The 57,226-nt window shown below is 66.6% G+C and carries 44 protein-coding genes and 1 riboswitch (1 of these 45 cut by a window edge); of the genes, 19 read left to right on the top strand and 25 right to left on the bottom strand.

Annotation, left to right across the window (positions count from 1 at the left end; genetic code table 11):
- Positions 1 to 359 carry the 5' portion of a helix-turn-helix transcriptional regulator gene (locus tag IE100_RS10220; protein WP_189373983.1) on the bottom strand. 274 nt of this gene lie to the left of the window's left edge, so only the first 359 of its 633 coding nucleotides appear in the window; it begins with the start codon at positions 357 to 359; its stop codon lies beyond the left edge, outside the window.
- A gap of 113 nt (positions 360 to 472) precedes the next feature.
- Positions 473 to 1,441, bottom strand: a complete 969-nt coding sequence (locus IE100_RS10215) for an ornithine cyclodeaminase family protein (protein ID WP_189373982.1) — start codon at positions 1,439 to 1,441, stop codon at positions 473 to 475.
- A 418-nt stretch (positions 1,442 to 1,859) separates the two neighbouring features.
- Between IE100_RS10215 and IE100_RS10210 the strand changes: the two genes are divergently transcribed.
- Complete coding sequence (locus tag IE100_RS10210) at positions 1,860 to 2,639, top strand: transporter substrate-binding domain-containing protein (RefSeq protein ID WP_189373981.1); 780 nt, start codon at positions 1,860 to 1,862, stop codon at positions 2,637 to 2,639.
- A 104-nt stretch (positions 2,640 to 2,743) separates the two neighbouring features.
- Positions 2,744 to 3,985: an NAD(P)/FAD-dependent oxidoreductase gene (locus IE100_RS10205; protein ID WP_189373980.1), complete on the top strand. Its 1,242-nt coding sequence runs from the start codon at positions 2,744 to 2,746 to the stop codon at positions 3,983 to 3,985.
- 97 nt (positions 3,986 to 4,082) lie between these two features.
- Here IE100_RS10205 and IE100_RS10200 read toward each other — a convergent pair whose 3' ends face one another.
- The 3 genes from IE100_RS10200 to IE100_RS10190 all read right to left on the bottom strand — a co-directional run bounded on the left by IE100_RS10200 (position 4,083) and on the right by IE100_RS10190 (position 8,132).
- Positions 4,083 to 5,483: an L-serine ammonia-lyase gene (locus IE100_RS10200; RefSeq protein ID WP_189373979.1), complete on the bottom strand. Its 1,401-nt coding sequence runs from the start codon at positions 5,481 to 5,483 to the stop codon at positions 4,083 to 4,085.
- Between the two features lie 228 nt (positions 5,484 to 5,711).
- Positions 5,712 to 6,965 (bottom strand): serine hydroxymethyltransferase, encoded by a 1,254-nt coding sequence (glyA, locus tag IE100_RS10195; RefSeq protein ID WP_189373978.1) that lies wholly within the window; start codon positions 6,963 to 6,965, stop codon positions 5,712 to 5,714.
- A 249-nt stretch (positions 6,966 to 7,214) separates the two neighbouring features.
- A riboswitch (glycine riboswitch) is annotated at positions 7,215 to 7,304 on the bottom strand.
- Positions 7,305 to 7,487: 183 nt separating this feature from the next.
- Positions 7,488 to 8,132 carry an NAD(P)-dependent oxidoreductase gene (locus tag IE100_RS10190; protein ID WP_189373977.1) on the bottom strand — a complete coding sequence of 215 codons (645 nt, stop codon included), beginning with the start codon at positions 8,130 to 8,132 and terminating at the stop codon, positions 7,488 to 7,490.
- A gap of 115 nt (positions 8,133 to 8,247) precedes the next feature.
- Between IE100_RS10190 and IE100_RS10185 the strand changes: the two genes are divergently transcribed.
- From IE100_RS10185 to mmuM, 3 genes are all read left to right on the top strand, one after another.
- Entirely contained in the window at positions 8,248 to 9,144 is an 897-nt protein-coding gene (locus IE100_RS10185; protein WP_189373976.1) for a LysR family transcriptional regulator, read from the top strand.
- 205 nt (positions 9,145 to 9,349) lie between these two features.
- Positions 9,350 to 11,221 (top strand): methyl-accepting chemotaxis protein, encoded by a 1,872-nt coding sequence (locus tag IE100_RS10180; protein WP_229800326.1) that lies wholly within the window; start codon positions 9,350 to 9,352, stop codon positions 11,219 to 11,221.
- A 63-nt stretch (positions 11,222 to 11,284) separates the two neighbouring features.
- Entirely contained in the window at positions 11,285 to 12,223 is a 939-nt protein-coding gene (gene mmuM / locus IE100_RS10175; protein ID WP_189373975.1) for a homocysteine S-methyltransferase, read from the top strand.
- 55 nt (positions 12,224 to 12,278) lie between these two features.
- Here the strand turns inward: mmuM and IE100_RS10170 are convergent, their stop codons facing one another.
- Positions 12,279 to 12,878 (bottom strand): LysE family translocator, encoded by a 600-nt coding sequence (locus IE100_RS10170; RefSeq protein WP_189373974.1) that lies wholly within the window; start codon positions 12,876 to 12,878, stop codon positions 12,279 to 12,281.
- A 116-nt stretch (positions 12,879 to 12,994) separates the two neighbouring features.
- On the opposite strand from IE100_RS10170, the gene IE100_RS10165 reads away from it, so the two are divergent.
- Positions 12,995 to 13,876 carry a LysR family transcriptional regulator gene (locus IE100_RS10165; protein WP_189373973.1) on the top strand — a complete coding sequence of 294 codons (882 nt, stop codon included), beginning with the start codon at positions 12,995 to 12,997 and terminating at the stop codon, positions 13,874 to 13,876.
- Between the two features lie 153 nt (positions 13,877 to 14,029).
- Positions 14,030 to 14,665, top strand: a complete 636-nt coding sequence (locus IE100_RS10160) for a YitT family protein (protein WP_189373972.1) — start codon at positions 14,030 to 14,032, stop codon at positions 14,663 to 14,665.
- A 3-nt stretch (positions 14,666 to 14,668) separates the two neighbouring features.
- Here IE100_RS10160 and IE100_RS10155 read toward each other — a convergent pair whose 3' ends face one another.
- Positions 14,669 to 15,922 (bottom strand): MFS transporter, encoded by a 1,254-nt coding sequence (locus IE100_RS10155; protein ID WP_189373971.1) that lies wholly within the window; start codon positions 15,920 to 15,922, stop codon positions 14,669 to 14,671.
- Positions 15,923 to 16,018: 96 nt separating this feature from the next.
- Between IE100_RS10155 and IE100_RS10150 the strand changes: the two genes are divergently transcribed.
- Both IE100_RS10150 and IE100_RS10145 read left to right on the top strand, forming a co-directional pair.
- Positions 16,019 to 16,915 (top strand): LysR family transcriptional regulator, encoded by an 897-nt coding sequence (locus IE100_RS10150; protein ID WP_189373970.1) that lies wholly within the window; start codon positions 16,019 to 16,021, stop codon positions 16,913 to 16,915.
- 251 nt (positions 16,916 to 17,166) lie between these two features.
- The gene (locus IE100_RS10145; RefSeq protein ID WP_229800325.1) at positions 17,167 to 18,756 is read left to right on the top strand and encodes a response regulator; all 1,590 of its coding nucleotides are present in this window, start codon (positions 17,167 to 17,169) and stop codon (positions 18,754 to 18,756) included.
- A gap of 66 nt (positions 18,757 to 18,822) precedes the next feature.
- Here IE100_RS10145 and dbpA read toward each other — a convergent pair whose 3' ends face one another.
- From dbpA to rsxA, 9 genes are all read right to left on the bottom strand, one after another.
- Positions 18,823 to 20,205 (bottom strand): ATP-dependent RNA helicase DbpA, encoded by a 1,383-nt coding sequence (gene dbpA, locus IE100_RS10140; RefSeq protein WP_189373969.1) that lies wholly within the window; start codon positions 20,203 to 20,205, stop codon positions 18,823 to 18,825.
- Positions 20,206 to 20,414: 209 nt separating this feature from the next.
- The gene (locus IE100_RS10135; protein ID WP_189373968.1) at positions 20,415 to 21,893 is read right to left on the bottom strand and encodes a DegQ family serine endoprotease; all 1,479 of its coding nucleotides are present in this window, start codon (positions 21,891 to 21,893) and stop codon (positions 20,415 to 20,417) included.
- Positions 21,894 to 21,965: 72 nt separating this feature from the next.
- Positions 21,966 to 22,598 carry an endonuclease III gene (gene nth, locus IE100_RS10130; protein ID WP_189373967.1) on the bottom strand — a complete coding sequence of 211 codons (633 nt, stop codon included), beginning with the start codon at positions 22,596 to 22,598 and terminating at the stop codon, positions 21,966 to 21,968.
- Positions 22,595 to 23,317 carry an electron transport complex subunit E gene (locus tag IE100_RS10125; RefSeq protein ID WP_189373966.1) on the bottom strand — a complete coding sequence of 241 codons (723 nt, stop codon included), beginning with the start codon at positions 23,315 to 23,317 and terminating at the stop codon, positions 22,595 to 22,597. Before IE100_RS10125 ends, nth begins: the two co-directional genes overlap by 4 nt.
- On the bottom strand, positions 23,314 to 23,943 hold the full coding sequence (locus tag IE100_RS10120) for an RnfABCDGE type electron transport complex subunit G (RefSeq protein WP_189373965.1): 630 nt from the start codon (positions 23,941 to 23,943) through the stop codon (positions 23,314 to 23,316). Before IE100_RS10120 ends, IE100_RS10125 begins: the two co-directional genes overlap by 4 nt.
- A complete protein-coding gene (locus IE100_RS10115; protein WP_189373964.1) occupies positions 23,943 to 24,944 on the bottom strand; it encodes an RnfABCDGE type electron transport complex subunit D in 1,002 nt (333 codons plus the stop codon). The genes IE100_RS10120 and IE100_RS10115 overlap by 1 nt, the downstream gene beginning before the upstream one ends.
- Entirely contained in the window at positions 24,941 to 26,743 is a 1,803-nt protein-coding gene (gene rsxC, locus IE100_RS10110; RefSeq protein ID WP_189373963.1) for an electron transport complex subunit RsxC, read from the bottom strand. The genes IE100_RS10115 and rsxC overlap by 4 nt, the downstream gene beginning before the upstream one ends.
- Positions 26,740 to 27,315, bottom strand: a complete 576-nt coding sequence (rsxB, locus tag IE100_RS10105) for an electron transport complex subunit RsxB (RefSeq protein ID WP_189373962.1) — start codon at positions 27,313 to 27,315, stop codon at positions 26,740 to 26,742. Before rsxB ends, rsxC begins: the two co-directional genes overlap by 4 nt.
- On the bottom strand, positions 27,312 to 27,893 hold the full coding sequence (gene rsxA, locus IE100_RS10100) for an electron transport complex subunit RsxA (RefSeq protein ID WP_229800324.1): 582 nt from the start codon (positions 27,891 to 27,893) through the stop codon (positions 27,312 to 27,314). The genes rsxB and rsxA overlap by 4 nt, the downstream gene beginning before the upstream one ends.
- A 265-nt stretch (positions 27,894 to 28,158) precedes the next feature.
- Between rsxA and IE100_RS10095 the strand changes: the two genes are divergently transcribed.
- A complete protein-coding gene (locus IE100_RS10095; protein WP_189373961.1) occupies positions 28,159 to 30,192 on the top strand; it encodes a methyl-accepting chemotaxis protein in 2,034 nt (677 codons plus the stop codon).
- A gap of 237 nt (positions 30,193 to 30,429) precedes the next feature.
- On the top strand, positions 30,430 to 33,006 hold the full coding sequence (gene clpB, locus IE100_RS10090; RefSeq protein ID WP_189373960.1) for an ATP-dependent chaperone ClpB: 2,577 nt from the start codon (positions 30,430 to 30,432) through the stop codon (positions 33,004 to 33,006).
- A gap of 76 nt (positions 33,007 to 33,082) precedes the next feature.
- On the opposite strand, the gene ushA is transcribed toward clpB, so the two are convergent.
- Together ushA and IE100_RS10080 are read right to left on the bottom strand one after the other, a co-directional pair.
- Complete coding sequence (gene ushA, locus IE100_RS10085) at positions 33,083 to 34,717, bottom strand: bifunctional UDP-sugar hydrolase/5'-nucleotidase UshA (protein WP_189373959.1); 1,635 nt, start codon at positions 34,715 to 34,717, stop codon at positions 33,083 to 33,085.
- A gap of 114 nt (positions 34,718 to 34,831) precedes the next feature.
- On the bottom strand, positions 34,832 to 36,517 hold the full coding sequence (locus IE100_RS10080; protein WP_189373958.1) for a glutamine--tRNA ligase/YqeY domain fusion protein: 1,686 nt from the start codon (positions 36,515 to 36,517) through the stop codon (positions 34,832 to 34,834).
- Between the two features lie 181 nt (positions 36,518 to 36,698).
- Here IE100_RS10080 and ppk2 point away from each other — a divergent pair, with 181 nt between their 5' ends.
- A complete protein-coding gene (gene ppk2, locus IE100_RS10075) occupies positions 36,699 to 37,718 on the top strand; it encodes a polyphosphate kinase 2 (protein ID WP_189373957.1) in 1,020 nt (339 codons plus the stop codon).
- Positions 37,719 to 37,848: 130 nt separating this feature from the next.
- On the opposite strand, the gene IE100_RS10070 is transcribed toward ppk2, so the two are convergent.
- The 4 genes from IE100_RS10070 to IE100_RS10055 form a co-directional block, all read right to left on the bottom strand.
- Positions 37,849 to 39,024: an HD-GYP domain-containing protein gene (locus tag IE100_RS10070; protein WP_189373956.1), complete on the bottom strand. Its 1,176-nt coding sequence runs from the start codon at positions 39,022 to 39,024 to the stop codon at positions 37,849 to 37,851.
- A gap of 127 nt (positions 39,025 to 39,151) precedes the next feature.
- Positions 39,152 to 43,108 (bottom strand): ATP-dependent RNA helicase HrpA, encoded by a 3,957-nt coding sequence (hrpA, locus tag IE100_RS10065; RefSeq protein ID WP_189373955.1) that lies wholly within the window; start codon positions 43,106 to 43,108, stop codon positions 39,152 to 39,154.
- 94 nt (positions 43,109 to 43,202) lie between these two features.
- Positions 43,203 to 43,571 (bottom strand): glutaredoxin family protein, encoded by a 369-nt coding sequence (locus IE100_RS10060; RefSeq protein ID WP_189373954.1) that lies wholly within the window; start codon positions 43,569 to 43,571, stop codon positions 43,203 to 43,205.
- A gap of 77 nt (positions 43,572 to 43,648) precedes the next feature.
- Positions 43,649 to 44,443: a DeoR/GlpR family DNA-binding transcription regulator gene (locus tag IE100_RS10055; protein WP_189373953.1), complete on the bottom strand. Its 795-nt coding sequence runs from the start codon at positions 44,441 to 44,443 to the stop codon at positions 43,649 to 43,651.
- 174 nt (positions 44,444 to 44,617) lie between these two features.
- Between IE100_RS10055 and IE100_RS10050 the strand changes: the two genes are divergently transcribed.
- Positions 44,618 to 45,412: a Cof-type HAD-IIB family hydrolase gene (locus IE100_RS10050; protein WP_189373952.1), complete on the top strand. Its 795-nt coding sequence runs from the start codon at positions 44,618 to 44,620 to the stop codon at positions 45,410 to 45,412.
- Between the two features lie 70 nt (positions 45,413 to 45,482).
- Here IE100_RS10050 and IE100_RS10045 read toward each other — a convergent pair whose 3' ends face one another.
- The 3 genes from IE100_RS10045 to IE100_RS10035 all read right to left on the bottom strand — a co-directional run bounded on the left by IE100_RS10045 (position 45,483) and on the right by IE100_RS10035 (position 50,485).
- Entirely contained in the window at positions 45,483 to 46,961 is a 1,479-nt protein-coding gene (locus tag IE100_RS10045; protein WP_189373951.1) for a methyl-accepting chemotaxis protein, read from the bottom strand.
- Positions 46,962 to 47,193: 232 nt separating this feature from the next.
- On the bottom strand, positions 47,194 to 49,281 hold the full coding sequence (pta, locus tag IE100_RS10040) for a phosphate acetyltransferase (RefSeq protein ID WP_189373950.1): 2,088 nt from the start codon (positions 49,279 to 49,281) through the stop codon (positions 47,194 to 47,196).
- 10 nt (positions 49,282 to 49,291) lie between these two features.
- A complete protein-coding gene (locus IE100_RS10035; protein WP_189373949.1) occupies positions 49,292 to 50,485 on the bottom strand; it encodes an acetate kinase in 1,194 nt (397 codons plus the stop codon).
- Positions 50,486 to 50,976: 491 nt separating this feature from the next.
- Here IE100_RS10035 and IE100_RS10030 point away from each other — a divergent pair, with 491 nt between their 5' ends.
- The 6 genes from IE100_RS10030 to IE100_RS10005 all read left to right on the top strand — a co-directional run bounded on the left by IE100_RS10030 (position 50,977) and on the right by IE100_RS10005 (position 57,113).
- Positions 50,977 to 52,086: an aromatic ring-hydroxylating oxygenase subunit alpha gene (locus IE100_RS10030; RefSeq protein WP_189373948.1), complete on the top strand. Its 1,110-nt coding sequence runs from the start codon at positions 50,977 to 50,979 to the stop codon at positions 52,084 to 52,086.
- A gap of 68 nt (positions 52,087 to 52,154) precedes the next feature.
- Positions 52,155 to 52,679: a hypothetical protein gene (locus tag IE100_RS10025; protein ID WP_189373947.1), complete on the top strand. Its 525-nt coding sequence runs from the start codon at positions 52,155 to 52,157 to the stop codon at positions 52,677 to 52,679.
- A complete protein-coding gene (locus tag IE100_RS10020) occupies positions 52,676 to 53,515 on the top strand; it encodes a DMT family transporter (RefSeq protein ID WP_229800323.1) in 840 nt (279 codons plus the stop codon). The genes IE100_RS10025 and IE100_RS10020 overlap by 4 nt, the downstream gene beginning before the upstream one ends.
- The gene (locus tag IE100_RS10015) at positions 53,515 to 54,345 is read left to right on the top strand and encodes a DMT family transporter (protein WP_229800322.1); all 831 of its coding nucleotides are present in this window, start codon (positions 53,515 to 53,517) and stop codon (positions 54,343 to 54,345) included. Before IE100_RS10020 ends, IE100_RS10015 begins: the two co-directional genes overlap by 1 nt.
- Before the next feature lie 49 nt (positions 54,346 to 54,394).
- Positions 54,395 to 54,751, top strand: coding sequence for a SpoIIAA family protein (locus IE100_RS10010; protein WP_189373946.1), 357 nt, complete (start codon positions 54,395 to 54,397; stop codon positions 54,749 to 54,751).
- Positions 54,752 to 54,809: 58 nt separating this feature from the next.
- A complete protein-coding gene (locus IE100_RS10005; RefSeq protein ID WP_189373945.1) occupies positions 54,810 to 57,113 on the top strand; it encodes a Tex family protein in 2,304 nt (767 codons plus the stop codon).
- The last annotated feature ends 113 nt before the right edge of the window (positions 57,114 to 57,226 follow it).

The raw sequence follows: 57,226 nt of genomic DNA, 5'->3' as shown, positions 1-57,226 counted from the left end.
ATGCCGTGCATGTCCTCGAACACCGCGATGTTGAAGTTGATGCACATCACCCCCAGCGCCACGCCTGCGTCGTCAAACAGCACCGAGCTGACGCAGCGCATCTTGCGGCCGTCCCAGTTCACCTTTTCGTACGGTCCGACGTAGCGTTCGGCGATGGTGCGCTCGATTTCCTCCAGCGCCGATTCGTCGCCGATCTCGCGCCGCGACAGGTTGTTGGCGAGGTAGAGCACGCGCTGGCTGTCCAGGTCGTGGATCACCACCTCCGCATAGGGGAAGAACAGCTTGGCGATGCTGTCGGCGAGGTGGCTGTAGCGCGACAGCAGCAGTTGCTGCGGCGTGGGGCTGGGCGTGGGCGTCATGGTCGGGTCGGGCGCAACGGCAGGGACAGCGATAGTGCCTGATGCGGCGGGCAGGGCACAAGCGTTGCGCCCGCCCGCCGTCAGGTTGCCGCTGGTGAGCGGCGGGTGCGCGCTCATTGCGCGGCCTGCGCCTGTTGCAGCAGCGCGCAGGCGATGGCGATGTCCTGCAGGCCCATGCCGATGGAGCGGAAGAACACCGGGCGCCGGTAGTCCGGCAGCGTGCAGCGCTGGCTGACCAGGTCGGCCAGGTCGCCGACGATGCGCTCGCGCTGCCAGCTGCCCGCCTGGCTGGCGAGCACCATCTCGCCGGCGCTGTCCGGCGTGCTGTGCTTGTGGTCGCAGTACACGTCCATGGCGGCGAGGCTGGCCGGCGGCACCTCGTGCGCGTTGACGGCGTTGGTGCTGATCGAGGTGATCAGCGCCGGTTTGCTGAGCGTGGCCGGGTCCAGCACCGGGCTGGCCGAGGAGGTGCACAGCATGATCACGTCGGCGTTGTCGCAGGCGGCGGCTACGCTGCCGCTGATCTCGATGCGCGGGTCCAGTGCCTGCAGCTGTTGCTGCAGTTCCGGCTTGCCGGCGAGGTCCGGTGCGTACACGCGGATGTGCTGCCAGTCGCGCAGCGACAGCACGTGGCGCAGGTGCGCCTGGCCGAGCGCGCCGCAGCCGATCAGCGTCAGCAGGCGGCTGTCCTGCCGCGCCAGCAGGTCGATGGCCAGCGCGCTGGTGCCGGCGGTGCGCTCCGCCGTCAGCAGGCCGGAATCGCAGAACAGCAGCGGCTGGCCGGTTTGCATCGACATCAGGCTGGTCCAGGCGCTGATCACCGGACGGCCGTCGGTGACGATGTAGGGCGACAGCTTGGCGCCGAACACGCCGGCATCGGCCAGCACTCCCTGATAGGTGATGACGTCGCCAGCGCCCTGGGGAAACAGGGTCAGCGTCTGCGCCGGCTGTACCGCGCGTTCCTGCGCCAGCGCCTGGAACAGCGCGCTCAGCGCGGCGCGCACCGGCAGCGCCGGCAGGTAGTCGCGCACCTGTTGCTGGGTGAGAAGCAGGGGGGCGGCGTGGTGGTCGATGTGGTTCATGCTGGGCTCTCGTGATCGTTGTGGTCGGGCGCGGCCGGGCTGCGGCTGGCGGCTGGGTTGTCGTATTTAATTCCATTGTGGAAAAAAAGTCTACAACTTGTGCGGCGGCCATTTTTTCAGGGTTTTGCTTGCGTTCCGCTTGATGCGTTTTTGGCAAGTTATTGTTATTGAAGAGCTAAGTTTCGATTCTCGACATGATTTTGTCATGGTGTGACCGGCTTTCGCCACCGTGCGCGGCGGCTGACCGCCGGATTTTTTATAAATTAATTGTCTCAAATGGAAATATTGTCTATCTTGTGGCCGAAGCCCAAGCAAGACGTGAACGCAGCCAGCCGGCTGCCAAACCACGCAGGCACCATGGCCTGGCCATGCACAACGGGACGGGACGTTACCCGCTACGGAACAAAGGAGACATTTCATGATCAGCAAACGCGTTCGCACTGCCGTTTTTCCTCTGCTGGCCTGCCTCGCCGGTACCGTCATGGCGCAGGGTGCGCCGCTGCGCATGGGGCTGGAGCCGTTCTACCCGCCATTCGAGAGCAAGCAGGCCGATGGCCAGCTGGTCGGCTTCGACATCGATGTCGGCAAGGCCGTCTGCGAGCGCATGGCCGCCAGGTGCAGCTGGGTGGAAACCTCGTTCGAGGGCCTGATCCCCGGCCTGAAGGCGAAGAAATTCGACGCCATCAACTCGGCGATGAACATCACCGCCAAGCGCCGCGAGTCGATCGACTTCACCGTCCCGATCTACATCGTGCCGATCCAGATGGTGGCGCGCCGCGACAGCAAGCTGACGCCGACCGTGGCCAGCCTGAAGGGCAAGACCGTCGGCGTGCTGCAGGGCGCCACCCAGGAAGACTTCGTGCGCAAGCACTGGGAAAAGCACGGCGTGAAGGTGGTCGCCTACCGCGACCAGTCGCAGATCTTCCTCGATCTGGCCTCCGGTCGTCTGGATGCCGGCGTGCAGGAAGCGCAGACGGCGATGGAAGGCTTCCTCAGCAAGCCGCAGGGCAAGGACTTCGACTTTGCCGGCGGCGTGATCAGCGACTTCGCCACCCTGGGCGAGGGCACCGGCATGGGCGTGCGCAAGGGCGACCCGCGCAAGGCTGAGCTGGACAAGGCGATTGCCAGCCTGAAGCAGGACGGTACCCTGAGCCGCATTTCGATGAAATACTTCAACCGCGACATCATCGCCAAGTAAGCGGCGTGCAAGGTTGGCCGCAGGCTGCGGCCAACCTTGCAGATTCCGTTGCCATGGTCGTTGCCCGCAGCGCCCATGGCAACTGCATCTGAAAGAAGCAAAACATGGATTTCGACATCATCGTCCTCGGCGCCGGCATGATCGGCGTCTCCAGCGCCATCGCCCTGCAACAGCGCGGCCTGCGCGTGGCGCTGCTGGACCGCCGCGCCCCCGGCGAGGAAACCAGCCACGGCAACGCCGGGCTGCTGGAACGCGCCGCCGTGGTGCCGTACGGCTTCCCGCGAAACCTCGCCAACGTGCTGCGCATCGGCCGCAACCGCAGCGCCGACGTGCGCTACCAGCCGTCCAGCCTGCTGCAGAGCACGCCGTGGCTGTGGCGCTACTTCCGCGCCTCTGCGCCGCACCGGCTGGCCGCCGCCGCGCACGACATGCTGCCCTTGATCAGCCGCAGCCTGGACGAACACGCGACGCTGCTCGCCGCGGCCAACATGAGGGAGCTGTGCAGCAACGACGGCCTGTACGAGGCCTATCGCACCGAGGCCGGCTTTGCCACCGAGGCCGCCAACGCGCGCCGTATCGCCGCCGAAAACGGCCTGCAGCTGCAGATCCTGGACGCGGCGCAGCTGCGCGCCGCCGAGCCGGGGCTGGGGGAGGGCTTCGCCGGTGCCGTGCACTGGCGCGACCCGCAGCGCATCAGCGATCCGGGCGCGCTCACCCGCGGCTATGCGCGTTATTTCGAAAGCCTGGGCGGCACACTGCTGCAACTGGCCGCCACCGCGCTGACGCCGGACGGCAGCGGCTGGCAGGTGGTCACCAGCGGCGGCATGCTGCGCGCCGCGCAGGTGGTAGTGGCGATGGGGCCGTGGTCGGACGACATCTTCCGGCCGCTGGGCTACCGCATCCCGCTGCAGACCAAGCGCGGCTACCACATGCACTACCAGCCGCTGGGGCCGGGGCTGAACTACACCGTGGCCGATGTGGAAGGCGGCTTCGTGGTGTCACCGATGCAGCGCGGCCTGCGCATCGCCACCGGCGTGGAGCTGGCGCGGCGCGACGCCGCCCCCAACTACGCGCAGCTGCAGCAGGCGGAGGCGCTGGCGCGCGGGCTGTTCCCGCTGGGCGAGCGGCTGGACGCCACGCCGTGGATGGGCAGCCGCCCGTGCCTGCCGGACATGCGCCCGGCGCTGGGCGCCGCGCCGCGCCACAAGGGGCTGTGGTTCAACTTCGGCCACGCCCACCACGGCCTGACGCTGGGGCCGGTGTGCGGCCAACTGCTCGCGCAGGTGATCTGCGGCGAGACACCGTTCACCAACCCGGCACCGTACGCGCCGGCGCGCTTCCTGTAACGCCGGACACGCGAATGCAAAAAGCCCGCCTATCATGGCGGGCTTCGTCGTTGCGGCCAACGTGCAAGGTTGGCCGCAACGGATGCGAAAGGCTGGCTCAGCACTCGACGATGTTGACCGGCACCTCGATCACGTTGATCGCCAGGCCGCCGCGCGCGGTTTCCTTGTACTTGGTGCTCATGTCGCGGCCGGTGTCGCGCATGGTCTTGATCACGCGGTCCAGCGACACGAAGTGCTGGCCGTCGCCGCGCAGCGACATGCGTGCCGCGTTGATGGCCTTGATCGACGCCATCGCGTTGCGCTCGATGCACGGCACCTGCACCAGGCCGCCGACCGGGTCGCAGGTCAGGCCCAGATTGTGTTCCATGCCGATCTCGGCGGCGTTTTCCACCTGTTCCGGCGTGCCGCCCAGCACTTCGGCCAGGCCGCCGGCCGCCATCGAACAGGCGGAGCCGACTTCGCCCTGGCAGCCGACTTCGGCGCCGGAGATGGAGGCGTTGAGCTTGAACAGGATGCCGATTGCACCGGCGGTGAGCAGGAAGCGCACGATGCCGTCGTCGCTGGCGCCGGGGATGAAGCGCGCGTAGTAGTGCAGTACCGCCGGGATGATGCCGGCGGCGCCGTTGGTCGGCGCGGTCACCACGCGGCCGCCGGCGGCGTTTTCCTCGTTCACCGCCAGTGCGTACAGGTTGACCCAGTCCAGCACCGTCAGCGGATCGCGCAGTGCCGCTTCCGGCGACGACAGCAGCTTGCGGTGCATGTCGGCAGCGCGACGCTTGACCTTCATGCCGCCGGGCAGGACGCCCTCGCGCTCGCAGCCGCGCTTCACGCAGCCCTGCATCACGTGCCAGATATTGAGCAGGCCGGCGCGCACTTCTTCCTCGCTGCGCCAGGCCAGCTCGTTCTCCAGCATGATCTGGCTGATGCTCTTGCCGTGGCGCTGGCACAGCGCCAAGAGTTCGGCACCGCTCTTGAACGGGTGCTTCAGCTCGGTGACGCCGGGCGGCACGAAGCCGGCGTCGATCGCCGCCTCGTCGACCACGAAGCCGCCGCCGACCGAGTAGTAGGCGCGCTTGGACAGGCTGCTGCCGTCGGCGGCAAACGCCTCGAAAATCATGCCGTTAGGGTGGTAGGGCAGCGCCTTGCGCTTGTGCAGGATCAGGTGTTCGGACTCGATGAAATCGATCTCGTGCGTACCCAAGAGCGCGATGCGCTTGTTGTTGCGGATCGCGGCCAGCATGCCGTCGACGGCATCGGTATCGACCAGGTCCGGGTGTTCGCCCTGCAGCCCGAGCAACACCGCCACATCGCTGCCGTGGCCTTTGCCGGTGGCGCCGAGAGAACCGAACATTTCGGATTTGACGCTGGTGGTCTGCGTCAGCAGGCCGTCCTTTTCCAGCCGGGCGACGAATTGCCGTGCCGCGCGCATCGGGCCGACGGTGTGGGAGCTGGAGGGGCCGATGCCGATCTTGAACAAATCAAAAACACTGATTGCCATGTTGCTTCTCTTGAGGTGGTGCCTGCGGCGCAGGGCTAGTTTTCATTATAGTCGGGCGCCACCCGCTGGATGGCGCCCGCTGCTGCTTGAACCTGTGCACGATCTGCTGCGCTTCGGCGATACCGCGTTGAAAACGCCTTCGGAATGCTCATTGACCCCATGTCAACTCCGCTTCCTCAGTCGTTTTCGCCTTGTCTCGCTCTAGCTCGCGAGATCGTGTGCCCGTTCTTAGCGGTAAACCGGGAAGGCGGCGCACAGCTCCGCCACCTGGCGTTTCACGCGGGCGGCGACATCGGCGTTATCGATGTCGTCGAGGATGTCGCACACCCAGTGCGCCACCTGGCCGGCTTCCGCTTCCTTGAAGCCGCGGCTGGTGATGGCCGGGCTGCCGATGCGGATGCCGCTGGTGACGAACGGGCTTTGCGGGTCGTTCGGGACCGCGTTCTTGTTGACGGTGATGCAGGCGGCGCCGAGTGCGGCGTCGGCGGCCTTGCCGGTGAGGCCCTTGTCGATCAGCGACAACAGGAACAGGTGGTCATCGGTCTTGCCGGACACCACCGTGTAGCCGCGCTGCTGGAACACCGCCACCATGGCACGGGCGTTGGCCAGCACCTGTTTCTGGTAGTCGACGAATTCCGGCTGCAGCGCTTCGAGGAAGGCTACCGCCTTGGCCGCGATCACGTGCATCAGCGGGCCGCCCTGGATGCCGGGGAACACCAGCGACTGCAGCTTCTTTTCCAGTTCCGGGTTGGATGCAGCCAGGATCAGGCCGCCGCGCGGGCCGCGCAGCGTCTTGTGGGTGGTGGTTGTCACCACGTGCGCGTGCGGCACCGGGTTCGGGTACAGCCCGGCTGCCACCAGGCCGGCGACGTGCGCCATGTCGACAAAGAAATACGCGCCGACGCTGTCGGCGATCTGGCGCATGCGCGCCCAGTCCACCACCAGCGAGTAGGCGGAGAAGCCGGCGACCAGCATCTTCGGCCGGTGTTCGGTGGCCAGGCGTTGCACTTCGTCGTAGTCGATCTCGCCGGTTTCCACGTTGATGCCGTACTGCACCGCGTTGTAGATCTTGCCGGAGAAGTTGACCTTGGCGCCGTGGGTGAGGTGGCCGCCGTGGGCGAGGCTCATGCCCAGCACAGTGTCGCCCGGCTGAAGCAGCGCCATGTACACCGCGGCGTTGGCCTGGCTGCCGGAGTGCGGCTGCACGTTGGCGTAGTCGGCGCCGAACAATTGCTTGGCGCGGTCGATGGCCAGCTGCTCGGCGACATCGACGTGCTCGCAGCCGCCGTAGTAGCGCTTGCCGGGGTAGCCCTCGGCGTACTTGTTGGTGAGCTGGCTGCCCTGCGCCTGCATCACGCGCGGGCTGGTGTAGTTCTCGGAGGCGATCAGCTCGATGTGGTCTTCCTGGCGTTGCGCCTCGGCCTGCATCGCGGCCCACAGTGCGTCGTCGAAACCGGCAATCTCCATCTCTTTGGTAAACATCGTGCATTCCTTTTTCTTGGCGCGAACGGCAAAGGTTGGCCGCAACCGCGCTGGTGATGGCGGCAGGGTCGGGCAGGGCGTTGACGCATGGATGTGCGGCGTAAAGGACAATGGCGCCCGCCCGGCGTCTGCCGGACGATGCCCCCTCTGTCCCTTTGCCTGAGAGATTGCGGCGCACGGTGTACCCACCGGGCCATGCTTCCTTCGGCGAGATCCGGCCTTGCGGCTGATCTACTCTCCAGAGTGCCAGACGTCGCTGCAGTTCTTTTGCCTGAGAGTTTCCGGGGCGATTCCCCTTCGGCGCTGTCAGCGAATGACAGTCTCTCCTGCAGCGGCTTGATTGGCTGGTCGCAATCTAGTGAAGCGGCGCGCGGCTGTCAACGCATCGACGACAGTATTCAATGTGCTGTTGCAGCAAAAAACCCTGCCGCAAACGCGCCGATCCAGTCGGGTCGGGCGTACGGCAGGGTTTGCACTGCAAAACCGCACACCTATATAAGGTGCGCGGTCGAGGGGGGTGAATCAGACGCTGGCGACGGTAAAGCGCTGGCGATGGTGTTGCGGCTGCAGCGCCTCGTCCACCACCGCCACGGCGAGGTCGGCGTCGCTGATGCCGGCCGGCGCCTCGCCCGCCATCAGCAACTCGTTGCCGCCGAGACGGTACTGGCCGCTGCGCGCGCCCGGCGCCAGCAGCGCCGGCGGCGACACGAACACCCAGTCCAGCTGCGTTTCCTGTTGCAGCAGGTTCAGCGCCTGGCGCGCGCCCTCGGCGCCTTCCTTGTATTCCGCCGGGAAGTGCGGGGTGTCGATCAGCTGCACGCCGGGAGCGACGAACAGGCTGCCGGCGCCGCCGATCTCGATGAAGCGCGGCACGCCGGCGGCCTTGACCCCGGCGACGATGGCCTGGTGGCCGGCGAGGAACAGTTCGCGGATGTCGGCCTTGTCCCAGCCGGGATTGAAGGCGCTGATCACCACGTCGTGGCCGGCGACGGCACGGGCCACCGCGTCGGCGTCGTAGGCATCGGCAGCCACCACCTCAAGGTTGGCCGCAGCAGCGATGCGCTCGGGACGGCTGGCGATGGCGGTGACGGCGGCATGGCGCGACAGCAGTTCTTTCAGGATGGCCGAGCCGACAAAGCCGCTGGCGCCGATCAGTGCGATTTTCATGGATGCTCCTTGCTGCCCGCTGACGGGCGGTGATTGACGAGGGCAGTGTAATTGCCGGTTTGCATTCCGATAATCCGTCGTAAAATTGATTGATTGTTAATTTGAAATAATGAATATGGACGAATTGCGCAGCATGGCGGTGTTTGCCCGGGTGATCGAGAAAGGCTCGATGAACGCAGCGGCACAGAGCCTGGGCATCACGCCGTCGGCGGTCAGCCAGCATCTGCGGCGGCTGGAACAGCGCCACGGCGTCACCCTGCTACAGCGCACCACGCGCAAGTTGACGCTGACCGAGGCTGGGCAGCTGTTCTACCAGGGTTGCGCCGCGATGCTGGCGGCGGCGCGGCAGGCGGAGCAGCAGCTGTCGGCGCTGCGCGACGCGCCGGTGGGCGAGCTGCGTATCTCCGCGCCCAGCGGTCTGGCCGGCGGCGTGCTCAGCAGCGCACTGGCGCCCTTGCTGGAGGCCAACCCTGGCCTCAGCCTGCGGCTGTTCTTTCACGACGAGATGGTGGACCTGCTGGAGTTGCAGATTGACCTCGCGATCCGGGCCGGCAAGCTGAAGGATTCGTCGCTGGTGGCGCGCCATCTGGCCGACTGGCACTTTGTCATTTGCGCGTCGCCGGTCTATGTTGCAAAGCATGGCCTGCCGCAAGCCCCGGCCGAGCTGCTGCAGCACGACTGGGTCGGGGTGGCGTCGCACGAAGGATTGAGCCGGCTGCAGTTGACGCGCGGCGCGGAAACGGTGACTTTATCGGTGCCGCCGCGCATCAGCAGCAACAATATCCTGTCTGCGCGCGCCTTCGTGCTGGAAGGCCTGGGGCTGTCCTTGCAGCCGGAGCCGGAGGTGCGCAGGGAGTTGGCCTCCGGTCTGCTGCAGCCGGTGCTGGCCGAGTGGAGCCTGCCGGAGTTGCCGTTGTGGATGGTGACGCCGCGACGCGAGGGGCAACCTGCGAAAGTGCGACATGCCATGACGATATTGCAGACGGCTTTGGGTGGCGAACGCCATCTTTGACATTGGCAAGAGTGGTTTGTTGCCGAATTATTTCGATATTCTTATATAAAAATGCCAACTAATGAGGATTGTACGCAGAATACAAAATTTAACTGTTAACGGAATGCCATGAAATGGCTTTGTGAATATAAACAAATAACCACAGGTGGGCTTAGTAGTACTATGCCGCACCATAACTAACAAAATTCAGTGGGGAATACACATCATGATGTCATTGCGTACTCGCCTGATGGCCTTCGTGCTGCTGGTACTGACGGTACTGGCTGTCATGTTCTGTGCCGTCGCGTACTGGAAAATGAGCGACGCCCTGTCCAGTGCGATCCGTAACGAAATCAATCAGGCCGCCAACAGCAAGGCGAGCTTTGTCGCCGAGTGGGTGTCCACCCGCCAGAAGATCGTCGCCTCGGCGTTGCCGCGCTTCGGTACCGGAGAGTTGCAGCCGGTGCTGGACCAAGCGCGTGACGCCGGCGGTTTTGACGACATGTACATCGGTCAGCCGGACAAGACCATGACCCAGTTCACCGGTGCGCCGAAAGTGCCGGAAGGCTACGACCCGACCGGGCGCCCGTGGTATCTGGCCGCCAAGGATGCCGACGGCCCGATCGCGTCGCCGCCTTATATCGATGCCGCCACCAAGCGTCCTATCATCACCTTCGCGCAGGCGCGCAAGGATGGTGGCCAGCTGGTGGCCGTGGCCGGTGGTGACGTGACACTGCAGCGCGTGGTGGACGAAGTGGTCGCCGCCAAGCTGCCGGGTGACGGCTACGCCTTCCTGGTGACCGGCGACGGTACCGTGATTGCGCACCCGGAAAAAGAATCCGGCCTGAAGAAGATCGGCGAGGTGGTGGCTGGCTACGACATGAACGCGGTGAGCAAGGACGGCCAGATCGTGGAGGTGTCGATCAACGGTGCCGCTACCCTGACCGCGCTGTATCCGGTAGGCAAGACCGGCTGGTTCCTCGGCGTGATGGTGCCGGTGGCCGCCGCAATGGCACCGGTGACGCAGTTGCTGATGGTGATGGTGGGTCTGCTGGTGGTGGCACTGGTGGTGTCCGGTATCTTCGCCTACGTTGGCGTGGCGCGCATGCTGTCCGGTCTGTCGGTGCTGCGCAATGCGATGCGTGAAGTGGCCAGCGGCCACGGCGACCTGACCAAGACGCTGCCGGTGGGCAACCGTGACGAAGTCGGCCAGATTGCCGAAGCCTTCAACCAGTTCGTGGCCAAGCTGCGCGAGATGTTCCTCACCGTGCGCGACGAATCCGATTCGCTGGCGCGCGACGCCGCCGACCTGAACCGCGTGGCGGAGCAGATCGCCCAGGATTCGCGCGTGCAGTCGTCGGAGCTGTCGTCGACCGCCGCCACCATCGAACAGATCACCGTCAGCATCAACCACATTGCCGACCACGTTGGCGAAACCGAGGTGCTGGTGTCGCGTTCGCGTGACAACTCGCTGGATTCGCACCGTGCGATGGCGGAAGTGGCGCGCGAGGTGGAATCCATCGTCGGTGCGGTGTCGTCGCTGCAGGGCGTGATGTCCAATCTGTCCGGCCAGTCCGAGCAGATCAAGGGCATCGTCGGCGTGATCCGCGACATCGCCGACCAGACCAATATGCTGGCGCTGAATGCGGCGATCGAGGCGGCGCGTGCCGGCGAGCAGGGCCGTGGCTTTGCCGTGGTGGCCGATGAAGTGCGCAAGCTGGCCGAGCGTACCGCCAGCGCCACGGTGCAGATCGCCGAGCTGATCGATACCGTGATCCAGAAAACCGGCGAGGCGATCAACCATGCCGACGCCACCAACGCGAAAGTGGAGACCGGTGTCACCCTGTCGCGCGAAGCGGCCAGCAAGGTGGAGCTGATCAAGGGCAACGCCGAAGAGATCTCGACCCGCATGGGCGAAATCACTTCCTCCACCGCCGAGCAGGGCATCGCCACCAACGAGATGGCGCGCAGCGCCGAGCGTGTCAACTCGATGGCGCAGCAGACCGACAGCAGCCTGCAGGAAGCGCTGGCGACGATCCAGGTACTGGCCAGCCGTGGCGACCAGCTGAAGGCACTGGTGTCGCAATTCCGTCTGTGATACATCTTGCATGCAGCAAGCCCCGGCCTGTGCCGGGGTTTTTCTTTTTGTGGAGCCTGTTCTATGTTTGCCAATCCTTTTGCCCGTTTTCAGGATGCCCCGGTCGTGCTGGACGGCGCGATGGCGTCCGAGCTGGAACGTCGCGGTTGTGACCTGAATGACGCGCTGTGGTCGGCGCGGGTGCTGATCGAGCAGCCGGAGCTGATCCGCCAGGTGCATTTCGACTACTTCGCCGCCGGTGCCGACGTCGCCACCACCGCCAGCTACCAGGCGTCGTTCAGCGGTTTTGCCAAGCGCGGCCTGGACGAAGCCGCGGCCGCGGAGCTGATGCAGCGCTCGGTGCAGCTGGCGCAGCAGGCACGCGACGAGTTCTGGGCCGATGCGGCCAACCATGCCGGTCGCCAGCAGCCACTGGTGGCGGCCTCGGTGGGGCCGTACGGCGCGATGCTGGCCGACGGTTCCGAATACCGTGGCGATTACGGCCGCAGCGAAACCGAGCTGATGGATTTCCATCGCCCGCGCATTGCCGCCTTGCTGGCCGCCGCGCCGGATCTGCTGGCGTGCGAGACCATTCCCTGCGCGGTGGAAGCGCGCGCCATCGCCCGCGTGCTGCAGCAGGACTTTCCGCAGGCGGCGGCGTGGATCAGCTTCTCCTGCCGCGATGACGCCAACCTGAGCGACGGCACGCCCTTGCTGGCGGCGGTGGCCGAGCTGGAAGCCTATCCGCAGATCGTGGCGGTGGGCGTCAACTGCACCGCGCCGCGGCATATCGTACCGCTGCTGCAAACGTTGGCCGCAAGCACCGGCAAGCGGCTGCTGACCTATCCCAACTCCGGCGAAGCCTACGACGCGGTGACCAAGACCTGGCACGGCAGCAGCGATCCGCTGGCCTTCGCCGAGGCGGCGCGGCAGTGGCGTCTGGCCGGCGCCAGCTGCATTGGTGGCTGCTGCCGCACGTCGCCGGACGATATCCGCGCGCTGGCCGGCTGGCTGCGCGGCTAAATCGGCACGGCGGCATCATCCACGGCGACCTTTGGGTCGCCTTTTTTCATGGCGGCTATTGCAGCAGCGGGCCGGCGGCGAGCAGGCTGCCCAGCGCCATCAGCAGCAGGCCGATGCCGCGGTTGAGCCATAGCTGCACGCCGAGCAGGCGCTGGCGCAGACCGTCCCGGGACAGCAGCACCGCCACCAGCGCAAACCACAGCACGTGCGCCAGCGACATGAACAGGCCGTAACCGAGCAGCACCGACAGCGGCGTGCTGGCGGCAACGACCTGGGTGTAGGTGCTGATCACGAACAGCATGGTCTTGGGATTGAGCACGTTGGTGAGGAAGCCGTTGCGCAGCGCGCGGCCGTGGTTGTCCGCCGCCGCCTCGTTGACGGCGCCGCTGCGGAAGGTGCTCCAGCCGACATACACCAGATAGCCGGCGCCCAGCACGCGCAGCAGCTGCAGCAACAACGGCGTCTGTTGCAGCAGGCTGGCGCCGAGCAGGGTGTACATCACGTGCACCTGCACCCCCAGGCCGATGCCGAGCGCGGCGGCGAGGCCGGCGCGTTTGCCGTACAGCAGGCTGTTGCGGCTGATCATGGCGAAGTCGGCGCCGGGGCTGATCACGGCGAGCAGGGTAATGGTCATCACGGCAAACAGTTCGGTCATTGCGTATACTTTCGGTGAGTTTGGTGCGGGGTAAAAGGATGACGATCATTGTCACGCTTTTTCCCGGCAATGAATAACGATGGTTTCTGCCTTGTTTACGTGAGAAAAACTGACCGATGAGCTTTGCCGCCCTGCCGTCGCTGAACGCCTTGCGCGTGTTCGAGGCCGCTGCCCGCCACGGCAGCTTCGTGCGTGCGGCCGACGAGCTGTGCGTGACGCACGGCGCGGTCAGCCGCCAGGTCCGCTTGCTGGAGGAGCAGCTCGGCGTGGCGCTGTTCGAGCGCCGCAACCGCGCGGTCTTCCTCAGCGCCGCCGGCACCCGGCTGTTTACCGCCTGCGGCGAGGCGCTGCACACCCTGCAGCAGGCGGTGACGCAGCTGCAGCCGGCCGCCACGCCGCCGCTGGCGGTGTCGTGCGAGCCAACGCTGGCGATGCGCTGGTTGATTCCGCGCCTGCCGCAGTTCCATGCGCTGCATCCGGATATCGAGGTCCACCTCAGCGCCGCCGGCGGCGCGGTGCGGCTGGAAAGCGGCCATGTCGAGCTGGCGATCCGGCGCGATGACTTTGCCTGGCCGGCACACTATTGCGTGCAAAGGTTGGCCGCAGAGCACGTCGGGCCGGTCTGTCGCGAGCGGGCGGCCGCGGTGCGGCTGCACACCCGTTCGCGGCCGCAGGCGTGGGGGGAGTGGCAGCGCCTGCAGCCGGCGGCCGCGATGGCGCTGGCCGGCAGCCGCGAGTTCGAGCACTTCTACCTCAGCCTGCAGGCGGCGCTGGCCGGGCTGGGGGTGGCGATGGCGTCGCTGTACATGGTGGCCGACGATCTGGCGGCGCAGACGCTGCAGGCGCCGGCCGGTTTTGTCGCCGACGGCAGCCACTACGTGTTGCTGTCGCTACAAGCGCTGGAGCAGGACGCGCGGCAGCAGGCGTTCGCCGCATGGTTGATGGCAAGCATGCAGCAGACGCTGGCTCTGTATGCAAACAGGATAATTTTGGCGTAACGGCTAGGGTTGTATATTGCGCAGATTTGCTTGATATTTGGTGATGCGTGCTAAATTTTGCCGATCAAGGGTTTTTTGATCTGGATTTATTGTCTTTCGCGCATGACTGGCTACAATCCGCAGCTGACATATTGCATTGCGGAATAATTCGAGATGACGAGCGCCGGCCACACCCTGTTGGATTCCGACACCAACGACGTTTCCCATACCCTGCTGGAAGACATTCTGGCGATCCTGGTCGGCACGCTGCTGGTGGCCTTCGGCGTGGCGATGTTCAAGCAGGCCGGCCTGCTCACCGGCAGCACCGCCGGCATCGCCTTCCTGATCCACTACCAGAGCGGCGTCCCGTTCGGGGTGGTGTTCTCGCTGATCAATGTGCCGTTCTACTGGCTGGCGGTAAAGCGCATGGGCTGGGCGTTCACCCTCAAGACCTTTATCGCGGTCAGCCTGCTGTCGCTGTTTTCCGGGCTGCACGCGCAGTTTGCCCATTTCGGGCCGCTGGACCCGTTCTACAGCGGCGTGGTCGGCGGCCTGATGATGGGCATGGGCTTTATCGCGCTGTTCCGCCACAAGGCGAGCCTGGGCGGCATCAACATCCTGGCGCTGTACCTGCAGGATCGCCACGGCATCCGCGCCGGCAAGCTGCAGCTGGGCGTCGACCTGCTGATCCTGCTGGCGTCGCTGTTCATGGTCAGCGTGCCGGCCTTGTTCGGCTCCATCCTCGGCGCGCTGGCGCTGAACATGGTGATCGGTTTCAATCATCGTCCCGACCGCTACATCGCGATGTAAGCCTCAGGCACCGGGCAGCGGCGGCAGCCGGCGCAGGTGCAGCGCGATGGCCAGCGCCGCCAGCAGCAACAGGCCGAGGCAGGCGGCTACGCCCGGCCAGCGGTGCGACTCCCACAGCACGCCGGACAGCGTGCCCATCACGCTGGAGCCGGCGTAGTAGGCGGTCAGGTAGCACGCCGACGCCAGCGCCCGTGCCTGCAGCGCGCGGCGCCCGACCCAGCTGCTGGCTACCGAGTGCGCGCCGAAGAAGCCGAAGGTGAACAGCGCGACGCCGCCGACCACCAGCCACAGCTGCTGCGGCAGCGTCAGCAGCAGGCCGGCCGCCATCACCATTATCATCAGCCACAGCACATTGCGCCGCCCGAGGCGGTCGGCGAGGGTGCCGGCCCACGCTGACGACCAGATCCCCACCACGTACAGCAGGAACACCAGGCCGATCTGGCTCTGGCTGAGGCCGAATGGCGCCTGCAGCAGCCGGTAGCCGAGGTAGTTGTACAGGCTGACGAAGCAGCCCATCAGCAGGAAGGCGGACAGGAACAGCCAGGGCAGGCCGGCATCGGCAAAATGACGGCGGCCGTTGTGCCACAGCTGCGCCAGATTGCCGCGAGAGGGCTGGAAGTGACGCGACGCCGGCAGCTGCCTCCATACCAGCGCCGCCGCCAGCAGGCCTAGGCCGCCCAGCACCGCCAGCGCCAGCCGCCAGCCGGCGACATCGGCCAGCAGCGCCGCCAGATAGCGGCCACTCATGCCGCCCAGCGCATTGCCGGCGATATACAGCCCCAGCGCCTTGCCCAGCGAGCCGGCTTCCACCTCCTCGCTCAGATAGGCCATCGCCACCGCCGGCAAGCCGGCCAACACCATGCCGAAGGCCGCGCGCGACCAGACCAGCGCGCCAAAGCCCTGCGTCAGCGTTGCGGCCAAGGTCAGCAGCGCCCCGACCAGCAAGGCGGCCACCATCAGCGGCTTGCGCCCGAGGCGGTCGGCCAGCAGGCTGGCCGGGATCAGCATCAGCGCCATCGACAGCGTGCCGGCGGAGAGCACGGTACTGGCACGGGCGGCGCCGGTGCCGAATTCGGCCGAGAACAGCGGCAGCAGCGGCTGCACGCCATAGAGCATGGCGAAGGTGGCAAAGCCGGCGCAGAACAGCGCCCAGCCGGTGCGGCGGTAGGCGGCGGAGCCGGCGACCAGCTTGCCGCTGACGGGCGTGGCCGGCGGGGCGGGGCAAGGGGACGACAGGGGAGCGCAATAGCTGGTCATGGCAAGGCACCGCGTAGAAGACAAGCCGATGCTAGGCTTGGCCGTTTAGATGGTCCAATATATATTTCAGTGGTAATTCATATCTGAAAGCGATTAATGGAGCTGCGTCACCTGCGTTATTTCGTCACCGTGGCCGAAGAGCTGCACTTCACCCGCGCCGCGGAACGGCTGCACATCGGCCAGCCGCCGCTCAGCCAGCAAATCCAGGCGCTGGAGGCGGAGCTGGGGGTGCAGCTGTTCCAGCGCAGCAAGCGGCGGGTGCTGCTGACCACTGCCGGCGAACGCCTGCTGCTGCGGGCGCGGCGCCTGCTGGCCGATGCCGAGGCCGCCGTCGAGGAGGCGCGCCGTGCCGGCCGCGGCGAGGTCGGCGAGCTGCGCATCGCGTTCACCTCATCGATGCCGCTGGCCGGCGTGCTGCCGGACAGCCTGCGCCACTACCGCGAACGCTATCCGGCGGTCAGCCTCAAGCTGGCGGAAATGTTCACCGGCGACCAGTACCTCGCTTTGCAGCAGCAGCGGCTGGATGTCGGCTTCGTGCGTTACAACGGCGACGAGGTGGTGCCCGGCGTTTCCCGTCGCGAGCTGCGCCGTGACCGGCTGTGCGTGGTGCTCCGCCGCGACCATCCGCTGGCGGCGCGCGCCCGGCTGGCGTTTGCCGAGTTGCGCGACGAGGGCTTCATCGTCTATCCGCCGGGGGTATCGACCGGGCTGCCGGCGCTGATCCGGCAGCTGGCGCAGGCGGCCGGCTTCCAGCCGCGCATCGCGCAGACCTCGGGCGAGGCGATGACGCAGATTGCGCTGGTCGCCGCCGGGCTGGGCATTGCCATCCTGCCGTCGCCGCTGTCTTGCGTGCAGCTGGACGGGGTGTGTTACATTCCACTTACAGATGAGCGCGCTTATTTGTCACTGGCCGTAGCAACTCGCGCCGACGAGATCTCGCCGCTGGTGGCCGCCTTCAGCAGCATCCTGTCAGGGTTGGCCGCAGTATCGTGAGCCCGCTCCGGGAGGCCGCTCATAAGGCGCCCGATCATGGTCGCTTGTCTGTCCGTGCCGCTGGCGGGCCGCAGCAAGAATGGGCCCCGGCCTGAAAAACCGGGTTCTTGTTGCGGTTCGAGCTGGTTGGCCGTGGTGTTCGCGACTATGGTGGTAAAGAAGTCTTGCTGTGATGTCAGCTGGGTGTCGCGGCCGCGGAGACCGCGGCCAGCCCTGCAATCGCCGGCCAATAAGAAAAATGAGGAGAGCGTGTGAACACGTTCGATGAAAGCACCACGGTGCTGATTATTGAGGATTCGCATACCGTGCGGCAGTCGCTGCGCGCGATGCTGGCCCAGGTCGGCATCACCCGCTCCGAGGCGGCGGTCAATGCCGCAGACGGCTTGCAGCGGATACGGCGCAAGCAGTTCGACGTCGTGCTGTGCGACTACAACCTGGGCGAGGGCATGAGCGGGCAGGAGCTGCTCGAACTGCTGCGTCGCAGCAATGCCTATCCGCTGACCTCGGTGTGGATCATGATCACCGGCGAGCGCAAGTACGAGCGCGTGGTCGCCGCCGCCGAGGTGGCGCCGGACGACTACATCCTGAAGCCGTTTTCCAGTCAGACCCTGTTCGACCGCCTGCGTCTTGCTCTGCAGCGCAAGCTGTTCCTGCGCCCGGCCCACCTCAAGCTGCTGGCCGGCGAGGTGCCGCAGGCGCTGCTGATCCTGCGCCAGCTGGAGAGCATCGCCGAAAACAATGTGCAGGTGATGGACGTGCTGCGGCTGATGGCGGAGACCTACATGCTCAACGACCAGTTCAGCGAGGCGCGGCAGGTCTACGAGAAGATCCTGGCGATGAAGGCGATCCCGTGGGCGAAGATGGGCATGGTGCGCATTCTGAAGGAACAGGACGACATCGAGCAGAGCACGGCCATCCTCAACGAGATCATCGCCGAGGCCCCCAACTACACCGACGCCTACGACGCGCTGGCGCAGAACCTGACTCACGGCGGCCAGTTCCAGGAGGCGCTGTCCATCCTGGAAAAGGCGGTGCTGCTGTCGCCGCGCAACTTCCAGCGCCTGTGCGCCTGTGGCGAGACGGCGCTGAACGTCGGCGACCCGCTGAAAGCGGCCACCTATCTGGAAAAGGCGGTGCTGATCGGGCGCAACAACAGCGCCTTCGGCCCCGGCGTGATGGTCGACCTGCTGCAGGCCTACAGCGAGGGAGAGCAGCTGGAGAAGATGGACCGCCTGTCGCAGGAGCTGGGCGGCCTGCTCAAGGGCGAGGCCGACCAGTTCCTGCTGCTGGTCTGTCGCGCGCTGTCGGCCCTGGGGCGCAAGCGCTACACCGACGCCATGGCGCTGCTGCGGCAGGCGGCGGCCTTTCTGCTGCAGCCGCAAACCGGCTGGCGCGACGCCACCCGCTTCATCGAGGCGGTGGCCCGGCTGCCGCAGGACACCGAGGGCTACTGTGCCGGCGAGTGGCTGCAGCAGCTGGCGCTGCGCTTCGTGAAGAACCACCAAGACGTCACGCTGATGACCGCGCTGTCACGCGACAACCAGGTGATGATCGCGGCAATCGAGGCGGCGCATACCACGCTTCAGGCGGCCAACGATCAGGCGGTGGCGATGGCGAAGAACGGCCAGAAACAGCAGGCGGCACTGATGCTGTACGGCGTGGCGACGCAGACCCGCAACGACCGTCTCGGCATGAACGCCTGTTCGCTGCTGTTGCAGGACAGCGCGCCGGAGAGCCTGGACAAGGTGCTGCAGCTGATGAAATGGCTGCCGCAGGACCACGAACGGGTGCAGGGCTTCAACGCCATCCTGTCCAAGCGCGAGATCCTGTCCGAAGGCTGAGTCGGCGACAGGTCACGCAAAAGCCCGGATCGGTGATCCGGGCTTTTGCATGCGGTGAGTCGCGTTTTAGCTGACGAAGCGCATCTTGTAGCTCTTGGCCTTGATCTTGCCGGCCGACAGCCGCTCCATCGCCTGCTGCGCGATGCCGCGTTCCAGCGCGACGAAGGTGCAGAACTCGAACACCATGATCTTGCCGACCTGGCTGCCGGCCACGCCGCCTTCGCCGGTCAGCGCGCCGAGAATGTCGCCCGGGCGCAGCTTGTCGCGCTTGCCGCCGCCGATTTCCAGCGTCAGCATCGGCGGCAGCAGCGGGCCGCCGGGTGCCGGTTTCAGCTCGCCGACTTCGCCCCAGATCAGCGGCGACTTCTGATATTCCTCGACGGCCGAGGCGCGGCGCGCGTCGCTGGGGCTGACCAGGGTCAGCGCCAGGCCGTGCTTGTCGCCACGGCCGGTACGGCCGATGCGGTGGATGTGGACTTCCGGATCGTGCGCCACATCGACGTTGATCACCAGGTCCAGGTCCTTGATGTCCAGGCCGCGCGCGGCGACGTCGGTGGCCACCAGCACCGTGGTGCTCTTGTTGGCAAAGCGCGCCAGGATCTGGTCGCGCTCGCGCTGCTCCAGTTCGCCGTACAGCGCCAGCGCGGAGAAGCCGGCCTGTTCCAGCTCGGCCACCAGCTCCTTGCAGCGCAGCTTGGTGTTGCAGAACGCCAGCGCCGACGTTGGCCGCACGCTTTGCAGCGCGCGCGCGACCACGTCCAGACGCTGGTCGGGGTCGATCTCGTAAAACCACTGCTCGATCTTGCTATCGTCGTGCAGCGATTCCACCTTCACCTGCAGCGGATTCTTCATGAACTGCTCGGCCAGCTTGCGGATATTGTCCGGGTAGGTGGCGGAGAACATCATGGTCTGGCGCTGGCGCGGGCAGGCGCGCACGATGCCGACGATTTCCTCGATGAAGCCCATGTCCACCATGCGGTCGGCTTCGTCCAGCACCAGCGTCTGCACGCCGCTGAGGTTCAGCGATTCGCGGAACAGGTGGTCCTGCAGGCGGCCGGGGGTGCCGACCACGATGTGGGCGCCGTGCTCCAGCGACGCGCGTTGCGGCGCCATCGGCGTGCCGCCGCACAGGGTGATGACCTTGATGTTGTCGATGGCGCGCGCCAGGCGGCGGATTTCCTGCGCCACCTGGTCGGCCAGCTCGCGCGTCGGGCACAGTACCAGTGCCTGTACGCCGAACCAGCGCGGATTCAGGCTGTTGATCAGGCCCAGTGCGAACGCCGCCGTCTTGCCGCTGCCGGTCTTGGCTTGCGCGATCACGTCACGGCCATCGAGGATGGCGGGCAGGCTTTCGGCCTGGATCGGCGTCATGCTGTGGTAGCCGAGGCTGTCCAGATTGGAGAGCAGGTTTTGCGGTAGGGGGAGCGAGGAGAATTTGGCTTTGTTCACAATGACTTGGCGTTGATTAATCAGCAAGGGGCGGAGTGTAGCAGCAAGGGCGGCTGCGGCCAACCTTTAGGCGGTGGCGGGTGGCAAATCGGTGCCCGGGAGCAGGGTCGGCCTGCTGCGGCGCCTGGAGTGGGTGCCGTCGGCGCCGAAAGCAAACCACCCCGCCGCAGCGGGGTGGGTCACGAGGGCGACAAGCCTGGCTGCAGGCGTCAGTTCAGGCGCAGCGGCACGTACAGCGTGCTGTCCTGGCGGCGCACCAGCAGCGCGATATTGCCCTTGGCGTTTTGCAGCGCGCGCTCGAAGCTGCGGATGTTGCCGATCTCCGTCTGGTTCAGGCCGATGATCACGTCGCCATTCTGCAGGCCGGCCTGCGCCGACACGCCCTGAGCCTGCTGGATCACCAGCCCGCCGCGCACGCCCAGTGCCTCCTTGTCTTCCGCGCTCAGCTCGGACAGGGTCAGCCCCAGCTGGTCGAAGCGGTAGCTCTGCGGCAGCGCCGGGCTGTTGTTGCCCTGCGGCGTTGCCAGCTGTTCGCCCGGCAGCTCGATCAGGGTGGCGTCGATATTGCGCTCGCTGCCCTTGCGCCACACGCCCAGCTTGATGGTGGCGCCCGGCGGCTGGTCGCCGACCATGCGCGGCAGGTCGCGCGAGTTTTCCACCAGCTGGCCGTTGAGGCGCAGGATGATGTCGCCCACCAGCAGGCCGGCCTTGCTGGCCGGGCCTTGCGGTTCGACGCGAACCACCAGCGCGCCGCGCGGACGGTCAAGGCCGAAGGACTGCGCCAGCTCTTTCGATACTTCCTGGATGTGCACGCCCAGCTGGCCACGGCTGACCTTGCCGCTGGTCTTCAGCTGGTCGGCCACCTTCATCGCCAGGTCGATCGGGATCGCGAACGAGATGCCCATGAAACCGCCGGAGCGGCTGTAGATCTGCGAGTTGATGCCGACCACTTCGCCCTTCAGGTTGAACAGCGGGCCGCCGGAGTTGCCGGGGTTGATCGCCACGTCGGTCTGGATGAAGGGCACGTAGCTCTCGTCCGGCAGGCTGCGGCCCTTGGCCGACACGATGCCGGCGGTGACGGTGTTCTCGAAGCCGAACGGCGCACCGATGGCGGCTACCCATTCACCGACCTTGAGCGAGTCCGGGGTGCCGATCTTGACGGTCGGCAGGTTGGCCGCGTCGATCTTCAGCACGGCCACGTCGGTACGCTTGTCGAGGCCGATCAGGCGGGCGCGCAGTTCACGCTTGTCGGTGAGCATCACCTTGATCTGGCTGCTGCCGCTGACCACGTGGGCGTTGGTGAGGATGTAGCCGTCCTGGCTGAACACGAAGCCGGAGCCGAAGGACACGCTGTCCTGCGCCGGCGCCGGATCCTGCTGCGCGTTCGGCGGCATGAAGCGGCGGAAGAATTCGTACAGCGGATCGTCTTCCGGCACCGGAATCGGCAGCTCGCTCTGGCGTGGGGTGCTTTCGGCGCGGCTGGCCTGGATGTTGACCACGGACGGGCCTTCGCGCTCCACCAGCAGGGTGAAGTCGGGCAGCAGCATGGCGACCTGGCCGTTTGCCTGCGCCGGAATGGCGACGGTGGAAACCGGCTTTTCGTCTTTGAACAGGCCTTCGATCTTGCCGCAGCCACCCAGGGCAACGGCGATGGCGGCCACGATGAGCAGCCTCGGGTACGGATTCACCTCGGTATTCCTTCTATATGGTGTACTTTGCAGATGAGGTTTTGTCGCAAAACTTCAACTGGCAGGGAACTATCATAGCGGTTTTGCCGGATATTCGCAGAGATCCGCGATGATGCAGCGCCAGCACTCCGGCTTGCGCGCCTTGCACACGTAGCGGCCGTGCAGGATCAGCCAGTGGTGGGCGTCGAGCCGGTATTCGGTCGGAATCAGCCGCACCAGCTTGTCCTCCACCTCGCGCACGTCCTTGCCCGGGGCGAGGCGGGTGCGGTTGGCGACGCGGAAGATGTGGGTGTCGACGGCGATGGTCGGCTGGCCGAAGGCGGTGTTGAGCACCACGTTGGCGGTCTTGCGGCCAACCCCGGGCAGCGCCTCCAGCGCCTCGCGCTGCTGCGGCACCTCGCCGCCGTGCTGTTCCAGCAGGATGCGGCAGGTGGCGATGGTGTTCTTGGCCTTGGTGCGGTACAGGCCGATGGTCTTGATGTACTCCTCCAGCCCGTCCACGCCCAGCGCCAGCATCTTGTCCGGCGTCGGCGCCACCGGGAACAGCAGCCGGGTGGCCTTGTTGACGCCGACGTCGGTGGCCTGCGCCGACAGCAGCACGGCGATCAGGAGCTGGAACGGCGTGTCGTACTCCAGCTCGGTGGTGGGGTGCGGGTTCTGCGCCTGCAGGCGGGCAAAGATCTCGGCGCGGATGGCTTTGTTCATTCGGTACTCGCTACGCTTGAAGTCGGGGGTGCGGCGTGGCTGGCGCGCCGGTCGGCGCTGCGGCGGGCGCGTTCGTCCAGCCAGTTCTTGGCGGCGATCAGCAGCGCGAGGCCGATGAAGCCGCCCGGCGGCAGCATCGCCAGCATGAACTGGTAGTTGGCCCCTGCCGGCACCAGGTGCAGCACCAGCGCGTGGCCGGCGTCGCCCAGCAGCAGGTGCGCGCCGTCAAACAGCGTGCCCTTGCCCAGTATTTCGCGCAATGCGCCCAGCAGCAGCAGCACCAGCGTCAACCCCAGCCCCATCATCAGGCCGTCCAGCGCCGCCGCGCGCACGCTGTTGCGCGAGGCAAACGCCTCGGCCCGTGCCAGCACGATGCAGTTGGTGGTGATCAGCGGAATGAAAATGCCGAGCACCAGGTACAGGCCGTGCAGCCAGGCGTTCATCGCCAGATCGACGCAGGTCACCAGCGTGGCGATGATGATGATGAACACCGGGTTGCGGATGTCGTTGGGGATCCACTGCCGCGCGGCGGCCACCGCGCTGCCGGAGAGGGTGGTCACCAGCGTGGTGGCCAGCCCCAGCGCCAGCGCGTTGACGGCGGTGTTGCTGATCGCCAGCACCGGGCACAGTCCCAGCAGCTGCACGAGGCCAGGGTTCTGTTTCCACAGCGCGTTGTGGCAGAGGTCGCGCCAGCGGCTGGCGCTTGCGGGTGTGGTCATGGCGTGTCCCGGGGGAGCAAGGTGGCGCGGTAGCGGTGGAAGGCGGCCACGGTGCGGCCAACCGCGGCGGTGACGGCGCGGGCGGAAACGGTGGCGCCGCTGACGTAGTCGAATTCGCCGCCGTCCTTGCGCACTCGCCACGAGGAAAGGTTGGCCGCACCCTTGCCGCCGAACTGGTGCGCCCAGTCGCTGCGCGCGATGTCGATGTAATCGCCAAGGCCGGGGGTTTCCTGGTGCTTGACCACCCGTACCGCGTGCACGCTGCCATCCGGCAGCAGGCCGATCAGCAGGCGGATGCGGCCGCTGTAGCCGTCCGGCGCCACGTTTTCAAATACCAGACCACTGACGCGGCCCTGGCGGCGCGCGGTGTAGAACGCCAGTGTCTCGCGGCTGCCGAAGGCCTGCTGGATGACAGTCGGCAGCGGCTGACGGCTGGCGGGCAGCACGTTGTCGAAGCTGTTCGCGGGCAGCGTCTGCGCCAGCAGCGCACTCTGCGCCGCCATCTCGTTGGCGGCGACGGTGCGGTGGGTGGCCAGCCAGGTGCCGCCCAGCAGCAGCGTGGCGGTGGCGGCGAAGCCGGCCAGGATCAGCGCGCTGCGTTGCGCCTGTTGCCACGGGCGGCGCATCAGGAACGCCCCTTGCGATGGCCGAACACGGCGGGCCGGGTGTACTGGTCCAGCAGCGGCACCGTCATGTTCATCAGCAGCACGGCGAAGGCGATGCCGTCCGGGAAATTGCCGAACACGCGAATGACGTAAGTCAGCAGCCCGACGCCAAAGCCGAAGATCAGCCGCCCCCTGGGCGTGCTGGCGCCGGATACCGGATCGGTGACGATGAAGGCCGCCGCCAGCAGGGTGCCGCCTTGCAGCAGGTGCAGCAGCGGCGACGCGTACTGTGCCGGCTGCCACAGCCACAGCGGCAGCGCCAGTGCCAGCAGCCCGGCCAGCATCGCCAGCGGTGTCTGCCACGGGATCAGCTTCTGCTGCCACAGCCACAGGCCGCCGGCCAGCCAGCCCAGCGCGATCAGCCCCTGCGCCGACGATTGCGGCAGCAGTCCGGCTAGCGCCTGGCCTTGGCGTAGCCCGGTCTTGAGCACGTCCAGCGGCGTGGCGCTGCTGATCGCGTCCGGCACGCTGCCGGCAGGCAGCGTGTGCAGGAAGATCCACTGCCACTGCGCGGCGGCGTCCAGCGGCAGCTGCGGGCTGCCCCACTGCGCCATCTGCGCCGGGAACGACACCACCATCAGCGCAAAGCCGGCCATCGCCGGGTTGAACGGGTTGTTGCCGAGGCCGCCGTACAGCTGCTTGGCGACGATGATGGCGAACAGGGTGGCGACCACGATCATCCACCAGCCGCCCAGCGGCGGCAGCGACAGCGCCAGCAGCCAGGCGGTGACGATGGCGGACAGGTCCTTCAGCGCCGGCAGCACCGCCACGCCGCGCAGGCGCAGCATGGCGGCCTCGGCCGCCAGCGCGGTGAGGCTGGCCAGCAGCAACTGCAGCAGCACGCCGACGCCGTGGCAGTAGACGGACAGGGCGATGCCGGGCAGCAGCGCGGCGAGGACTTTCAGCATCACCGTGGATACGGTGGCCGGCTTGGCGATATGGGTCGAGTGGATGGCGGTCATGGGTCGGGTTGCTGGTTGGCCCTGGCTTGGTCGGCGGCGGCCTTGCGCGCGGCGGCACGCGCCATCGCCGCGGCAATCGCCGCCTGCTTGGCGTCGTCGAGTCCGCTGCTGCTTGGTGGCGGGGCGGGTGGCTGGCCGCTGGCGGCTTTGGCCTCGTCGGCGGCGGCCTTGCGCGCGGCGGCACGCGCCATCGCTGCGGCAATCGCCGCCTGCTTGGCGTCATTCAGGCCGCTGCTGTGCTGCTCCGGCAGCGGTGCCGCTTCGCGCTGCGCGGCGGCCCGCGCCATGGCGGCGGCGATGGCGGCCTGTTTCGGGTCGCTGGCGGGCGCAACGTTGGCCGCAGCGCTGTGGCTGGCTGCCTGTCGTGCGGCGGCCTGGGCCGCCTTGTCGGCGAGGCGTTGCGCCTTTTCCGCCTTGTCGCGCTGCAGGCGGAACTGGCGGAACTCGTGGCGCTGGCGCGCCAGGTTGGCCGCGTTCTTGTCGCGCTCGGCGGCCCAGATCTCGCTCTTGGCGAAACGGTAGTAGTCGACCAGCGGAATCTGGCTGGGGCAGACGTAGCTGCAGGCGCCGCATTCGATGCAGTCGAACAGCTGCCACTGCTGTGCCTTGTCGAAGTTTTTGGCCTTGGCGAACCAGAACAGGTCCATCGGCTGCAGCGACACCGGGCAGGCGCTGGCGCAGTCGCCGCAGCGGATGCAGGCCTGCGCCGGCGGCCGCGGCGGGAACAGCGCCGGCGACTTGACGAGCAGGCAGTTGCCGGCCTTGGTCAGCCCGGCGGCAAGGTCGGGCAGGGTGAAACCCATCAGCGGCCCGCCCATCACCACTTCGTGGCTGTCGCGGTGTGGCCGCACCAGCGCCAGCAGCTGGTCCAGCGGGGTGCCGATCAGCGCCTCGACGTTGGCCGCAGCCTCCACCGCGCCGGTCAGGGTGACGATGCGGCTGATCAGCGGCTCGCCGTGCAGCACCGCACGGCCGATGGCGTAGACGGTGGCGACGTTGAAGCACTGCACGCCGTGTTCGGTGGCGCGCACGCCGTGCGGGATGGCCTTGCCGGTCAGGATGCGGATCAGCTGCTTGGCGCCGCCGCTGGGGTATTTGGTCGGCACCGCCACCACGCCGAAACCGTGCGCGGCGGCGGCGGCTTGCATCGCAGCGATGGCCTGCGGCTTGTTGTCCTCGATGCCGATCAGCACCTGGCGCGCCTGCAGCGCGTGGCGGGTGACGGCGATGCCGTCGCAGATGGCGTCGGCGCGCTCGCGCATCAGGCGGTCGTCGCAGCTGATATAGGGTTCGCACTCGGCGCCGTTGATGACCAGCGTCTCCAGCGGGCTGACGCCGAGCTTGAGGCCGAGCTTGAGATGGCTGGGGAACACCGCGCCGCCGAGGCCGACGATGCCCATCTGCGCCAGGAAGTCGCGGATCTTGGCGCCGCTACGCTGCTGCCAGTCATGCAGCGGCTGGCGCTCGATCCAGCGCTCCTCACCGTCGCTGTCGAGGGTGATTGCCAGCTCCGGCAGGCCGGACGGGTGGGCAAACGGCTGCGGCGCGATGGCGCTGACCACGCCGGAAGTCGGCGCGTGCACCGCGGCCGACAGGCGGCCGTCGGCGCTGGCGATCAGCTGGCCCTTGGCGACGCGGTCGCCGATCGCGACGCAGGGGCGCGCGGCATTGCCCATGCTCTGGCGCAGCGCGACGTGCAGCTGCGGCGGCAGCGGTGCCTGGCGGATCGGCGTGGCGCTGGACTGCGCCTTGTTTTCCGGCGGGTGGATGCCGCCGGGGAAGTCGAACAGCGGCATCATCGCGTGGCCCCGCTGCTGACGTTCCTGATCGGGATGGTGGGGTAGCGCCACTTCCAGTTGGTCAGCTCGCTGCCCGGCGGGATCATGCGGATGCAGTCGACCGGGCAGGGCGCCAGGCACAGCTCGCAGCCGGTGCACTCGCTGGCGATCACGGTGTGCATCTGTTTGGCGGCGCCGAGGATGGCGTCCACCGGGCAGGCCTGGATGCACAGGGTGCAGCCGATACAGGTGGCCTCGTCGATCAGCGCCACCGCCTTCGCTTTCGGCTGCGGTGCGTCCGCGCCGAACGGCTTGAACTCGACGCCGAGCAGCTCGGCCAGCTTGCGGATGCCGTCCTCGCCGCCGGGCGGGCACTTGTTGATGTCGTCGCTGCCGGCGGCCAGCGCCTCGGCGTAGGGGCGACAGCCGGGATGGCTGCACTGGCCGCACTGCGTCTGCGGCAGGATGGCGTCGATCTTGTCCACCAGCGGGTCGGCCTTGACGCGGAAGCGCACCGAGGCATAGCCGAGAATGGCGCCCAGCAGCAGCGCCAGCAGCAGCATCAGCGCCACCGCGATCAGCAATTGGCTCATTGCACCAGCCCCCCGAAACCCATGAACGCGAGGCTCATCAGCCCGGCGGTCACCAGCGCGATCGCGGTGCCGCGAAACGGCAGCGGCACGTCGGCGCCTTCCAGCCGTTCGCGCATGGCGCCGAACAGGATCAGGATCAGCGAGAAGCCGAGTGCGGAGCCGAGGCCGAACACCAGTGCCTCGGCAAAGCTGTGCTGCGCCTGCACGTTGAGCAGCGGCACGCCCAGCACCGCGCAGTTGGTGGTGATCAGCGGCAGGTAGATGCCCAGCGACTGGTACAGCACCGGGCTGGTCTTGTGGATCACCATTTCGGTGAACTGCACGATGGCGGCGATCACCACGATGAAGGACAGGGTGCGCAGGTATTCAAGGCCCGCCGCGACCAGCAGCAGGTTGATCAGGTGGCTGCTGCCGGAGGCCAGCGTCAGCACGAAAGCGGTGGCGGCACCCATGCCGATGGCGGCTTCCAGCTTTCTGGATACCCCCATGAACGGGCACAGCCCGAGCATGCGCACCAGTACCACGTTGTTGACGAGCACGGTGCTGACCAGCAGCAAAAAGTAGTGTTGCAAATCCATTCCGGGGTCCGGTAAGCGTTATCCGCGGATTATCCGTGTTCGCCGGTGCCGCTTCAACCTTGATCTGGGTAAAGCGGTGGCCGGTTTCGCCGCGGTGGAGCAGATCTTGCTTGTCCGCGCCGGCACGACTGTGTCATTGTGTGCTTGTATACAGTTGCCAAAGTGACCGCCTGCCACACGGGCGGCCGTTTTCCGCCGGCGTGGTGCTACCCCGCCGTCGGCGTGACGGTGAAATACCGGAATAAAAAACGATAAGGAAGCAAGGATGAAGCGTGCGATCAGCATCGGCACCCGTCTGGTCTGGGCCCAGGTGGCCCTGATGTCACTGTTGGTGGTCGCCCTGATGGTGCCGGCCTATCTGTTTTCGCAAAAACTGCTGGTCGAACGCACCCAGGCGGTGCAGCAGCAGCTGATCCACCAGTCGGCCAATATGGCGGCCGGCTTCGACGACGCGCTGAAAATTTCCGCGCAGCAGTTCGAGCGCATGTTCATCGCCAGCTTCAGCGGCGCCTTTGCCGTGGCGCCCGAGGAAAAGGTCGATACCGGTGGCCAGCTGCTGCCGGCGCTGAAGGTAGGCGGGGCGCTGCTCAACAACAATCACGATCTGGCCGGCGAGTTCGCGGTGCGTAGCGGCAATCCGGCCTCGGTGCTGGTCAAGGACGGCGACGACTTCTACCGGGTGTCGACCTCGCTGCTGACCGCCGACGGCCGCCGCGCGGTCGGCAGCAAGCTGGAGCGCAACAGCCCGGTGTACGAGCGCCTGAGCCGCGGCATGCCGTTCCAGGGCAAGGTGGTGATGTTCGACAAGGAGTACGTGGTCAGCTACAGCCCGCTGAAGGATGAGCACGAGCAGGTGATCGGCGCCACCTCGGTGGCGCTCAGCGCCAGCGAGGGTGTCGGCGGCCTGCTGGCGCGCCTGTCCAAGGTCAAGCTGGGCCAGTCCGGCCACATCGTCATCATCGGCGCCGACAAGAACAGCAGCGAATTCGGCCGCTTCGTGCTGCACCCGAAACTGACCGGCCGCACCATCGACAAGGATGTCGATGCCGGCGGCCAGGCTTATCTGACCGGGGTGCTGAGCCAGGCCAGCGGCAGCCGCACCGTGCGCAAGCTGGACGAAAACGGCAAGCCCGCCGAGCACATGCTGACCTGGCAGCGCTTTGACGCCTGGGGCTGGGTGATCGTCAGCGACGAACTGACCGCTGAGCTGCAACACGACAACAACATCCTGCTGCAGGGTCTGATCGGTGGCTGCCTGTTGCTGGTGGTGTTGCTGTCGCTGTCGCTGTGGCTGCTCACCGGCCGGCTGGTGGCCCGTCCGGTGCGGTTGCTGGTCAAGGCCGTCGGCGAGGTGCGCGACAGCAGCGACCTGACCCGCCGTCTCGACATCCCGCGCCGCGACGAGATCGGCGAGGTGGCCGGCGCGCTCAACAACCTGCTGGAGAGCTTCCGCCAGTCGCTGAACCGCACCCGCGCCCACGCGGAAGAACTGGAGGCCGCCGCGCACGAGCTGGCCGGCAAGGCGGAAACCGCCGCCGTGGCCGCCGGCGAACAGCGCGACAGCGCCGGCGTGATGGACAGCCACGCCCGCCAGCTCAATGACGGCGTGCACCGCATCGAACACGTCGCCGGCGAGGCCAGCCGCGCGGCGCGCGCGTCCAGCGATGCCGCCAGCCAGGGCAGCCAGAGCCTGGTGGCGGCGGTGGACGAGGTCAACCGCATCGCCAACACCCTCGGCGCCGCCGAGGGCAGCCTGCACAGCCTGGAAGGCAGCGCCAGCCAGATCACCAGCATCATCGCGGTGATCCGCGAGATCGCCGACCAGACCAACCTGCTGGCGCTGAATGCCGCGATCGAGGCGGCGCGCGCCGGCGAATCCGGGCGCGGCTTCGCCGTGGTCGCCGACGAGGTGCGCAAGCTGGCGGAGCGCACCAGCCAGTCGACACAGGAAATCGGCGGTATGATCGGCGCCATGCAGCAGGCGACGCTGGCGGCGGTGGACGCGATGCGGCAGTCGGTGACGCTGGCCGCCAACGGCGCGGCGATCACCGGCGAGGCCCGCCACGCCATCGACAGCATTCTCGACGCCTCGCGCGAAACGATGGCGGTGGTGTCGCGCATCCACGAGCAGCTCGGCGAGCAGCGCCAGAGCGTGGAGGAGATCGCGGCACAGGTGGCGACGGTGGCGTCGCAGGCGCAGGTCGGCAGCGAGGCGGCGCAGCGCTCGTCCGAGACGGCGCAGCACATGACCGGCCTGGCCGATGCGCTGCGCGACGAGGTCAGCGTGTTCCGCACCTGATACCGGATCGCTTGCGGCCAACGTTGGCCGCAACGAACCCGGCCCGTGTCCTGCCGTCCGGCGGGCACGGGCCTCTTGCTTTTTGCCTGCTGGCGCCGCCGTATGGGCTATGGTGGTACAAGCTGGCCGGCATTGCGACGTGGTTTGATCGCGGACAAAAACGCTGCGGATGCCGCTTGAAAAGCCATGCGTGATGCCCAAGTTTGTCATCATCAAACTGCAAGCAAGGAGCCTGTGATGCGTTTCGACAAACTCACCACCAAATTCCAGCAGGCGCTGGGCGATTCCCAGAGCCTGGCACTGGCGAGCGACAATGCCTATATCGAGCCGCAGCACCTGCTGCTGGCGATGCTGGACGACGCCGACAGCGGCATCGTCAGCCTGCTGGCGCGAGCCGGCGTCAATGTGACTGCACTGAAAGGCAGCCTGCGAGACGCGGTGGCGCGCCTGCCGAAAGTCAGCGGCACCGGCGGCGAGGTCACCGTGTCGCGCGACCTGACCAACCTGCTGAACCTCACCGACAAGGCAGCAATGAAGCGCGGCGACCAGTTCATCGCCAGCGAGCTGTTTCTGCTGGTGTTGGCCGAAGACAAGGGCGAGACCGGCCGCCTGCTGAAGCAGCACGGCGGCAACAGCGCGGCGATCCACGCCGCGGTGGAGGCGGTGCGCGGCGGCGACGCGGTCAACAGTGCCGACGCCGAAGAGCAGCGCGAAGCGCTGAAGAAGTACACGCTGGACCTGACCGAGCGCGCGCGGCAGGGCAAGCTGGACCCGGTGATCGGCCGCGACGACGAGATCCGCCGCGCCATCCAGGTGCTGCAGCGCCGCACCAAGAACAACCCGGTGCTGATCGGCGAACCGGGCGTGGGCAAGACCGCCATCGTCGAGGGCCTCGCGCAGCGCATCGTCAACGGCGAGGTGCCGGAGAGCCTGAAACACAAGAAATTGCTGGTGCTGGACATGGCCGGGCTGATCGCCGGTGCCAAGTTCCGCGGCGAGTTCGAGGAGCGGCTGAAGGCGGTGCTGAACGACATCGCCAAGGACGAGGGCAGCATCATCCTGTTCATCGACGAGATCCACACCATGGTCGGCGCCGGCAAGGCCGAGGGGGCGATGGACGCCGGCAACATGCTGAAACCGGCGCTGGCCCGCGGCGAGCTGCACTGCCTGGGCGCCACCACGCTCGATGAATACCGGAAGTATATCGAGAAGGACGCCGCGCTGGAGCGCCGCTTCCAGAAGGTGCTGGTGGACGAGCCGACGGTGGAAGACACCATCGCCATCCTGCGCGGCCTGCAGGAAAAGTACGAGATTCACCACGGCGTGGATATCACCGACCCGGCCATCGTCGCCGCCGCCGAGCTGAGTCACCGCTACATCACCGACCGCTTCCTGCCGGACAAGGCCATCGACCTGATCGACGAGGCCGCGTCCAAGATCAAGATGGAGCTGGACTCCAAGCCGGAGGAGATGGACAAGCTCGACCGCCGCCTGATCCAGCTGAAGATTGAGCGCGAGGCGGTGAAGCGCGAGACCGACGAAGCGTCGAAGAAGCGCCTGCAGCTGATCGAGGAAGAGATCGGCGAGCTGTCGCGCGAGTACGCCGACCTGGAGGAAATCTGGAAGGCCGAGAAAGCCAGCCAGCAGGGCAGCCAGTCGATCAAGGAAGAGATCGAGCGCCTGAAGGTGGAAATGGACGAACTCAAGCGCAAGGGCGACTGGCAGAAACTGGCCGAGCTGCAGTACGGCAAGCTGCCGCAGCTGGAAGGCCGGCTGAAGGATGCCGAGGCCGCCGCCAGCGGCGACAACAAGCCGAACCGCCTGCTGCGCACCCAGGTCGGCGCCGAGGAAATCGCCGAGGTGATCTCGCGCATGACCGGCATCCCGGTGTCCAAGATGCTCACCGGTGAGCGCGAGAAGCTGCTGCACATGGAAGAGGTGCTGCACCAGCGCGTGGTGGGGCAGGACGAGGCGGTCACCGTGGTCGCCGACGCCATCCGCCGCTCGCGTTCCGGCCTGGCCGACCCCAACCGCCCGTACGGCTCCTTCCTGTTCCTCGGGCCGACCGGCGTCGGCAAGACCGAGCTGTGCAAGGCGCTGGCCGGTTTCCTGTTCGACAGCGAGGAACACCTGATCCGCGTCGACATGTCGGAGTACATGGAGAAGCACTCCGTCGCCCGCCTGATCGGCGCGCCACCGGGTTACGTCGGTTACGAGGAGGGCGGCATGCTCACCGAGCAGGTGCGTCGCAAGCCGTACAGCGTGATCCTGCTCGACGAAGTGGAAAAGGCGCACCCGGACGTGTTCAACGTGCTGCTGCAGGTGCTGGACGACGGCCGCCTGACCGACGGCCAGGGCCGCACCGTGGACTTCAAGAACACGGTGATCGTGATGACCTCCAATATGGGCAGCCAGCACATCCAGGCCATGGCCAGCGACGACTACCAGGTAGTGAAGCTGGCGGTGCTGGCGGAGGTGAAGTCGCACTTCCGTCCGGAATTCGTCAACCGTATCGACGAGATGGTCGTGTTCCATGCGCTGGCGGAGGCGCAGATCAAGTCCATCGCCCGCATCCAGCTGAAGCGACTGGAACAGCGTTTGGCCAAGCTGGAGCTGAGCCTGCAGGTGAGCGAGGACGCGCTGAGCCTGATCGCGGACGCCGGCTTCGACCCGGTGTACGGCGCGCGGCCGCTGAAGCGGGCGATCCAGAGCGAGATCGAGAACCCGCTGGCGAAGGCGATCCTGGCCGGGCACTACCTGCCGAAGGCGACGGTGCTGGTGGATGCGCGCGGCGGGCAGCTGGTGTTCGACTAAGCCGGTTGGCTGTTGACGCGTCGTTGACCAAGGTTGGCCGCAAGCCGTAACGGGNNNNCGGCCAACCTTTTGTGGCTTAGCGGCGGATCACGCTGTCGCCCGGTTCGAACTGGCTGCTGCGGATCGGGCTTTGCGCGGTGATGTAGGCCTTTAGCATGTCGGCGTCGACAAAGCCGGTGTCGACAAAGCCGGGCTTGCCGGCGAGGCGCGGGTAGCCGTCGCCGCCAGCGGCCATGAAGCTGTTGATCGCCATGCGGTAGGTCCTGGTCGGGTCGATGGCCTGGCCGCCGATGCGGGCCTGCTTCACTTCACCGTTCTCGATCAGCAGTTGCACGCCGGCAAACTGGGCGAAGGCACCGGCGCCGGCGCTCATTTTCGCGGCGGCAGCGAGGTAGTCCAGCGCGTCCTTGCCGCTGAAGTCGATGAAGGTGAGGGTACTGCCGAACGGGAACACCTTCAGCACGTCCTTGTAGCTGATCCGGCCGGCCGGCAGCGAGTCACGGATGCCGCCGGAGTTGACCACCGCAAAGTCGGCGCGGGCCTTGTCCATCATCGCCATCGCGGTGAACACGCCGAGGCTGGTCGGCTGTTTGCGCACCTCGCTGCGGTCGCCATTGAGCTTGCCGTCGCTGCTGCCCACTTCCACGCTCAGCGCCGCCTGGCCCTTGTCCTGGTAGGGCTTGAGGAAGCCCAGCATGTCCGGGTTCTCGGCGATCTCGGCAGTGTACGGCACTTTCTGGCTGCCGCCGTCCGCGCGCTTGACCGTCTGTTTCAGGTTGACCGGCAGCAGCTGGTACTTGAGCAGCCTGAGTTCGCCGTTGCGGTACTCGAAATCGGCGCGGCCAACATATTTGCCCCATTCGTGCGCCTGCACGATCCAGGCGCCGTTCTGGCGGTCCGGGGCGCAGGGCTGGCCAGGGACGTAGGCGTCGTTGCGCACGTTCTCGGCCTGCATGCACACCGGGTTCTGGCTGTGGCCGCCGACGATGAGGTCGAAACCTTTCACCGCGCGCGCCATCTCCACGTCGCCCGCGGCATTCACGCCGTGTGCGCCGTCGGGATAGTGCCCCATGTGGGTGGCGGCGATGACGATGTTGGCGCGTGCCTTCAGCTCCGGCATCAGCGCGGCGGCCTCGGTCGCCGGCTTGCGGAATTCCACACCCTTCACGTTGTCGGGGCTGACCAGCTTCCAGGTGTCGTCGGTGGTCAGGCCCATCACCGCCACCTTGACGCCGCCGAGATTGAAGACCTGGTAGGGCTGGAACAGGCGCCGGCCGTCCTTGTAAACGTTGGCCGCAAGCATCGGGAAGTCGATCCAGCGCTGCTGTTTCTGCAGCACCGTCAGCGGCTTGTCGAACTCGTGGTTGCCGACCGCCATCGCGTCGTAGCCCAGCCGGTTCATGCCCTTGAAGTCCGGCTCGGCGTCCTGCAGGTCGGATTCCGGCACCCCGGTGTTCACGTCGCCGCCGTCCAGCAGCAGGCTGTAGCCGCCCTGGGCCTTGACCTCGGCGCGGATGCCGTCGATCAGCGTCTTGCGCGCGGCCATGCCGTATTCGCCGTCGTTGTTCTTCCAGAAGCGGCCGTGGTGGTCGTTGGTGTGCAGGATGGTGATGCGGTAGGTCTTGTCCGGCTGGTAGCCGCCCAGGCTGCTGCAGCCGCCGATGCCCAGTGCCAGCAGCGACAGGCCGATGGTGGTGATGCGTGCCTTCATCTCGTGAACCCCTCAGTAAACGCGCGATGACGAAAAAATGGCAGGACATCGAGTCCTGCCATGCTTTGCTTCATTAACTTAGCGCATCTGCGGGGATCACGCTATCCCGAATGCTTATTTCGCCCAGCTGTCTTTCAGGCCGACGGTGCGGTTGAACACGATCTTGCAGCCCGGCTGGTGCTCAAGGCGGTCGGTGACGAAGTAGCCGATGCGCTCGAACTGGTAGCGTGTTTCCGGCGCCGCGTCGCGCACCACCGGTTCCACGTAGCCGGTGATGGTCTGCAGCGAATCCGGGTTCAGGAACTGCATGAAGTCGACGTATTCGCCGTCCTCGCCGCGCACCGCGTCCGGACGCGGCTCGTTGAACAGGCGGTCGTACAGGCGCACTTCGGCTTCCACCGAGTGGCTGGCGGAAATCCAGTGGATCACGCCCTTCACCTTGCGGCCAACCGGGTTCTGGCCCAGCGTGTCGTGGTCGATGGAGCACTTCAGCTCGATCACCTTGCCGTCGGCGTCCTTGATCACCTCGTCGCACTTGATCACGTAGCTGTAGCGCAGGCGCACTTCGCCGCCGGCGGTCAGGCGCTGCCACTTCGGCGGCGGCACTTCGGCGAAGTCGTCGCGTTCGATGTAGATCTCGCGCGCGATCGGCACGTCGCGCTCGCCGAACTCCGGATGGTGCGGATGGTACGGTGCGCTGCGGCTGGCGGTAACGCCGTCCTGGAAGTTGGTGAGGGTGACCTTGATCGGGTCCAGCACCGCCATCACGCGCGGGGCTTCGCTTTCCAGCGTCTCGCGTACCGCGCCTTCGAGGATGGCGAGGTCGATGATGTTTTCACCGCGCGACACGCCGATGCGCTGCGAGAACAGGCGGATGCCGGCCGGGCTGTAGCCGCGGCGGCGCATGCCTTCGATGGTCGGCATGCGCGGGTCGTCCCAGCCGCTGACCTTGCCTTCGGTGACCAGCGCGTTCAGCTTGCGCTTGGAAGTCAGCGCGTACAGCAGTTCCAGGCGCGAGAATTCGTACTGGCGCGGGTGGCAGCCGATGCTGATGTTGTCCAGCACCCAGTCGTACAGCGGGCGGTGGTCTTCGAACTCCAGCGTGCACAGCGAGTGGGTGATGCCCTCGATCGCGTCCGAGATGCAGTGGGTGTAGTCGTACATCGGGTAGATGCACCACGCGTCGCCGGTGCGGTGGTGATGGGCGCGGCGGATGCGGTAGATCACCGGGTCGCGCAGGTTCACGTTGCCGGAGCTCATGTCGATCTTCAGGCGCAGGGTCTTGCTGCCGTCGGCGAACTCGCCGTTCTTCATGCGCGTGAACAGGTCGAGGTTTTCCTCGACGCTGCGCTCGCGGTACGGGCTGTTCTTGCCCGGTTCGGTCAGGCTGCCGCGGTATTCGCGCATCTGCTCGGCGTTGAGGTCGCAGACGAAGGCGTGGCCGGTCTTGATCAGCTCGATCGCGTAGTCGTACAGCTGCTGGAAGTAGTCGGACGCGTAGCGCACCTCGCCATCCCACTGGAAGCCGAGCCAGGCCACGCTGTCCTTGATGGACTGCACGTACTCGTCGGATTCCTTCTCCGGGTTGGTGTCGTCCATGCGCAGGTTGCACTTGCCCTGGTAGTCCTCGGCCAAGCCGAAGTTCAGGCAGATCGACTTGGCGTGGCCGATGTGCAGGTAGCCGTTGGGTTCCGGCGGAAAGCGGGTAACGATGCTGCTGTGTTTGCCGGAGGCAAGGTCTTCATCGATGATGGCGCGGATGAAGTTGCTGATGACGGGCGCGTTGTTTTCTACGGACATGGTGATGAATTCGGTCGGCAATAATCTGATCCTGCGATTGTACCCGATTCGCCTGTTGCCGCGCAGTGCCGCTGCAGTGCTGCGCCATTTGATCCGCATCAACTGCGCGCCAGCCAGTTCATGACGTTGACAATAGCGGGGCGTAGCATGTTTCTGTTACCCCACCGTGAAGAGTCGCACCATGAATGACGAAAACAGCAAGGAACAAGTGTTGAACAACGAAACCGGCGAAACTGGCAGCGTGGCCGCCGAGCCGCAACAGCCGGCCCCGGCACGGCGCCGCAGCGCGGTGGCCAAGGCGCGCGAGGCGGCGGCGCGCGAAATCGAGGCCATCAGCCATGCGCCGGTGGCGCTGCAGGTGGCGCACGCGCCGCACGGCAGCCTTGAAGACAGCACCAGCGCGCCGTTGCCGGCGGACTTCCCGTACCGCAGCCGCATCAAGCGCGACGACTACGAGCGGCAGAAGGCCGCGCTGCAGGTCGAGCTGCTGAAGGTGCAGAACTGGGTCAAGGAAACGGGGCAGAAGATCGTGGTGCTGTTCGAAGGGCGCGATGCCGCCGGCAAGGGCGGCACCATCAAGCGCTTCATGGAGCACCTCAATCCGCGCGGTGCGCGGGTGGTGGCGCTGGAAAAGCCGACCGAACAGGAACGCGGCCAGTGGTACTTCCAGCGTTACATCCAGCACCTGCCCACCGCCGGCGAGATGGTGCTGTTCGACCGCAGCTGGTACAACCGCGCCGGCGTGGAGCGGGTGATGGGCTTCTGCACGCCGCAGGAATACCTGGAATTCATGCGCCAGACACCGCAGCTGGAGCGCATGCTGGTCAACAGCGGCATCCACCTGTTCAAGTTCTGGTTCTCGGTCAGCCGCGAGGAGCAGCTGCGCCGCTTCATCTCGCGCCGTGACGATCCGCTGAAGCACTGGAAGCTGTCGCCGATCGACATCCAGTCGCTGGACAAGTGGAACGACTACACCGAGGCGAAGAAGGCGATGTTCTTCCACACCGATACCGGCGACGCGCCGTGGGCGGTGATCAAGTCCGACGACAAGAAGCGCGCCCGTCTCAACTGCCTGCGCCACTTCCTGTGGCAGTTGCCGTACCCGGACAAGAACCTGGCCATCATCCGTCCCGACGACAAGATCGTCGGCGCCGCCGGCAGTGTGTTCGAGGCGTCGGAGAAGGAGCTGGACCGCTTCTGACCGGTCGCGGCGGCGCGCGGGGCAGCGCGCCGTTGTCGCCGTGAAAATGACAAAGGTTGGCCGCAAGCGGGTTGCGGCCAACCTTTTGTCGCTTTCGGCCCTGCGTGACGGCCGGCGCCGGTTCAGTGCTTCAATTGTTCCACAGCTTCAGCAGGAAGGCCGGGCGCACGCCGGCCTCCTGCGGCGACACCGGCTGGCTGATGGCGTAGTCGGCAAGGCCGGTGTTGCGCGGCATCGGTTCGCCGTACACCTCGCCGTTGGCGGCGCGCACGCTGGCGACGCGCGGCTGGGTGTTGTTGCCGTCGGCGGCGCGGTGGGTGACGATGGCGATTTCCTGGTTGGCCAGGCGCACGAAGCTGCCCGGCGGGTAGATGCCCAGTTCCTTGATCAGCAGCGCGACAAAGCGCGCATCGAACTCGCTGAATTCGCCCTTGTACAGCCGCGCCAGCGCGATGGACGGCAGCCGCCCGGCGCGGTGCGCCTGGCTGATCAGCAGCGAGGTCAGCACGTCGGTGAGGCGGATCAGGTGCGAGCCGGGGTCGATCTCTTCCTTCTTCAGACCGTAGGGATAGCCGGCGCCGTTCCACTCCTCGTGGTGCTGCTGCACCAGCAGGTGCCAGCGCTCGTTCTCCACGCCCAGATCGCGCAGCAACGCGGAGGACAGCAGCGGGTGGCCGTACATCTGCTGTTGCTGCTCGTTGCTGAGCCGAGACTGCTGCTTGGTCAGCTCGCTGTGCAGCCCGGTGGCGGAGATGTTCATGGTCAGCGCCGCGCACAGCAGCACCTGCATCTCGTCGGCCGGCAACTTCAGGCGGCGGCCGAGCACTGCGAGGATGGCGGCGGTGTGCAGGCTGTGGGTGCTGCCGTAGTCCTGGAAGGGCACCAGCAGGCAGGAGGCGATCAGCCCGTCCGGCTGCTGCTCGGCCAGTGTGGCCAGCCGCTGCGCCACCTGCGTCACTTGCGCCTCGAACTCGCTGACGTGGAAGTAGTGGTTGAGCAGGCCGCGCATCTTGTGCGCCAGGCTGTCCATCTCCACCAGCGGATTGCGGCCGCGGCTTTCGCGCTCCTTGCGCTGCTGTTCCTGCTGCTTTTCGCGGCGTTCGCGCAGCTCGCGCTCGGCGGCGGCCATCTTGGCGTCCTTGCTGATTTCGCCGTTGGCCAGCAGCCGCTGTTTCTGTTCCTCGGTCAGCACGTAGTGGCCGCGCTTGACCAGCAGCACGCCGCTCTTGTGGTACACGTCCATCTGCAATTCCTTGCCGACGATGACGTGGCTGGCACTCAATTTGGTAGTTGTTGTTTCACTCATAAGCTGCGAGCCCGGCCCTTGTGATGACGCATCAGTGTGTGGGTGCGAATGGTCTTGTTATGGTGGTGTCCGGCGCGGGAGCCGCTGCGACGCTGACGCCAGCGTGCGGCGGCCGCCCGCGGAGGGGTCAGCGCAGGTTTTTCGGCAGTTCGTCCCACAGTTTCAGCAGCCGCTTCACCGATACCGGATACGGCGTCTTTAGCTCCTGGGCGAACAGGCCGACGCGCAACTCCTCAATATGCCAGCGAAACTGTTGCAACGCCAAGCTGGCGCCGCCGCGCTCGTTTTCTTCCGCCATGCGCGCTTCCCATTTCTGCCACAGGTCGCGGATTTCGGCACCGCGCTGGCCGTCGCGCTGCGCGTTGGCCGGCTGCTTGTCCATGCGCAGGCTCATCGCCTTCATGTAGCGCGGCAGATGCGGCAGTTGCTGCCACGGCGTGGCGGTGAGGAAGCCCTTGTACACCAGGCGGCCCAGCTGTTGCGTCAGCTCGTGGCCGAGGCGGTGCTTCTGCAGCTTGGGCAGCAGCGCCTGGTATTCGGCGGCGATCTGGTTCAGGTAGCTGGTCACCGCCTGCGTCACCGCCGGCAGCCGGGTACGGGCGCGCGCCTTCTGCTCGTTGAACGCCTTCTCGCTGCGCGGCACCTCGTCGTCGCCGATGAAGGCGCGGTCGCAGATGGCGGAGATGGCGTCCTGCAGCAGCTCGTCGACATTGCACACGTTGCGAAGCTGCAGGCCGAGCTGGGTCATGCCCGGCAGGCCCTTGTTCAGCTGCTTCATGTGCTCCTTCAGCTGGTACTGCAGCAGGCGCACCACGCCGCGGCGATGCTCGAGGTTGGCCGCCGTCTCGGTGTCGAACAGGCGGATCGCCACCCGCTCACCCTTGGCGTCGGTCTCGATGGTCAGCGCCGGGAAGCCGGTCAGCTGCTGGCGGCCGCGCGCGAACTGGATCGCCTGCGGCAGCTCGCCGAAGTCCCAGGCCTCGACCTTGTCGCGCTCGAATTCGGCGCTGGTGTCGCGGAAGGTCAGCTGCGCCGCCTGGCCGAACTGCTTCTGCAGCTCGATCAGGTCGCGGCCCATGCCGATTTCCTGCTTGCCGTCGTCGACGATGCGGAAGTTGAACAGCAGGTGAGGCGGCAGCTCGGCCTGGCTGAACGCCAGCGGATCCACCTTCAACCCGCCGGTATGGCGCAGGATGAAGTGCGCCAGCTGCGGCGCGATCGGCTGCTGGGTGTCCGGGTTGCTCAGCAGGAACTGGGTCACGAAATCCGGCACCGGTACGCAGCAGCGGCGAATCTGCTTGGGCAGCGCCTTGATCATCGCCTGCAGCTTTTCGCGGATCATGCCCGGCACCAGCCATTCGAATTCCGCCGGTTGCAGGGTGTTGAGCACCGCCAGCGGCAGGTCGATGGTGACGCCGTCCAGCGGGTGGTTCGGCTCGAAACGGTAGCGCAGGCGGCAGCGGCTCTCGGCCAGCTCGCGCCACTCGGGGAACTGGTTTTCCGACACGTGCTCGGCGGCGTGGCGCATCAGCTCGTCGCGGGTCAGGAACAGGACTTTCGGGTTCTGCTGTTCCGCTTCCTTGCGCCACGCCTCGAAGCTGGCGGCGTCGACGACGTCTGACCCGATGCGCTCGGCGTAGAACGCGTACAGCGCGTCCTCGTCCACCAGCACGTCCTGGCGCCGCGCCTTGTGCTCCAGCTGTTCCACCTCGCGGATCAGCTGCTGGTTGCGCTGGAAGAACGGTGCATTGCTGACGTACTCCATCGCCACCAGCGCACCGCGGATGAACAGCTCGCGCGCCTCCTGCGGCGCGATGCGGCCGTAGCTGACCGGGCGGCGCGGGATCAGCGTCAGGCCGAACAGCGTGACGCGCTCGCTGGCCACCACCTCGCCGCGCGACTTTTCCCAGTGCGGCTCGAAGTGGTGCAGCTTGACCAGGTGCGGCGCCACCGCCTCCACCCATTCCGGCTCGATGCGCGCCACGCAGCGGCCGTACAGCTTGGTGGTTTCCACCAGCTCGGCGGTGACGATCCATTTCGGGCGCACCTTCTTCAGGCCGGTGCCGGGGAACACCAAGAAGCTGCCGCCGCGCGCGCCGGTGTAGTCGTCGCTCTCCTGCGACTTCATGCCGATATTGCCGATCAGGCCGGTGAGCAGCGCCTTGTGCAGCTTCTCGTAGGCGACCAGGTCGGCCTGCGCGCGTTTCTTCGGCGTGGTCTCAAGCTTGGCCGCAGCCGCCGGCGCGTGCGCCTTGTCCTTGTCGATCAGGTTCAGCTCGCTGGCGATGTCGGCCAGCTGCGCGTGCAGCTCGCGCCACTCGCGCAGGCGCAGGTGCGACAGGAAGTGCTCGTGGCACAGGTTCAGCAGCTGGCGGTTGCTCTGCTTGTTGGCCAGCGCGGCGCTGAAGAAGTCCCACAGATGCAGGTAGGACAGGAAGTCGGACTTTTCGTCGTTGAAGCGGGCCTGCGCGCGGTCGGCGGCCTCGCGCGCCTCGAACGGCCGCTCGCGCGGGTCCTGGATCGACAGCCCGGCGGCGATGATCAGCACCTCGCGCACGCAGTGGTGTTCGCGCCCGGCCAGCAGCATGCGGCCAACCTTGGGGTCGACCGGGATGCGCGCCAGCTCGGTACCGACGGCGGTGAGCTGCAGCTGCTCGTCCACCGCGCCCAGCTCCTGCAGTACCTGGTAGCCGTCGGCGATCAGTCGGCTGGACGGCGGTTCGATGAACGGGAATTCGTCGACCTTGCCCAGGCGCAGGGCGGCCATGCGCAGGATCACCGCGGCCAGGCTGGAGCGCACGATTTCCGGATCGGTAAACGCCGGGCGGGCGTTGAAATCGTCCTCGGCGTACAGGCGCACGCAGACGCCGGCCTCGACACGGCCGCAACGGCCGGCACGCTGGCGCGCGGCGGCCTGCGAGATTTTCTCCACCTGCAGCTGCTCGACCTTGGCGCGCGGGCTGTAGCGCTTGATGCGGGCAAGGCCGGTGTCGATCACGTACTTGATGCCCGGCACCGTCAGCGAGGTCTCGGCCACGTTGGTGGCCAGCACGATGCGGCGGCCGCCGGACGGCTTGAAAATCTTCTGCTGGTCTTCGTTACTGAGGCGCGCGAACAGCGGCAGGATCTCGTAGTGACGGATGCCGCTGCGGCGCAGCTTGTCGGCGGTGTCGCGAATCTCGCGCTCGCCGGGCAGGAACACCAGGATGTCGCCGGCGCCGTGACGCGAGATTTCGTCGACGGCGTCGACGATGGCGTCTTCCATCTCCACCTCGCGCTCGTCCTCGTCGCGCTGCTTCAGCGGCCGGTAGCGCACCTCCACCGGGTAGGTGCGGCCGGACACTTCCAGCACCGGCGCGCCGTCGAAGTGGCGGGCGAAGCGGTCGGCGTCGATGGTGGCCGAGGTGATGATGACCTTGAGATCCGGCCGGCGCGGCAGCAGCTGCTTGAGGTAGCCGAGCAGGAAGTCGATGTTGAGGCTGCGTTCGTGCGCCTCGTCGATGATGATGGTGTCGTAGGCTTCCAGGTAGCGGTCGGTCTGGGTTTCCGCCAGCAGGATGCCATCGGTCATCAGCTTGATCACGTTGCGCTCGGACTGCTTGTCGTTGAAGCGCACCTTGAAGCCGACGTGGGTGCCCAGCTCCGAACCCAGCTCCTGTGCGATGCGGGTCGCCACCGAGCGTGCCGCCAGCCGGCGCGGCTGGGTGTGGCCGATCAGACCGTACACGCCGCGGCCCAGCTCCAGGCAGATCTTGGGCAGCTGCGTGGTCTTGCCGGAGCCGGTCTCGCCGCAGATGATCACCACCTGGTTGGCCGCAATCGCCGCCTTGATGTCGTCCAGCTTCTGGTTGACCGGCAGCGCGTCGTCAAACGTTGGCCGCGGCCGGTGTTCGGCGCGGGCGGCGGCGCGGCCGGCGGAACGGGCGATCTGCGCGGCGATGTCGGCCATCAGCTTGTCCGACGGCTGGTTCTTGCGCAGGCGCTGCTCGGCGTCCTGCAGCTTGCGTTTCAGCGGCTGGCGGTCGCGCAGCAGGCAGGTGGACAGGGCGGCTTTCAGGGCGGCGGGTGTGGCGGTGGTGGTCATGCGTGGCTTCTAAAGAGCGGGCTGCGGAAGGGCGACAGTATAGCAGAGTGGCATGGGGGTGAGACGGGCGGGCGGTGCCGGCCCGCCGTGCGGGTCAGGCGGCGAAGTGCTGTTCCAGATAGCCGCGGATGGCTTTCGATTCGTACAGCCACTGCACCTTGCCGTCCTGTTCGATGCGCAGGCACGGCACCTGGATCTTGCCGCCGCCTTGCAGCAGCTCGTCGCGGTGGGCGGCGTTGTTTTTCGCGTCACGCAGCGCCACCGGCACGTTGAGGCGGTGCAGCACGCGGCGGGTCTTGACACAGAACGGACAGGCGCGGAACTGGTACAGCGCCAGTTTGGCCGCGGCGGCGTCGACGCGCTGCTGGCTGGCGGCATCGCGGCGCAGCTTGCGCGGGCGGGTGAGGTAGTCGGCGGCAACGATGGTGTTGCCGAGCACGAGGCGCAGGGCTTTGATCAGCATGGCGGAATCCGGTCGGAAAAATGGCCGCCAGTGTAGCGGCTGCGCCCGCCGGCGGCCAGCGTTGCCGGGGCTGAAAACTAATCGGCGATCAGCAGCGGCACGCCGCTGTGCTGCAGGCTGGCCAGCTTGTGCGGCTCGGCGTCGGCCTCGATCACCAGCCGGCCGATGTCGCGCATGCCGGCCACCGCGAACGGCGAGGCGGTGCCGAGCTTCTCGTTGGTGACGGCGAGCACGATCTGGTTGCACTGGCCGACCAGCACACGCTTGAACGCCGCTTCCTCGGCGAGGGTGGTGCCGACGCCCAGTTCGATGTCCACCGAGCAGGTGCCGAGAAAGCACAGGTCGGGACGCATGTCCTGCACCGCCTGCGTCGGGATACTGCCCAGCGTGCCGCCGACGCGGTGGTCCATGCGTCCGCCGATGACCAGCACCTCGAACTGGCTGCGGCCGAACAGCACCGCGGCGATGGGGATCGAGTTGGTGGCCACCGTCAGCGGCATGTCCGGCAGCGCGCGCGCGATTTCCAGATTGGTGGTGCCGGCGTCGAGGAACACGAACTGCCCCGGTTGCAGCAGGCGCACCGCCGCTGCGGCCAACCTTGCCTTGCGCGCCACGTTCTCGTGACTGCGCTCGATGAAGCTGCCGGTGTTGGGCGTCATCGCGATGGCACCGCCGTACACGCGCTGGCAGATGCCGGTGGCGGCCAGCTCGCGCAGGTCGCGGCGGATGGAGTCCTCGGACACGCCCAGCGTCTGCGCGAGTTCAGCGGCCAGCACGCGGCCTTCCTGCTGCAGGCGCTGGCGGATGTACTGGTGGCGGTCGCTGGGCAGGGCGATCGCCGGCGGGCGTTCTTTGCGTGCTTCGCTGTTCATGAGGGCGGCCTGGCTGAAAACAGGCAACATCGTGCAGTAGTGTGCAGCCGTGGTCAAATCCGGCGCGGTTCCTGGCACTGTTTCTGCCGGTTTGTGCACGATTGTTTGCGTGTTTGTTCGCGAAGGTGCACAATCATGCCTGTTGTTGCCATTTTTTCTCTGGGGGAGATTGCCATGTTCCGCGCCATTGCCACCGATCTTGACGGCACCTTGCTGGATGCCGAATCCCGCATCACCCCGCGCAGCGTCGCCGCCCTGCAGCGCGCCCACGCCGCCGGCTGCCGGCTGATCATCGCCACCGGCCGCCACTACCGCGACGTGCAGTTCCTGCTGGATGGCATCGAGCTGCCGATCAGCGTGATCAGCGCCAACGGCGCGCGGGTGCACGCGGTAGACGGCACGCCGCTGGCTGCGGCCAACCTGGCGCCGGCGCTGGTGCAAAAGCTGGTGCAGCCGGCGCTGGTGCGCGACGCGGAGCTGGCGCTGTACCTGGATGACCGCAAGCTGGCCTGCCGCTACACCGGCTCGCTCAACGGCTATCTCGATCGCGCCGAGGTGCACGCCAGCCTGGCCGACTACCACGGCCGCGACGTGGCCAAGATCATCTATTGCGGCGAGCCGGAACAGCTGCGGCTGGTGGAGCAGGATATCCGCTACCGCTTCGACGGCCAGCTGGCGCTGACCTATTCGCAGGACTGCTATCTGGAGGTGATGGCGCCGGGGGTGAGCAAGGGCCAGGCGCTGCGGCAGCTGCTGGCCGGCATGGACATCGCGGCAGAGGATTGCGCGGCGTTTGGCGACGCGATGAACGACGTCGAGATGCTGCAGCTGGTCGGCCACCCGCACCTGATGGCCAATGCCAGCCAGCATCTGCGGCAACAGGTGCCGCACGGGCGGCACATCGGCCACCACGCCGAGTCGGCGGTGGCGGCCTTGCTGGAGAGCCGCTTCGCCGCGTACGGCGTCTGAGCGATTGCTGGCCCCCGAATGAAAAAGCCGCCCGGTGCTGTCGGGCGGCTTTTGCTTTGGTGTCGTGCTGTCAGGCAGCCATGCCGCGGAACTGGCGCACGCTGTCGCCCAGCTCCGCCATCAGCTGATCCAGTCGCACCGTGGCGTGGGCGATGGTGTCGGTTTCGCCGGACAGGCTGCGGGTGGCGTCGCCGACGGCGCTGATGTCGCCGGCGAACTGGGCAAAGCCGTCGTTCTGGCTCTGCTCCGCCTGCGACACCTGGCGCAGCAGGCCGACCAGCGCGTGGGTGTCGCCGATGATGCCGGTCAGCCGCTGTTGCGCGTCGACGGTGTTCTCGCGGCCGCTGCGCATCTGCGCGTTGCCTTCGCGGATCGCCTCGATCGCCTGGTTGGTGCCGTTCACGATCAGCTGGATCTTCTGCTCGATGTCCAGCGTCGCGCCCTGGGTGCGCTCGGCCAGCTTGCGCACCTCGTCGGCGACCACGGCGAAGCCGCGGCCCAGCTCGCCGGCGCGGGCGGCCTCGATCGCCGCGTTCAGCGCCAGCAGATTGGTCTGGTCGGCAATGTCACGGATCAGCTGCACGATGCCGCCCACCTCGGTGCTGCGCTGGCCGAGGTCTTCCATGCGTTCCGCGGCGCGGGCGATGACCGTGCCGGCCTGGTTCAGCTGCTGCACCGCGGCGTCCATCGCGGCACCGCCGGCGCTGGCGGCCTGGCCGGCGGTGTCGGCCATACTGGTGGCGCTGAGCGACTGCTCGGTGTTCTGGCTGGTGGTGACCGCCATCTGCTGCGCGATGGCGACCATGGCGTCGGCACGGTGGCGCTGCTCGCTCATGGTGCGCGCCATCAGCTGGGTGCTGCTGGCGATGTCGCGGCTCTCGTTCTCGGCGGCGTCGAGCAGGCGGGTGACCTGCGCCATCATCTGCTTCATCGCCGCGGTGGCGCGTTCCGCCTCCTCGCGTGCCGATTCCAGCTTTTCGAAGGAGCGCGACTTGGCGCGCTCGTAGGACAGCCCCAGCGCCAGGATCACCAGAGTCAGGCCGATCAGCGACTTGGCCTGCAGCGCCGGCAGCTCGCTGTGCGGGATTGGCGACGTCGGGATCTCGCCGGCGGCGCTGAGCGCGAACATCAGGCCGATCATGGCAAAGCTGAGCAGCGTCCACACGATGCCGGCGCGGCGGCCGCTGACGAAGATGGCGGCAAACGGGATGATGGCGAACCACATGATGCTGGTGGAGAGGATGCCGCCGTTGACGTACACCATCCAGCTGACCATGCCGAACATCGACAGCACGATGCACTCGGCGACCAGGCGCAAGGCGCCGCTGAGCTTGAGCAGCAGCGGCCCCAGCAGCAGCGCCAGGCCGCCGACGAGGATGCCACTGCCCATCAGCGGGTGGTGCAGCTTGAAGTAGGAGAGGGCAAACAGCGGGGCGATGGTGCCGGCCAGCAGGCCGACGCTTATGACGGTACGGGCCCGGATCAGGGTGTCCGGGGATTGCCGGACGCTGTCCGGAATGAACCACTCGGTGATGCTGTTCAAAGACATCTGTGTTTCCTCGCGTTGTGTCGTGCGCTGTGGCCTGATGGCGCGGGCACGTTTTATCGTTATGTTTTTATAAAAGCGGGATCGATACTAAAACAGTTGTTTGAAACCATCAAGCGAGTGCCGGAAGCGTGCTTTCTTTTGTTGCGTCAGGGGTTTGCAAGCGTGGCCGCAATGAAAAAGCCCGGTCATGCATGCATGACCGGGCGGGGTGGGCGGGTGTCGCGGCGGGCGTTCAGCGGCTGAACTGGTCGGCCTGGATCGCGGTCAGCGCGATGGTGTAGACGATGTCGTCCACCAGCGCGCCGCGCGACAGGTCGTTCACCGGCTTGCGCAGGCCCTGCAGCATCGGCCCGACCGACACCACGCCGGCGGAACGCTGCACCGCCTTGTAGGTGGTGTTGCCGGTGTTGAGGTCCGGGAACACGAACACGGTGGCGCGTCCGGCCACCGGGCTGTCCGGCGCCTTCTGGCGGCCGACCGACTCTACCGACGCCGCGTCGTACTGCATCGGGCCGTCGATCAGCAGGTCCGGGCGCTTCTCGCGTGCGATGCGGGTGGCCTCGCGCACCTTCTCCACGTCGTCGCCGCTGCCGGAGGAGCCGGTGGAGTAGGAGATCATCGCCACCCGTGGCGGAATGCCGAAGGCGGCGGCGGAGTCTGCGCTCTGGATGGCGATGTCGGCCAGCTCTTCCGCGCTCGGGTCCGGGTTCACCGCGCAGTCGCCGTACACGTAGACCTGGTCCGGCATCAGCATGAAGAATACGCTGGAGACCAGCTTGGCCTCCGGTGCGGTCTTGATCAGCTGCAGCGCCGGGCGGATGGTGTTGGCGGTGGTGTGCACCGCGCCGGACACCAGGCCGTCGACCTCGTTCAGCGCCAGCATCATGGTGCCCATCACCACATTGTCTTCCAGCTGCTGCTCGGCCATCGGCGCGTTCAGGCCCTTGCTCTTGCGCAGTTCCACCATCGGCGGCACGTAGCGGGCGCGCACCTCGTTGGGGTCGACGATCTCGATGTCGGCCGGCAGGGTGATGCCCTGCGCCTCGGCTACCTGCAGGATCTCCTGGTGCTCGCCCAGCAGCACGCAGCGGGCGATGCCCTTCTCGTGGCAGATGGCGGCGGCGCGTACCGTGCGCGGCTCGTTGCCTTCCGGCAGCACGATGCGCTTGGCGGCGCGGCGCGCCTTTTCCATCAGCTGGTAGCGGAAGGCCGGCGGCGACAGGCGTTTCTCGTGGTGTTCGCCGATGCGCTGGCGCAACTGGCCGGTGCTGATGCGCTCGGCGACGAAATCGACCACCCGTTCCATGCGCTCCATGTCGTCGGCCGGCACCTGCCGGCTCATGGTCGAGATCAGGGTCGCGGTTTCCAGGGTGTTGGTGTCGATGGACAGCACCGGCAGGCCGCTGGTGAACGCCTTGTGGCACAGCTGCGCCACGCGCGGGTCCGGCTCGGCGTCGCAGGTCAGCAGCAGGCCGGCCAGCGGCACGCCGTTCATGGTCGCCATCGCGGTGGCGAGCACGATGTCCTCGCGGTCGCCGGGGGTGATGATCAGCGCGCCGGGCTTGAGCAGCTCGACGATGTGCGGCACCGAGCGTGCCATCACCGAGATGCTGCGCACGCGGCGGCGCGTCAGCTGGCCGGCGTGCAGCAGCTTGGCTTTCAGGTAGTTGGCCACGTCCAGCGTGCGCGGGGCCAGCAGTTCCGGTTCGAACGGGATGCCGCCGAGGCAGGCGATGCGCCGGCTCTGGATCAGGCGGCTGGACTCGGTGATCTCTGCGGCCAACGTGGCCGGGTTCTGCCCGGGGCGCAGGCGGTTGAGGATGTAGCCGGCCACCTGTCGCGGCTGGCCGCCGAAGGCCTGGATGGTGATCTCCAGCTGTTCCGCCAGCGTGTGGCTGGGCAGCTGGTCGGCGGCGCCGACCAGGATCACTTCCGCCTGCAGCGTGCGCGCGATCTTGCTGTTGATATAGGTGGTGAACACCCGTTGCTGGTCCTGAACCAGGCCTTCGACGATGACCACGTCGACGCCGGCGGAGGCGCGCTGGAACAGGTGTACCACCTCTTCCATCAACTGGTCGAGCTGGCCCTGGCTGAGCAGGTGCTCGGCGTGGTCCATCGGCAGCGGCTCCGGCGCGTTGAGGCGGCACAGCTCGCGGGCGAAGTGGGTGGAGCGTTCCGGCTCGCTGGTGTCGCTGCCCTGAGCGATCGGCTTCACGAAGCCGACCTTGAGGCCGTCCTGCTCCAGCGCGCGGATCAGGCCCAGCGAGACCGAGGTCAGACCGGCGTCAACGCCGATCGGGGCAATCAGAAAAGTATGCATCGCATCCTCCTCAGGCCGCCGGCTCGCACAGTGCGGCGGTGTCCAGCGCGATCATCAGCTCTTCGTTGGTATTGATGACCAGCGCCGGGGTGCTGCCGTCGCGGGTGATGCGGCCGGCCTTGCCGCGGAAGGCGGCATCGTTGGCCGCAGGGTCGAGCGCGAGGCCGAGGAAGCCGAGCAGCTTGATCACCTTGGCGCGCAGCAGCGGCGAGTTCTCGCCGATGCCGCCGGTGAACAGCAGCGCATCCAGCCGGCCCAGCGCCACCGTCATCGCGGCGATCTGCTTGGCGAGGCGGTAGGCGAACACCTCCAGCGCGATCTGCGCGCCGGCATGGCCGGCGGCGGCGGCGTCTTCCAGCTCGCGGCAGTCGCTGGACAGCTCGGACAGGCCCAGCAGGCCGGACTGCTTGTTCAGGATGTCGGACACGCCCTGGACGTCGGTGTTCAGCTCGGCGGCCAGGTAGCCGAAGATGCCCGGGTCGATGTCGCCGGAGCGGGTGCCCATCACCAGGCCTTCCAGCGGGGTCAGGCCCATGCTGGTGTCGACGCTCTTGCCGTTCAGTACCGCGGCCACCGAGGCGCCGTTGCCCAGGTGGGCGCAGACGAAGGCGGACTCGGCCAGCGGCTTGCCCAGCATCGCCGCCGCTTCGGCGGTGACGTAGCGGTGGCTGGTGCCGTGGAAGCCGTAGCGGCGCACGCCGTGCTCGCGGTACAGCGCCATCGGCACTGCGTACAGGTAGGCCTGCTCGGGCATGCTCTGGTGGAAGGCGGTGTCGAACACGGCCACTTGCGGCAGGCCGGGGAAGCATTCCATGGCGGTGCGGATGCCCAGCAGGTGTGCCGGGTTGTGCAGCGGCGCCAGGCGGGCGCAGTCCTCGATGGCGGCGATCACGCTGTCGTCGATCAGGGTGGACTGTTTGAAGGTCTCGCCGCCGTGCACCACGCGGTGGCCGATGGCGATCACGCTGCCGGTCAGGCCGCGCTCGTCAAAGTAGGACAGGATCGCTTTCATGGCGCCGGCGTGATCGCCTTGCGCCAGGGTCAGTTCAACTTTCTTGCCGTCCTGCTTGAAGCTGATGCAGGCGTCGGCGAGGCCGAGTTTTTCGGCGATACCGGTCACGGTCGTTTGCTGGCTGGCAGCGTCGATCAGCGCAAATTTCAGCGAAGAGCTGCCGCAGTTGATGACAAGTGTGTGATGGGTCATGTCGGGTCCGTTAGCATGAAGACGTCTGATGGAAGCCTCTGCCGGTGTTGCGTTCTTTTTATTGAAGCTGATGCCGCGTCATCTCCGCTCGCGATTGGTAGGCCGGAGCGGACGCTGGTGGGCAACAGGTAATTATCCGCTATTTTGGTGCGGCGCACCATCAGGGATTTCCTGAGTCCGGATCATGCCGCTTGCGTGCTGATTGTGCGCGTTCTGTTTGACAAGACAATGAATAGAAAAGGGTTTTGCCGCGTAATTTGATCAGATGTCGGCTAGGGCGGTTTCTTTTGCAAAAAGCCTGATCCAGCGCAATTGTGCGGCTAAAAAGTGCTTGCCCCGGGGGGGGATTTAGCCGACAATCCCGCCCCTGACCGCTTGGGTGGATCACGGAAGTCCGTGTTCTGGCAAGTGTTTTTTTATAGCACTCCGTAAACTCGTTAAGAGCGAGATTCGGCTGGTCTTATATCTTCTTCCACGGAGGTGTGGGAATAATGTCTGATCTGGCTTCGTCCCAGTTGCTGAAAGCTTCTGCTGCGCAGTTGCCTGTCTTTACCTATTTCGATCCGGCCTACTACGCGCTGGAACAACATGTCCTGTTCGCCAATGCCCCGCAGTATTACGGCCACGAGCTGATGGTGCCCAACGCCGGCGACTATCACACGCTGGACTGGCTCGGCCACGGCAAGATGCTGAAGAATGTCGACGGCGACATCAAGCTGATCTCCAACGTCTGCCGCCACCGCCAGGCGCTGATCTACAAGGGGCGCGGCACCGGCAACCACATGGTGTGCAACCTGCACGGCTGGACCTACGACAACGGCGGCCAGCTGATCGGCGCGCCGCACTTCCCGGAAACGCCGTGCCTGAACCTGAACCAGACCGAGCTGACCCGCTGGCAGGGCCTGCTGTTCGACGCCAAGCGCAACGTTGGCCGCGACCTGGAAAAGCTTGGCGTCGCCAAGCACATGACTTTCGAGAACTACGGTTATCACAAGTCGCTGACCACCGAGTACGACTTCAACTGGAAGACCTTCATCGAAGTCTACTCCGAGGACTACCACGTCGATCCGTTCCATCCGGGCCTCGGCAACTTCGTCGATTGCGCCGACCTGAAGTGGGAGTGGGGCGACCACTACCACGTGCAGACCGTGGGCGTGAAGAACAAGCTGGCGCGCTCCGGCAGCAAGGTGTACGGCAAGTGGCACGAAGAAGTCATCAAGCGCTACGCCGACCAGCAGCCGGAATTCGGCGCCATCTGGCTGACCTACTACCCGAACATCATGGTGGAGTGGTATCCGCACGTGCTGGTGATCAGCGTGGTGATTCCGCGCGGCCCGGAAAAGTGCACGGTGATCACCGAGTTCTACTACCCGGAAGACATCCTGTGGTTCGAACCGGAGTTCATCGAGGCGGAGCAGGCGGCCTATATGGAAACCGCAGTCGAGGACGACGAGATCTGCCTGCGCATGCACGAGGGTCGCAAGGCGCTGTGGCTGCGCGGCGAGAGCGAAGTCGGGCCGTACCAGTCGCCGACCGAGGACGGCATGCAGCACTTCCACGAGTTCTACCGTCTCCAGATGGGTGAACATCTGGCTGGCTAAGACCGTGTTTTGTGCGGCACAATAAAAGGGCGCGGATTTCCGCGCCTTTTTTTGTCTGTCGGGCCATCATGCCATTTGTATTGAGCGTACTGTTTTCCGTGTTGTTCTCCGGGTTGGCCACGGCGGCGACCTATCGCAATCCCTACCTGGGTGTCACCATCAACGTGCCGGCGGCGTGGCAGGTGCGGCCGCATAGCGACGAGATGCTGCGCATCGTGCCGCCGCGGCAGGAAGACCGCGAGCGCGGCGGCGTGCAGGTGCAGGTCAGCCGCCAGCAGTTGCGCGGCAAGGAGCCGCTGAGCCGTCTGGCGGCACGCTATCGCCGCGCCGACGACACGCGCGAGCCGGCGCAGGTGGTGCGCCTCGACCGTCAGCGCGGCCGGCTGGTGCTGTCCTATCGCGAGGGCCTGTACGTGCAGAGCGGGCTGTGGATCGTCAGCCAGCAGCTGGTGGTGTGGCAGCAGCAGGGCGATGGCCGCTACATCAAGGCGCACTGCAGTGCCAATGCGGCGGAATATGCGCGCTACCGGCGCGTGTTCGCCGATATCTGCCTGGGGCTTGCGGTGGCGCGGAAGGCGGAGGCGGGCGCATGAGTCGTCTCGGTTCCGGCTGGATGGTGGTGGCGGCGCTGTGCTTCGCGCTGATGAGCCTGTTCGCGGCGCAGGGGTCGAGCACGCTGCCGGCGTTCGAGGTGCTGTTCTATCGCACCTTCATCGGCCTGCTGGTGCTGCTGCCGCTGATGTGGCGGCGCGGCGAATCGATGCGCAGCCCGCACTGGGGCGCCCATGCGCGGCGCAGCCTGATCGGCTACCTGTCGATGGCGATGCTGTTCTACGCGCTGAGCCGGCTGCCGCTGGCGGCGGCGGTGACCCTCAATTACACCTCTTCCTTGTCCTTTGCCCTGTGCTGCGTGCTGTTGCGCCGCGAGCGGCTGCCGCCGGCGGTGTGGTTTGCGCTGTCGCTGGGCTTCGTCGGCATCGCCTGCATGTTGCGGCCAACCTTTGACGCCGGGCAGTGGTTCGCCGGGCTGATGGGGCTGGGCTCCGGCCTTGGCGCCGGGCTGGCGCTGTTCCATGTGCGCGAGCTGGGCGAGCTGGGCGAGCGGCCGTCGGTCACCGTGTTCTGGCTGTTCTTCCTGTCGTCGCTGTTCGGCCTGCTGGTGGTGCTGTTCAATGGCGGCTTCCATGCGTTGAACGGGGTGCAGCTGGCGCAGATGCTCGCCGTCGGGCTGATGGGCCTGGCCGGCCAACTGGCGATGACGCGCGCCTACAAGGAAGGGCGCAAGTTCGTGGTGTCTAGCCTGGCCTACCTGACGGTGGCGTTCTCGGCACTGATGGGGCTGGTCTTGCATCAGCAATTGTTGCCGATGCTGTCCTGGCTGGGCATGGCGCTGATCATCGGCAGCGGCATCCTGGCGGCGAGGCGCTGATGGCCGGCGCCTTGTGGATGGTGCTGGCCGCGGTCAGCTTTGGCCTGATGGGGGTGTTCGTCAAGCTCGGCGCACAGACGCTGGACACGGTGGCGCTGGTGTTCTGGCGCACGCTGTTTGCGGTGCTGCTGCTGGGCGGCGTGGCGCTGCTGCGGCGGCAGCGCTTCGCCACGCCGCAGCTGGGGCGCCACCTGAAGCGCGGCCTGATCGGCTACACCTCGCTGCTGGCCTACTTCTACGCCATCAGCCACCTGCCGCTGTCGACGGCGGTGACGCTCAACTACACCTCGCCGATGTTCCTGGCCTTGCTGTCGGTGCTGCTGCTGAAAGAAAGACTGTCGCGGCCTGCGCTGCTGGCGCTGCTGCTCGGCTTTGTCGGGGTGACGCTGCTGCTGCGGCCAACCTTTGACGGTGCCGCGTGGCAGGCCGGGCTGCTGGGGCTGGGCTCCGGCCTGCTCGCCGGCTGGTCCTACCTGCACGTGCGCGAACTGGGGCAGGCGGGCGAGGCGGAGTGGCGCACGGTGTTCTACTTCGCGCTGATCTCGACGCTCGGCGGCGGCCTGTTGCTGCTGGGGCGGCCGTGGCAGCCGCTGACCGCGGACAACCTGCCGTGGGTGCTGGGCCTCGGCGCCACCGCCACCGTGGCGCAGCTGGCGATGACGCGGGCCTACAAGGTTGGCCGCAAGCTGCTGGTCGCCAACCTGTCCTACCTGACGGTGGTGTTTTCCGCGCTGTTCGGGGCGCTGGTGTGGCAGCAGCGCCTGGGTGCCGGCGAGCTGCTGGCGATGGCCTTGATTATTGTCAGCGGCATTCTGGCCGGCAGGCGCTAATATTCGGAATGCCAGTCCCTTCAATCCACTCTCACCCAGGAGCCGCACCATGATTTCCATCCGCGAACAAGATTACGGTCTGGACGTTGCCCTCTACAACGAATTCACGCTCGGCGATTTCAAGCTGTTCGAGGAGGCGCTGCTCAAGCGCAGCGGCGAGCACGGCAAGCCGGATGTGCTGCTGGATCTGTCCGGCATCAAGGACTTCACGCTGGACATGGCGATGGAGGAGGTCCGCTTCATGCGCGCCCACGAGAACGAATTCGGCCGTTTTGCCGTGGTGGCCGACGACACCTGGATTCGCCTGGCGGCACACCTGTCCGGCCTGCTCACCCGCGTTCCCGCCGAGTACTTCAATACGGTGGAAGAGGCGCAGGCCTGGCTGAACAATCCGGTCACCGCTTGATTTTCCGGCGTATGCCGTTACAGTAGCGGCTTCCGTTTTCCGACAAGAACAACGCCGCATGTTGAAAAGTATCGCCAGCCGCCTCGCGACGGAACTCGCCGTCCGCGAGGCGCAAGTCACCGCCACCATCAACCTCATCGACGAAGGCGCCACCGTGCCCTTCATCGCCCGTTACCGCAAGGAAGTCACCGGCGGCCTGGACGACACCCAGCTGCGCCAGCTGGCCGAGCGCCTCACCTACCTGCGCGAGCTGGACGACCGCCGCGTCGCCATCCTGAAAAGCATCGCCGAGCAGGAAAAACTCACCCCGCAGCTGGAGGCCGCGCTGTACGCCGCCGACAACAAGACCCTGCTGGAAGACCTGTACCTGCCGTACAAGCCGAAGCGCCGCACCAAGGCGCAGATCGCGCGCGAAGCCGGGCTGGAGCCGCTGGCCGACAGCCTGCTCGCCGACCCGACGCAGCAGCCGGAAACGTTGGCCGCGGGCTATGTCGACGCCGACCAGGGCGTGGTCGATGCCAAGGCGGCGCTGGACGGCGCGCGCGCCATTCTGATCGAACGCTTTGCCGAAGACGCCGCGCTGCTGGGTCGCCTGCGCGAGAAGCTGTGGAACGAGGGCGAGCTGGCGGCGGCGGTGATCGCCGGCAAGGAGCAGGAGGGCGCCAAGTTCGCCGATTACTTCGCGCATCGCGAGCCGCTGAAAACCACGCCTTCGCACCGCGCGCTGGCGCTCTTGCGCGGCCGCAACGAGGGCATCCTGTCTGTGGCGCTGAAATACCAGCCGGACGAGACGCCGATCACGCAGCGCTCGGCCTACGAGGAACTGATCGCCGCACAGTTCGGCATCAAGGACGCCGGCCGCGCCGCCGACAAGTGGCTGCTGGACGGCGTACGTCTGTGCTGGCGCGCCAAGATCTTCCTGTCGCTGGAGCTGGAGCTGGTGTCGAAGCTGAAGGACGCCGCCGACGCCGAGGCGATCAGGGTGTTTGCGGCCAACCTGCACGACCTGCTGCTGGCGGCGCCGGCCGGCCCGCGCGCCACCATCGGCCTCGACCCCGGCCTGCGTACCGGCGTGAAGGTGGCGGTGGTGGACAACACCGGCAAGCTGCTCGATACCGCCACCATCTATCCGCACGAGCCGCGCCGCGACTGGGAGCGCTCGGTCGCCATTCTCGGCGCGCTGGCGCACAAGCACCGGGTCGAGCTGGTCGCCATCGGCAACGGCACCGCCAGCCGTGAAACCGACAAGCTGGCGCAGGACGTGATCAAGGCCTTCCCGCAACTGAACCTGACCAAGATCGTGGTCAGCGAGGCCGGCGCCTCGGTGTACTCCGCCTCCGAGCTGGCGGCCAAGGAGTTCCCGGAGCTGGATGTGTCCCTGCGCGGCGCGGTGTCGATCGCCCGCCGCCTGCAGGACCCGCTGGCCGAGCTGGTGAAGATCGATCCGAAGTCCATCGGTGTCGGCCAGTACCAGCACGACGTGAACCAGAGCCAGCTGGCGAAGAGTCTGGACGCGGTGGTGGAAGACTGCGTGAACGCGGTCGGGGTCGACGTCAACATGGCGTCGGTGCCGCTGCTGACGCGCATCTCCGGTCTCAATAGTACGCTGGCGGCCAACATCGTCGCGCATCGCGACGCCAACGGCGCATTCAAGTCGCGCAAGGAGCTGCTCAAGGTCAGTCGTCTCGGCGAGAAAACCTTCGAGCAGGCCGCCGGCTTCCTGCGGATCAGCAATGGCGACAACCCGCTGGACGCCTCCTCGGTGCATCCGGAAGCCTATCCGGTGGTGGAGCAGATCGTCAGCAAGACTGGCCGCGCGGTGAAGCAGATCGTCGGCGACTCGGTCTTCATCAAGAGTCTGCGTGCCAGTGACTACACCGACGAACGCTTCGGCCTGCCAACGGTAATGGACATCCTGAAGGAACTGGACAAGCCGGGGCGCGATCCGCGTCCGGAATTCAAGACCGCCACCTTCCAGGACGGCGTGGAGGACATCAAGGACCTGCAGCCTGGCATGGTGCTGGAAGGCGTGGTGACCAACGTCGCCAACTTCGGCGCCTTCGTCGACGTCGGTGTGCACCAGGACGGCTTGGTGCACATCTCGGCGCTGTCCACCAAGTTCGTGGACGACCCGCGCACGGTGGTCAAGGCCGGCGACGTGGTCAAGGTCAAGGTGCTGGAAGTGGACGTGCCGCGCAAGCGCATCGCGCTGACCATGCGCCTGGATGACGAGGTCGGCACCGCGGTGCGTAGCGGTGCCGGGCGTAGCGACAATGGCCGTCGCCAGGGTGCGAAACCGGCGGCGCAGGACAATACCGGTGGTGCGATGGCGGCCGCGTTTGCCAAATTGCGTGGAAAATAAGCCGGATTAAGCCCTTGTCCGGAAGTGCCCAAGGTTGGCCGCAAGCGTTGCAGCCAACCTTTTTCATTTTTGTTGCTGGCGGGATGCTTGTGAAATCAACGACTTGTAGATTC

This window comes from Vogesella alkaliphila (assembly GCF_014652475.1).
GTDB classification, from domain to species: domain Bacteria; phylum Pseudomonadota; class Gammaproteobacteria; order Burkholderiales; family Chromobacteriaceae; genus Vogesella; species Vogesella alkaliphila.
The sequence above is the reverse complement of the archived record's forward strand: the minus strand, read 5'-3'. Positions and strand labels throughout refer to the sequence as shown.

Excerpts from the sequence above, each read along its gene's own strand:
- IE100_RS10215 (WP_189373982.1), bottom strand. The coding sequence starts at position 1,441 with ATGAACCACATCGACCACCACGCCGCCCCCCTGCTTCTCACCCAGCAA.
- IE100_RS10210 (WP_189373981.1), top strand. The coding sequence starts at position 1,860 with ATGATCAGCAAACGCGTTCGCACTGCCGTTTTTCCTCTGCTGGCCTGC.
- IE100_RS10205 (WP_189373980.1), top strand. The coding sequence starts at position 2,744 with ATGGATTTCGACATCATCGTCCTCGGCGCCGGCATGATCGGCGTCTCC.
- IE100_RS10200 (WP_189373979.1), bottom strand. The coding sequence starts at position 5,483 with ATGGCAATCAGTGTTTTTGATTTGTTCAAGATCGGCATCGGCCCCTCC.
- glyA (WP_189373978.1), bottom strand. The coding sequence starts at position 6,965 with ATGTTTACCAAAGAGATGGAGATTGCCGGTTTCGACGACGCACTGTGG.
- IE100_RS10190 (WP_189373977.1), bottom strand. The coding sequence starts at position 8,132 with ATGAAAATCGCACTGATCGGCGCCAGCGGCTTTGTCGGCTCGGCCATC.
- IE100_RS10185 (WP_189373976.1), top strand. The coding sequence starts at position 8,248 with ATGGACGAATTGCGCAGCATGGCGGTGTTTGCCCGGGTGATCGAGAAA.
- IE100_RS10180 (WP_229800326.1), top strand. The coding sequence starts at position 9,350 with ATGATGTCATTGCGTACTCGCCTGATGGCCTTCGTGCTGCTGGTACTG.
- mmuM (WP_189373975.1), top strand. The coding sequence starts at position 11,285 with ATGTTTGCCAATCCTTTTGCCCGTTTTCAGGATGCCCCGGTCGTGCTG.
- IE100_RS10170 (WP_189373974.1), bottom strand. The coding sequence starts at position 12,878 with ATGACCGAACTGTTTGCCGTGATGACCATTACCCTGCTCGCCGTGATC.
- IE100_RS10165 (WP_189373973.1), top strand. The coding sequence starts at position 12,995 with ATGAGCTTTGCCGCCCTGCCGTCGCTGAACGCCTTGCGCGTGTTCGAG.
- IE100_RS10160 (WP_189373972.1), top strand. The coding sequence starts at position 14,030 with ATGACGAGCGCCGGCCACACCCTGTTGGATTCCGACACCAACGACGTT.
- IE100_RS10155 (WP_189373971.1), bottom strand. The coding sequence starts at position 15,922 with ATGACCAGCTATTGCGCTCCCCTGTCGTCCCCTTGCCCCGCCCCGCCG.
- IE100_RS10150 (WP_189373970.1), top strand. The coding sequence starts at position 16,019 with ATGGAGCTGCGTCACCTGCGTTATTTCGTCACCGTGGCCGAAGAGCTG.
- nth (WP_189373967.1), bottom strand. The coding sequence starts at position 22,598 with ATGAACAAAGCCATCCGCGCCGAGATCTTTGCCCGCCTGCAGGCGCAG.
- IE100_RS10125 (WP_189373966.1), bottom strand. The coding sequence starts at position 23,317 with ATGACCACACCCGCAAGCGCCAGCCGCTGGCGCGACCTCTGCCACAAC.
- IE100_RS10120 (WP_189373965.1), bottom strand. The coding sequence starts at position 23,943 with ATGCGCCGCCCGTGGCAACAGGCGCAACGCAGCGCGCTGATCCTGGCC.
- IE100_RS10115 (WP_189373964.1), bottom strand. The coding sequence starts at position 24,944 with ATGACCGCCATCCACTCGACCCATATCGCCAAGCCGGCCACCGTATCC.
- rsxC (WP_189373963.1), bottom strand. The coding sequence starts at position 26,743 with ATGATGCCGCTGTTCGACTTCCCCGGCGGCATCCACCCGCCGGAAAAC.
- rsxB (WP_189373962.1), bottom strand. The coding sequence starts at position 27,315 with ATGAGCCAATTGCTGATCGCGGTGGCGCTGATGCTGCTGCTGGCGCTG.
- rsxA (WP_229800324.1), bottom strand. The coding sequence starts at position 27,893 with ATGGATTTGCAACACTACTTTTTGCTGCTGGTCAGCACCGTGCTCGTC.
- IE100_RS10095 (WP_189373961.1), top strand. The coding sequence starts at position 28,159 with ATGAAGCGTGCGATCAGCATCGGCACCCGTCTGGTCTGGGCCCAGGTG.
- clpB (WP_189373960.1), top strand. The coding sequence starts at position 30,430 with ATGCGTTTCGACAAACTCACCACCAAATTCCAGCAGGCGCTGGGCGAT.
- ushA (WP_189373959.1), bottom strand. The coding sequence starts at position 34,717 with ATGAAGGCACGCATCACCACCATCGGCCTGTCGCTGCTGGCACTGGGC.
- IE100_RS10080 (WP_189373958.1), bottom strand. The coding sequence starts at position 36,517 with ATGTCCGTAGAAAACAACGCGCCCGTCATCAGCAACTTCATCCGCGCC.
- ppk2 (WP_189373957.1), top strand. The coding sequence starts at position 36,699 with ATGAATGACGAAAACAGCAAGGAACAAGTGTTGAACAACGAAACCGGC.
- IE100_RS10070 (WP_189373956.1), bottom strand. The coding sequence starts at position 39,024 with ATGAGTGAAACAACAACTACCAAATTGAGTGCCAGCCACGTCATCGTC.
- hrpA (WP_189373955.1), bottom strand. The coding sequence starts at position 43,108 with ATGACCACCACCGCCACACCCGCCGCCCTGAAAGCCGCCCTGTCCACC.
- IE100_RS10060 (WP_189373954.1), bottom strand. The coding sequence starts at position 43,571 with ATGCTGATCAAAGCCCTGCGCCTCGTGCTCGGCAACACCATCGTTGCC.
- IE100_RS10055 (WP_189373953.1), bottom strand. The coding sequence starts at position 44,443 with ATGAACAGCGAAGCACGCAAAGAACGCCCGCCGGCGATCGCCCTGCCC.
- IE100_RS10050 (WP_189373952.1), top strand. The coding sequence starts at position 44,618 with ATGTTCCGCGCCATTGCCACCGATCTTGACGGCACCTTGCTGGATGCC.
- IE100_RS10045 (WP_189373951.1), bottom strand. The coding sequence starts at position 46,961 with ATGTCTTTGAACAGCATCACCGAGTGGTTCATTCCGGACAGCGTCCGG.
- pta (WP_189373950.1), bottom strand. The coding sequence starts at position 49,281 with ATGCATACTTTTCTGATTGCCCCGATCGGCGTTGACGCCGGTCTGACC.
- IE100_RS10035 (WP_189373949.1), bottom strand. The coding sequence starts at position 50,485 with ATGACCCATCACACACTTGTCATCAACTGCGGCAGCTCTTCGCTGAAA.
- IE100_RS10030 (WP_189373948.1), top strand. The coding sequence starts at position 50,977 with ATGTCTGATCTGGCTTCGTCCCAGTTGCTGAAAGCTTCTGCTGCGCAG.
- IE100_RS10025 (WP_189373947.1), top strand. The coding sequence starts at position 52,155 with ATGCCATTTGTATTGAGCGTACTGTTTTCCGTGTTGTTCTCCGGGTTG.
- IE100_RS10020 (WP_229800323.1), top strand. The coding sequence starts at position 52,676 with ATGAGTCGTCTCGGTTCCGGCTGGATGGTGGTGGCGGCGCTGTGCTTC.
- IE100_RS10015 (WP_229800322.1), top strand. The coding sequence starts at position 53,515 with ATGGCCGGCGCCTTGTGGATGGTGCTGGCCGCGGTCAGCTTTGGCCTG.
- IE100_RS10010 (WP_189373946.1), top strand. The coding sequence starts at position 54,395 with ATGATTTCCATCCGCGAACAAGATTACGGTCTGGACGTTGCCCTCTAC.
- IE100_RS10005 (WP_189373945.1), top strand. The coding sequence starts at position 54,810 with ATGTTGAAAAGTATCGCCAGCCGCCTCGCGACGGAACTCGCCGTCCGC.